51 protein-coding genes (1 of these 51 running past the window's edge) are annotated in these 57,671 nt (G+C 71.0%); 25 read left to right on the forward strand and 26 right to left on the reverse strand.

Annotation, left to right across the window (positions count from 1 at the left end; all coding sequences use genetic code 11):
• On the forward strand, nt 1–1,489 hold a 1,489-nt coding region (locus EBO15_RS13980; RefSeq protein ID WP_147481490.1), incomplete at its 5' end, for an ABC transporter permease.
• A gap of 387 nt (nt 1,490–1,876) precedes the next feature.
• The gene (locus EBO15_RS13985) at nt 1,877–2,263 is read left to right on the forward strand and encodes a hypothetical protein (protein ID WP_122194808.1); all 387 of its coding nucleotides are present in this window, start codon (nt 1,877–1,879) and stop codon (nt 2,261–2,263) included.
• An 8-nt stretch (nt 2,264–2,271) separates the two neighbouring features.
• Here EBO15_RS13985 and EBO15_RS13990 read toward each other — a convergent pair whose 3' ends face one another.
• On the reverse strand, nt 2,272–3,030 hold the full coding sequence (locus tag EBO15_RS13990; RefSeq protein WP_122194809.1) for a DeoR/GlpR family DNA-binding transcription regulator: 759 nt from the start codon (nt 3,028–3,030) through the stop codon (nt 2,272–2,274).
• Between the two features lie 57 nt (nt 3,031–3,087).
• On the opposite strand from EBO15_RS13990, the gene EBO15_RS13995 reads away from it, so the two are divergent.
• Nucleotides 3,088–3,804: an NUDIX domain-containing protein gene (locus EBO15_RS13995; protein WP_122194810.1), complete on the forward strand. Its 717-nt coding sequence runs from the start codon at nt 3,088–3,090 to the stop codon at nt 3,802–3,804.
• On the opposite strand, the gene EBO15_RS14000 is transcribed toward EBO15_RS13995, so the two are convergent.
• From EBO15_RS14000 to EBO15_RS14040, 9 genes are all read right to left on the reverse strand, one after another.
• The gene (locus EBO15_RS14000) at nt 3,762–4,379 is read right to left on the reverse strand and encodes a dihydrofolate reductase family protein (protein ID WP_122194811.1); all 618 of its coding nucleotides are present in this window, start codon (nt 4,377–4,379) and stop codon (nt 3,762–3,764) included. The genes EBO15_RS13995 and EBO15_RS14000 overlap by 43 nt on opposite strands.
• Before the next feature lie 29 nt (nt 4,380–4,408).
• Nucleotides 4,409–4,999, reverse strand: a complete 591-nt coding sequence (locus EBO15_RS14005; RefSeq protein ID WP_122194812.1) for a TetR/AcrR family transcriptional regulator — start codon at nt 4,997–4,999, stop codon at nt 4,409–4,411.
• Nucleotides 5,000–5,084: 85 nt separating this feature from the next.
• Nucleotides 5,085–6,149: a hypothetical protein gene (locus EBO15_RS14010; RefSeq protein WP_122194813.1), complete on the reverse strand. Its 1,065-nt coding sequence runs from the start codon at nt 6,147–6,149 to the stop codon at nt 5,085–5,087.
• A complete protein-coding gene (locus tag EBO15_RS14015) occupies nt 6,146–6,520 on the reverse strand; it encodes a PadR family transcriptional regulator (protein WP_233616180.1) in 375 nt (124 codons plus the stop codon). Before EBO15_RS14015 ends, EBO15_RS14010 begins: the two co-directional genes overlap by 4 nt.
• A gap of 18 nt (nt 6,521–6,538) precedes the next feature.
• Entirely contained in the window at nt 6,539–7,036 is a 498-nt protein-coding gene (locus tag EBO15_RS14020) for a hypothetical protein (RefSeq protein ID WP_122194815.1), read from the reverse strand.
• A gap of 67 nt (nt 7,037–7,103) precedes the next feature.
• On the reverse strand, nt 7,104–7,610 hold the full coding sequence (locus EBO15_RS14025) for a hypothetical protein (protein WP_122194816.1): 507 nt from the start codon (nt 7,608–7,610) through the stop codon (nt 7,104–7,106).
• Between the two features lie 121 nt (nt 7,611–7,731).
• On the reverse strand, nt 7,732–9,462 hold the full coding sequence (locus EBO15_RS14030; protein ID WP_122194817.1) for an AfsR/SARP family transcriptional regulator: 1,731 nt from the start codon (nt 9,460–9,462) through the stop codon (nt 7,732–7,734).
• A gap of 87 nt (nt 9,463–9,549) precedes the next feature.
• On the reverse strand, nt 9,550–17,673 hold the full coding sequence (locus EBO15_RS14035; RefSeq protein WP_122194818.1) for a non-ribosomal peptide synthetase/MFS transporter: 8,124 nt from the start codon (nt 17,671–17,673) through the stop codon (nt 9,550–9,552).
• Nucleotides 17,670–22,523, reverse strand: coding sequence for a non-ribosomal peptide synthetase (locus EBO15_RS14040; protein WP_122194819.1), 4,854 nt, complete (start codon nt 22,521–22,523; stop codon nt 17,670–17,672). The genes EBO15_RS14035 and EBO15_RS14040 overlap by 4 nt, the downstream gene beginning before the upstream one ends.
• Nucleotides 22,524–22,642: 119 nt before the next feature.
• Between EBO15_RS14040 and EBO15_RS14045 the strand changes: the two genes are divergently transcribed.
• A complete protein-coding gene (locus EBO15_RS14045) occupies nt 22,643–24,226 on the forward strand; it encodes an MBL fold metallo-hydrolase (protein WP_122194820.1) in 1,584 nt (527 codons plus the stop codon).
• A gap of 69 nt (nt 24,227–24,295) precedes the next feature.
• On the opposite strand, the gene EBO15_RS14050 is transcribed toward EBO15_RS14045, so the two are convergent.
• The 3 genes from EBO15_RS14050 to EBO15_RS14060 form a co-directional block, all read right to left on the reverse strand.
• Nucleotides 24,296–25,519, reverse strand: a complete 1,224-nt coding sequence (locus tag EBO15_RS14050) for an MFS transporter (protein WP_233616181.1) — start codon at nt 25,517–25,519, stop codon at nt 24,296–24,298.
• On the reverse strand, nt 25,516–26,040 hold the full coding sequence (locus tag EBO15_RS14055) for a hypothetical protein (protein ID WP_122194821.1): 525 nt from the start codon (nt 26,038–26,040) through the stop codon (nt 25,516–25,518). The genes EBO15_RS14050 and EBO15_RS14055 overlap by 4 nt, the downstream gene beginning before the upstream one ends.
• A 79-nt stretch (nt 26,041–26,119) precedes the next feature.
• The gene (locus EBO15_RS14060) at nt 26,120–27,406 is read right to left on the reverse strand and encodes an SGNH/GDSL hydrolase family protein (RefSeq protein WP_199744523.1); all 1,287 of its coding nucleotides are present in this window, start codon (nt 27,404–27,406) and stop codon (nt 26,120–26,122) included.
• A 118-nt stretch (nt 27,407–27,524) separates the two neighbouring features.
• Here EBO15_RS14060 and EBO15_RS14065 point away from each other — a divergent pair, with 118 nt between their 5' ends.
• Both EBO15_RS14065 and EBO15_RS14070 read left to right on the forward strand, forming a co-directional pair.
• Nucleotides 27,525–28,430: a LysR family transcriptional regulator gene (locus EBO15_RS14065; protein WP_122194822.1), complete on the forward strand. Its 906-nt coding sequence runs from the start codon at nt 27,525–27,527 to the stop codon at nt 28,428–28,430.
• Nucleotides 28,427–29,182, forward strand: coding sequence for a lantibiotic dehydratase C-terminal domain-containing protein (locus EBO15_RS14070; RefSeq protein ID WP_122194823.1), 756 nt, complete (start codon nt 28,427–28,429; stop codon nt 29,180–29,182). Before EBO15_RS14065 ends, EBO15_RS14070 begins: the two co-directional genes overlap by 4 nt.
• Nucleotides 29,183–29,203: 21 nt before the next feature.
• On the opposite strand, the gene EBO15_RS14075 is transcribed toward EBO15_RS14070, so the two are convergent.
• Nucleotides 29,204–29,803 carry an AAA family ATPase gene (locus EBO15_RS14075; protein ID WP_233616182.1) on the reverse strand — a complete coding sequence of 200 codons (600 nt, stop codon included), beginning with the start codon at nt 29,801–29,803 and terminating at the stop codon, nt 29,204–29,206.
• A gap of 140 nt (nt 29,804–29,943) precedes the next feature.
• On the reverse strand, nt 29,944–30,903 hold the full coding sequence (locus tag EBO15_RS14080) for a helix-turn-helix transcriptional regulator (RefSeq protein ID WP_122194824.1): 960 nt from the start codon (nt 30,901–30,903) through the stop codon (nt 29,944–29,946).
• 147 nt (nt 30,904–31,050) lie between these two features.
• Here EBO15_RS14080 and EBO15_RS14085 point away from each other — a divergent pair, with 147 nt between their 5' ends.
• Nucleotides 31,051–32,160, forward strand: coding sequence for a WD40/YVTN/BNR-like repeat-containing protein (locus tag EBO15_RS14085; RefSeq protein ID WP_122194825.1), 1,110 nt, complete (start codon nt 31,051–31,053; stop codon nt 32,158–32,160).
• A gap of 105 nt (nt 32,161–32,265) precedes the next feature.
• On the opposite strand, the gene EBO15_RS14090 is transcribed toward EBO15_RS14085, so the two are convergent.
• Complete coding sequence (locus EBO15_RS14090; protein WP_122194826.1) at nt 32,266–32,898, reverse strand: TetR/AcrR family transcriptional regulator C-terminal domain-containing protein; 633 nt, start codon at nt 32,896–32,898, stop codon at nt 32,266–32,268.
• 142 nt (nt 32,899–33,040) lie between these two features.
• Between EBO15_RS14090 and EBO15_RS14095 the strand changes: the two genes are divergently transcribed.
• The 9 genes from EBO15_RS14095 to EBO15_RS14135 all read left to right on the forward strand — a co-directional run bounded on the left by EBO15_RS14095 (nt 33,041) and on the right by EBO15_RS14135 (nt 41,337).
• Nucleotides 33,041–33,427 (forward strand): cupin domain-containing protein, encoded by a 387-nt coding sequence (locus EBO15_RS14095; protein ID WP_122194827.1) that lies wholly within the window; start codon nt 33,041–33,043, stop codon nt 33,425–33,427.
• 55 nt (nt 33,428–33,482) lie between these two features.
• The gene (locus tag EBO15_RS14100; protein WP_122194828.1) at nt 33,483–34,754 is read left to right on the forward strand and encodes a serine hydrolase domain-containing protein; all 1,272 of its coding nucleotides are present in this window, start codon (nt 33,483–33,485) and stop codon (nt 34,752–34,754) included.
• Between the two features lie 89 nt (nt 34,755–34,843).
• Complete coding sequence (locus EBO15_RS14105; protein ID WP_233616183.1) at nt 34,844–35,389, forward strand: RNA polymerase sigma factor; 546 nt, start codon at nt 34,844–34,846, stop codon at nt 35,387–35,389.
• 7 nt (nt 35,390–35,396) lie between these two features.
• Complete coding sequence (locus EBO15_RS14110) at nt 35,397–36,455, forward strand: hypothetical protein (RefSeq protein ID WP_122194829.1); 1,059 nt, start codon at nt 35,397–35,399, stop codon at nt 36,453–36,455.
• 222 nt (nt 36,456–36,677) lie between these two features.
• Nucleotides 36,678–36,932, forward strand: coding sequence for a YbjQ family protein (locus EBO15_RS14115; RefSeq protein ID WP_122194830.1), 255 nt, complete (start codon nt 36,678–36,680; stop codon nt 36,930–36,932).
• Nucleotides 36,933–37,178: 246 nt separating this feature from the next.
• Nucleotides 37,179–37,667, forward strand: a complete 489-nt coding sequence (locus EBO15_RS14120; protein ID WP_122194831.1) for a GNAT family N-acetyltransferase — start codon at nt 37,179–37,181, stop codon at nt 37,665–37,667.
• 306 nt (nt 37,668–37,973) lie between these two features.
• Complete coding sequence (locus tag EBO15_RS14125) at nt 37,974–39,326, forward strand: acyltransferase family protein (RefSeq protein WP_122194832.1); 1,353 nt, start codon at nt 37,974–37,976, stop codon at nt 39,324–39,326.
• Nucleotides 39,327–39,956: 630 nt separating this feature from the next.
• A complete protein-coding gene (locus EBO15_RS14130; RefSeq protein ID WP_122194833.1) occupies nt 39,957–40,385 on the forward strand; it encodes a CBS domain-containing protein in 429 nt (142 codons plus the stop codon).
• 406 nt (nt 40,386–40,791) lie between these two features.
• Nucleotides 40,792–41,337: a MarR family winged helix-turn-helix transcriptional regulator gene (locus EBO15_RS14135; RefSeq protein ID WP_233616184.1), complete on the forward strand. Its 546-nt coding sequence runs from the start codon at nt 40,792–40,794 to the stop codon at nt 41,335–41,337.
• A 13-nt stretch (nt 41,338–41,350) separates the two neighbouring features.
• Here the strand turns inward: EBO15_RS14135 and EBO15_RS14140 are convergent, their stop codons facing one another.
• The 4 genes from EBO15_RS14140 to EBO15_RS14155 all read right to left on the reverse strand — a co-directional run bounded on the left by EBO15_RS14140 (nt 41,351) and on the right by EBO15_RS14155 (nt 45,332).
• Complete coding sequence (locus EBO15_RS14140) at nt 41,351–42,559, reverse strand: FAD-dependent oxidoreductase (protein ID WP_122194834.1); 1,209 nt, start codon at nt 42,557–42,559, stop codon at nt 41,351–41,353.
• Nucleotides 42,556–43,221, reverse strand: coding sequence for a TetR/AcrR family transcriptional regulator (locus tag EBO15_RS14145; RefSeq protein ID WP_158628221.1), 666 nt, complete (start codon nt 43,219–43,221; stop codon nt 42,556–42,558). Before EBO15_RS14145 ends, EBO15_RS14140 begins: the two co-directional genes overlap by 4 nt.
• 309 nt (nt 43,222–43,530) lie before the next feature.
• Nucleotides 43,531–44,676: a site-2 protease family protein gene (locus tag EBO15_RS14150; RefSeq protein ID WP_122194836.1), complete on the reverse strand. Its 1,146-nt coding sequence runs from the start codon at nt 44,674–44,676 to the stop codon at nt 43,531–43,533.
• 179 nt (nt 44,677–44,855) lie between these two features.
• The gene (locus EBO15_RS14155) at nt 44,856–45,332 is read right to left on the reverse strand and encodes an NUDIX domain-containing protein (protein WP_122194837.1); all 477 of its coding nucleotides are present in this window, start codon (nt 45,330–45,332) and stop codon (nt 44,856–44,858) included.
• Nucleotides 45,333–46,163: 831 nt separating this feature from the next.
• Between EBO15_RS14155 and EBO15_RS14160 the strand changes: the two genes are divergently transcribed.
• Together EBO15_RS14160 and EBO15_RS14165 are read left to right on the forward strand one after the other, a co-directional pair.
• Complete coding sequence (locus EBO15_RS14160) at nt 46,164–47,651, forward strand: helix-turn-helix domain-containing protein (RefSeq protein ID WP_158628222.1); 1,488 nt, start codon at nt 46,164–46,166, stop codon at nt 47,649–47,651.
• Between the two features lie 426 nt (nt 47,652–48,077).
• Nucleotides 48,078–48,461, forward strand: coding sequence for a hypothetical protein (locus EBO15_RS14165; RefSeq protein WP_147481491.1), 384 nt, complete (start codon nt 48,078–48,080; stop codon nt 48,459–48,461).
• Nucleotides 48,462–48,969: 508 nt separating this feature from the next.
• Here the strand turns inward: EBO15_RS14165 and EBO15_RS14170 are convergent.
• The 3 genes from EBO15_RS14170 to EBO15_RS14175 all read right to left on the reverse strand — a co-directional run bounded on the left by EBO15_RS14170 (nt 48,970) and on the right by EBO15_RS14175 (nt 52,563).
• Entirely contained in the window at nt 48,970–49,836 is an 867-nt protein-coding gene (locus tag EBO15_RS14170) for a hypothetical protein (protein ID WP_147481492.1), read from the reverse strand.
• A 242-nt stretch (nt 49,837–50,078) separates the two neighbouring features.
• On the reverse strand, nt 50,079–50,588 hold the full coding sequence (locus EBO15_RS43620; protein ID WP_147481493.1) for a hypothetical protein: 510 nt from the start codon (nt 50,586–50,588) through the stop codon (nt 50,079–50,081).
• Between the two features lie 1,300 nt (nt 50,589–51,888).
• On the reverse strand, nt 51,889–52,563 hold the full coding sequence (locus tag EBO15_RS14175; protein ID WP_233616185.1) for a phospholipase D-like domain-containing protein: 675 nt from the start codon (nt 52,561–52,563) through the stop codon (nt 51,889–51,891).
• A 234-nt stretch (nt 52,564–52,797) separates the two neighbouring features.
• Here EBO15_RS14175 and EBO15_RS14180 point away from each other — a divergent pair, with 234 nt between their 5' ends.
• The 5 genes from EBO15_RS14180 (at nt 52,798) to EBO15_RS14200 (ending at nt 55,269) form a co-directional block, all read left to right on the forward strand.
• Nucleotides 52,798–53,085 (forward strand): hypothetical protein, encoded by a 288-nt coding sequence (locus EBO15_RS14180; protein ID WP_122194842.1) that lies wholly within the window; start codon nt 52,798–52,800, stop codon nt 53,083–53,085.
• Nucleotides 53,082–53,504, forward strand: a complete 423-nt coding sequence (locus tag EBO15_RS14185) for a hypothetical protein (RefSeq protein WP_122194843.1) — start codon at nt 53,082–53,084, stop codon at nt 53,502–53,504. Before EBO15_RS14180 ends, EBO15_RS14185 begins: the two co-directional genes overlap by 4 nt.
• A gap of 286 nt (nt 53,505–53,790) precedes the next feature.
• Complete coding sequence (locus tag EBO15_RS14190) at nt 53,791–54,273, forward strand: GntR family transcriptional regulator (RefSeq protein ID WP_233616191.1); 483 nt, start codon at nt 53,791–53,793, stop codon at nt 54,271–54,273.
• A gap of 49 nt (nt 54,274–54,322) precedes the next feature.
• Nucleotides 54,323–54,886 carry an HD domain-containing protein gene (locus tag EBO15_RS14195; protein WP_122194895.1) on the forward strand — a complete coding sequence of 188 codons (564 nt, stop codon included), beginning with the start codon at nt 54,323–54,325 and terminating at the stop codon, nt 54,884–54,886.
• Between the two features lie 50 nt (nt 54,887–54,936).
• Nucleotides 54,937–55,269, forward strand: coding sequence for a hypothetical protein (locus EBO15_RS14200; RefSeq protein ID WP_122194845.1), 333 nt, complete (start codon nt 54,937–54,939; stop codon nt 55,267–55,269).
• Nucleotides 55,270–55,525: 256 nt separating this feature from the next.
• On the opposite strand, the gene EBO15_RS14205 is transcribed toward EBO15_RS14200, so the two are convergent.
• The 3 genes from EBO15_RS14205 to EBO15_RS14215 form a co-directional block, all read right to left on the reverse strand.
• Complete coding sequence (locus tag EBO15_RS14205; RefSeq protein ID WP_147481494.1) at nt 55,526–55,867, reverse strand: hypothetical protein; 342 nt, start codon at nt 55,865–55,867, stop codon at nt 55,526–55,528.
• Nucleotides 55,868–55,945: 78 nt separating this feature from the next.
• Entirely contained in the window at nt 55,946–56,422 is a 477-nt protein-coding gene (locus EBO15_RS14210; protein ID WP_122194847.1) for an NUDIX hydrolase, read from the reverse strand.
• A gap of 2 nt (nt 56,423–56,424) precedes the next feature.
• Nucleotides 56,425–57,171: a helix-turn-helix domain-containing protein gene (locus tag EBO15_RS14215; RefSeq protein ID WP_122194848.1), complete on the reverse strand. Its 747-nt coding sequence runs from the start codon at nt 57,169–57,171 to the stop codon at nt 56,425–56,427.
• 177 nt (nt 57,172–57,348) lie between these two features.
• Between EBO15_RS14215 and EBO15_RS44175 the strand changes: the two genes are divergently transcribed.
• Nucleotides 57,349–57,510 (forward strand): hypothetical protein, encoded by a 162-nt coding sequence (locus EBO15_RS44175; protein WP_158628223.1) that lies wholly within the window; start codon nt 57,349–57,351, stop codon nt 57,508–57,510.
• Nucleotides 57,511–57,516: 6 nt separating this feature from the next.
• Nucleotides 57,517–57,671, forward strand: partial view of a hypothetical protein gene (locus tag EBO15_RS14220; protein WP_147481495.1) — the 5' portion only. Its footprint extends 52 nt past the window's final position; only the first 155 of its 207 coding nucleotides appear in the window; it begins with the start codon at nt 57,517–57,519; its stop codon lies off the right edge, out of view.

The raw sequence follows: 57,671 nt of genomic DNA on the forward strand, positions 1-57,671 counted from the left end.
CCCGCCGCTGCTCGCGGCGGTCGCCGGGCTGGCCGTCGCGCTGCTCGGCGCCTTCGCCGCGTCCCGGCGCGCCGGCCGCGTCCGCCCCGCGGAGGCCCTGGCCGACGCCGTCGTGGACGGCCGCGTCATGACGGTGGGCCGGTGGGTCTGGAGCCTCCTCTACCTGCTCGCCGCAGGCGGCTACATGATCTCCTCCATGAACGCGCCCGCCTACCAGCTCCGCGCCCCGGGCATGCGCGGCCCCGACAGCAAGGCGACCTGGTCGCTGGAGATGGGCACGATGGTGATCATCGGCCTGGCGATGTTCGCCCCGCTGCTGGTCCCGCCGCTGGTCCGGGCCCTCGCCCTGCCGCTGCCGATGCTGAACGGCGCCGCCGGCCTCCTGGCCGGACGGAACGCGCTGGCCTCGGCCCGCCGGACCATCTCCACGGCCACCCCGGTGTTCCTGGTCGTCGCGCTCACCGGATCGGTGGTCGGCGCCGGGCTCGCCTTCGCGGACGCCCGCGACACCGAGGCACGCAGCATGGCCGCCGCCCCCTACGTCGCGTCCCCGTCCACGGGGCCCGCGCTGGCACCGGAGACGCTGCGGGCGCTGCACGCCAAGCCCGGCCTCCTGGCCGCCACGACCGCGAGCGCCATGGTGACGGGTCTCGGCGTAGGCCCGCTCAGCAGCGACGAGAACGCCGCCAACGCGCCCATCCCGTACCGCGCCCTCGTCGTGAACGGCGACCCCGCGTCGGCGTGGCGGCTGCACGTCACGTCCGGATCCCTCCCGCAGTTCACCGGAGCGGCCGTCGCCGTCTCCTCCGAACTCGCCCGCGCCTACGGCTGGCGCGTCGGAGACCGCCTCAACACCCGCCTCCCCGACGGGACCCCGGCCGCGCTCCGCCTGGTCGCCACGGTCCGTCCGTCCTTCGGGCTGCCCGAGGTGCTGCTGCCCGGCTCCGCGCTGCGCCGTCCCGTCCCGGCTTCGCGCGCCTACCTGGCCGAACGTCCCGCCGCGCCCCTCCCGGGCGTCCTCGTCTCCGCGGCCGGCGACCGCCACGACCCGGACGCCGCGACGGCGGCGCACTTCCAGCGGCTCACCATCCTGGCGATCCTCGCCCCGGCCCTGCTGTACGCGCTCATCGCGGTGGTCAACACGATGGTCATGTCCACCCGCGACCGTGTCCGCGACATCTCGGCGCTCACCGCCGTCGGCGCCACCCGCCGCCAGGTGTCCCGCGCCGTCGCCGCCGAGACCACCCTGACCGTCCTGACCGCCGCGCTCCTGGCCCTGGCCGTCACGGCACTCACGCAGATGGCGGTGGTCCGGACCATCAACACGTCCATCCTCACCGGATCCGCCCGCGTCCCGTACACGCTGCCCTGGACGGCGCTGGCCCTGAGCGCCCTGGTCTGCCTGGCCCTGGCGGTCCTCTCCGCCCTGACCTCACTCCGCCCGGTCCTCCGAAGCACCTTCCCGCCACCCAGCCGAACGCGGGCCTGACTCGGCGATGCCGGTTCCCCACATGCCGGGGAACCGGCCTCGCCGCACATACCGGCAGAGAGGCTGAAACCGCCGCTCGCGTACTGATCCCCGTGGCCCCCCGCGACACCTCCCGCGCCTGCCCCAAGGGCCGTACCGCCTGTCGCTCCCGCCGGCACCCGACGCCTGACGGATCCGACTCCTCACCCGCCGTCCCTTCAGGGGCGGCGGGCTTTCGACATGTAAAGGACACTTGACATTGGGCCTGGGGTGACAAGTACGCTTTACATGTGAGGAGCGGGATCGAGGCGAAGCGGTACACGCCCTCCCTGCCGCAGGTCCTGTTGACGGCCCGCTTCTTCGGTATCGGGGTGGAGGACGTGTTCGACATCGAGGAGCAGTAGCACCATGACCAGCACTCTTGCGGCTCGGCGGACGGTTCCCGGGTTCTTTCTGGGGGTCGGCGTTGTGAGCCTGGTGGCCGCCGGTGTCGGCGGCCACACCCTGCTCGGGCTGGGGATGCTCGCGGTCCTGGCCCTCTGCGCGTTCGGGGCGCTGATGCTGGCGCGGCGGAGCGAGGCGTACCGGGCGCTCACAGAGGAGGTCGACGAGCGTTCGCTGCACATCAGCGGGCGCGCGTGGGCGGGCACCGGCGTGGTGCTGACCATCGCCAACCTGGGCGGCTTCGTCGGCGGTCTGGCGTCCGGGCACAACGGTGCGCCCTTCTTCTGGCTGATCGGCCTCGGCGCCGTCGCCTACACGGCGTTCGCCGGCATCTTCCAGCAGGCCGGCTGAGACGCCCCTCAGGCGGCGGCCAGGATCTCCACGTTGTGGGTCGCGAGTCGTTCGAGGACGGCGTGGTCCGGTGCGGCGTCGGTGATCACGCCGGTGACCTCGTGCCAGGGGAGCACGCGGAACCGTGAGGCCGTGCCGATCTTCTCGGACGAGGCCAGGACGTAGGTGTCGGCGGCGCGTGCGGCCAGGGCGCGTTTCATCGCGGCCTCCTCGGCGTCCCCGGTGGTCAGGCCCGCCTCCGGGTGGACGCCGGTGACGCCGAGGAAGCACAGGTCCGCCGAGACGTTCTGCGCGGCCTCCATCGTGACGGCGCCGCAGGCGACCGCCGAGTGCTTGAAGATCCGGCCGCCCAGCAGGAGGACCTCGGCGCGCGGATGCTCCAGCAGCGCGACCGCGACGGTCGGACTGTGGGTGATGACGGTGCAGGTCAGGGTCGGTGGGAGCTGGCGGGCGACGGCGAGGGCGGTGGTGCCGCCGTCCAGGATCAGGGTGCCGCCCGGACGCACCAGGGCGACGGCCGCCGCGGCGACCTTCCGCTTGCCGTCCGGGGTGACGCTCTGCCGGGACGCGTAGTCCGCGACGGCCGGGGACACCGGGACCGCTCCGCCGTAGACCCGGTGGCACAGCCCCTCGGCGGCCAGTTCGCGCAGGTCGCGCCGGACGCTGTCCTCGGAGAGGCCCAGATGGGCGGCGACGTCCTTGGCGACGATCTTGCCCTCGCGGGCGAGCAGGCCCAGCAGGTGGTCGCGCCGTTCGGCAGCCAGCATCCGCGTTCCATCCTGTTCTTGCACGGTCTTGCACGTTCGTGTGTACTGTAGCGCGCCATGACCGACAATCCGACGCCCGGCCGTCCCGGTATCGATGTCCCCGACCACCGCGGCCGCACCGGCCTCGACCGTGCCGGACGCGGGCTGGACCGCAACCCCGGCGTTCTGATCCGGGACGTGGAGCTCACCTCGCAGGGCTGGCACGTCCTACGCCGTACCACCTACGACTACAGGCGCCGCGACGGACGCTGGGAGACCCAGCAGCGCGAGACGTACGACCGCGGCAACGGCGCGGTCGTCCTGCCCTACGACACCGCGCGGCGGCGTGTGCTGCTCACCCGCCAGTTCCGCTACCCGGCCTACGTCAACGACCACCCGGACGGCATGCTCGTCGAGGCGGCGGCCGGGCTGCTCGACGGCGACGCGCCGCTCGCCGCCGTCCGGCGCGAGGCCGCCGAGGAGCTCGGGGTGACGCTCGGCCCGCTCACCCACATTCTCGACGCCTACATGAGCCCCGGCTCGATCACCGAGCGCCTGCACTTCTACGCGGCCCCCTACGTCCCGGCCGACCGCACCGGGCAAGGCGGCGGGCTGGAGGAGGAGGGCGAGGACATCGAGGTCCTCGAACTGCCCTTCGCCGAGGCCCTCGCCATGGCCCGCGACGGGCGCATCACCGACGGCAAGACCATCCTGCTCCTGCAATGGGCCGCCCTCGACGGCCCCTTCGCGCCTCAGTCGCCGGAAGAACGGGGAGTGCCCGGAGCCCGGTCGTAGGTGAGGAAGACGGCTCCGCCCTTGAGGGCGGTGTGGTCGACGAGCTGCCACGCGCCGGGGTCGAACGCGGCGTCCCGTCCGAAGAGCGGGATGCCGGAGCCGATGGTGAGCGGGCTGAGCTTGACGATCATCCGGTCGATCTCGCCGTAGAGCGTGCCGGCCAGCCGTCCGCCGCCGACGAGCCAGATGTCCTTGCCGTCCTCGCGCTTCAGGTCCCGCACCGTCGCGACCGGGTCGCCGGCGACGAGCTCGACGCCGGGGTCCGGGCTCTCGGCCAGCGTCCGGGAGAAGACCAGGTGCCGCAGGTGGGCGTAGGCGTTGGTGACACCGGCCGCGAGGCCGACCTCGTAGCTGCCGCGGCCCTCGAGGACGGTGTCGAAGCGGACGCCTTCGGCGGTGACGCCGAGCGCGGCGCGGGCCGGGCCGGGCAGCGTCTCGGGGTACTCCTCGATGAGGTGGGCCAGGTAGTCCTCGGACGGCGTCCAGAAACCGCCGGGGCCGGTGGGGTCGGATCCGTCCGGGCCGGCGATGAAGCCGTCGAGCGTGGAGGCGATGTAGTAGACGAGCTTGCGCAAAGGGCGTCCTTCGTTCGATCGGTGGGGCGTCAGGCCGTGGCCGGGGGGAAGGGAGGGATGAGGCGCTCCACCGCCTGCGCGACCAGGTCGTCGCGCTCGGCGCCGGTGAAGACGTCCGGGAGCGTGAGCTGCTCGACGATCAGCCAGTTCATCGCCAGGTACATGAGCAGGACGGCGGTCGCGTCCCCGGGCAGGCCCGCGGCCTCGTGCTGGCTGATGTTCTCGTCGATGTCGGCGCGGACCCGCTCGGTCAGCAGCGCGCGCAGCTCCGGTCTGCGAGTGGCCTCGAGCCGGAGCTCCAGCAGCGCCAGGTACCCGGACCGGAAGGCGCTGACCCGGCCGACGGACCCCCGCAGCATCGCGCGGTACGACTCGGTGTCCCTGGCGAGGTCGAACATCTCGGTGAGCGCCTCCTCGGAAGGCCGGAGCCGTTCGTAGACGCGGACACCGGCCTGCACGAGGAGGTCGTCGCGGTTGCGGAAGTAGTTGGACGTAGTACCGATGGGCACCTCCACCTCCTTGTCGACCGCCCGCTGGGTCAGGCCGCGCGCCCCCTCGCGGGCGAGGACCTCGATGGCCCCGTCAAGCAGCGCGGCCCGCCGAGCCGGGTTCCGACTCATCTCGACTCCCTCCCTCGTCTTGATGTGCCCTCAGCTAACCACATCAAGCGAAGTACTTCAATTGCAGTAGTTGAGGTTTCGTCGATCAGGCGGGAGTCCGTTCGCGACGGCGCGCCCGCGCCTGGGCGGGGAGCTCGATCAGGCGGACGCCGAGCGTGGTGAGCGCGAATCCGATCAGGCCATGGGCCAGAGAGAGCCACGGGTCGATGCCGCCGCTGTTGTTGATCAGGTCGTCCAGCCCCTTGTCGGCGAACGGACTCGCCGCCAGGACCAGGGCGGGAACGGCGGCGACCGTCAGGAGGGCGCAGGCGCGGCGGCCTTCGCGGCCATGCGCGAGCGCCGCGACGACCAGGACCGTGACCAGCAGCAGGACCCCGAACCGCAGCCGGTTCCAGTCGGCGCCATCGCGACTGAGCCGCTCCAACGACACCTTGTCCGACGTGGGTGCGTACCCGAACAACAGCGCGAAACCCTCGTTGGAGGAGGCCACGGCGAGGACGCACGCCATCGCCGCAGCCGTCCGGACGCGAACGCGGCCGAGCAGGCGCATGCCGTGGCGCGGACCGGGCGACGCGACCAGGGACGCGGTGGCCAGCAGTGCGAGAGGGAGCGCCGTCCCCGCCATGGAGGCCGCCAGCGAACCGAAGACGCTGGAGTCGAAGAATGTCCCGTGGAGCGCCAGGACGACCTGGACGCCGGTGACCCCGCAGGCCCCGCGGGCGGCCGCCGCGCGCCGCCCGCGCCAGGCCAGCACGGCGACGACCGTCCAGGCGAGCCAGTACGGACCCATCCCGAAGTGGGCCGCCAGCGTGTGCGGCGTCGACCAGGAAGGACGTTCGCCGAGCGAGGCCATGCTCGGGATGTCGATGACGAACCGCACGCCGTCCGACAGCAGTTGCAGCATCGCGAGGAACCCGGCGACGGCGAGCGCCCCGGGCCAAGCGGACGGCCCGTCGCCCCCAATGGAGGCCCGCAACCGGATCCGAACCGCGCCCTTCAGCAGATCGACGGTGTCGGCCAGCGACGGGCGGGTCTGCCCAGGCCGCGCGGCCGACATCAGGACGTCCAGCATCTCCTGCTCATGGACGGCGCGGTGGGCCGCCGGGTACCCGGCCAGCAGGCGGCGGTAGCGATCTTCGAGTGTGCTCATCGGAGTCCCTCCGGCGTGGGCCCGGCGACCGCCGGGGAGAAGAAGGTGGAGGCGGGGCGGGCCGCCAGCCGCCGGGCCGCGACCTCGGTGCGACGCCGCAGCGCGTCGACCTCGGCGGCGAGCGCGGCGGCCCCGTCGTCGGTGAGGCGGTAGTAGCGGCGCAGCCGCCCGTCGACGACCTCCTCCCGATCGGGGGCGATCAGCCCCTCGCCCTGAAGCCGGTCGAGCGCCGCGTACAGCGTCCCGGCCCGCATGCGAGTCCGCCCGCCGGAGATGCGATCGATGTCGGAGATGATCCCGTACCCGTGCTGGGCGCCATCGGCCAGCGCCGTGAGGATCAGGAACGTCGGCTCCTGCATGGCCTTACTCATGTGCTCTTTATATACAGATCATCTGACTATGACAAGATCAGGCACCCCACCGAACCTCGACACGACCCACCACGACCATCGATCCCCGAACGCGACACTCAGGGAGCACCCACGGCCCGCGATCTCACAGCTGCACAAGGCGCAGCCGGTGTAGCTTGCGGAGACGCCTGAACTTGAGTCTCGAAACAGGATGCGAGAGTCAAGGCCGGACCCATCACGTCCCGAGGCCGCTGCTTCCCCGGAGAATCCATGAAGGGGCTCACGAGAATCCAGACCTTCGGGCGGCTTCCCGTCGGCGATGGTTTGAACGATGTCCTTCAGGTACTCCAGCGAGCCCATGCCGATCAGGTCGTGGGAGATGAAGGAGAAGTCGTCGGCGGGGAAGCTGGTCCTGCCGAGCCGTGTGTTGTGCAGGATGCCGCCGCACAGGATCAGGTCGTCGGCGAACGGAGTGGTGGCGAGGGCGGCGAGGAAATCGTCCTGGACGTGCTGGTGGCCGAGCGGCGGGGGTTCCAATCCTCCGGCATCCTGATCCGGCGGTGCAGGCTTCCGTCAGTGAGATCGCCGAAGGGGAGCATCGCGCTCACCGCGCTCGCTCGATGAACTCCACCGTGTCCGGATCCATTCTCATTCGCCGGACGAGACGTCCCTCCGTTTCGAAGGGGAGCCTGAAGAATCCGTGATTGACGCCGGCCGGTGGACGGTGGGCGAGGTGGACATCGACTGCGGTGTCCTCGATTCGGCGGCGGCCGGGCCACCAGTACTTGAAGATGATGTTGCCGGTCACGAGGGCGCCGCAGCGACAATCCGGATAGGCGGTCATCAAGTCGTGGAGATGTCCCTCGGCCGGGCCTGGCAGGCCGCGCTCTCCCGCGTAGGGGTTGGGAGTGAAGTGGGACGCGTCGGCGCGTCCGCCGCGCAACCGGCCTGCGGCGTCGATGGAGAACCATGCGCTGTCTCTCAGGCCCGGTGACCTGATGATCCGGCCCTCGAAGTGGCGGTGGACGGCGCGAAGGATCCGGAGATAGTCGTCGAGGACCTCAGGCGGCAGTTGCTGGAAGACGTCGTCCCACCAGTCGAAGGTGCCCACGGTTCTGACGATGGCGGACGTTTCGCGTCAGGGTCAACCGCGATTCCGGCCCCTGGTCTCGCGCAAGCAGCTTGACCATGCGAAGTCGTGGCCAAGCTGCCTCTCCTTGCGACGCGGTGGGTCAGGCGGCGGTCTGGGTCAGGTGGAGGCGGAGGAGGGTCGGGAGGGCGTAGGACCAGGTGGGGCCGGAGCGCCTGGGGGTGGCCAGGTGGTGGTCGGCGAGGTGTTCCAGGAGTTCCTCGGCGTCGGACTCGGGGATGGCGAGGGCCTTGGACAGGTCGATGGGGGTGGCGGGGCCGAGGGCCAGGACGGACAGGGCCCGCCGGGCCGGGGCCTGGAGGGACGAGGTGACCCGGGCGTAGGAGGTCTGGAGGTTCTGGTCGTCGGTGGTGAGGAGGTTGAGGCGGCGGTGGTCGTCGCTGAGCCAGGCGGCCAGGTCGGACGGGAACCAGTGCGGACGGGACTGGAGGAGGGCGGCCGCGGCGCGGATCGCGGAGGGGAGGCCGTCGCAGAGGCGGACGACGGCCGGGCCCGGCGTGGCGCCGGTGAGGGCGGTGAAGAGGCTGGTGGCCTCGTGGTCGGGGAGGGGCGCCAGGCGGATCGTGGCGGTGTTGTCCAGGGCGGTCAGCGGGCGCCGGGCCGTGATGACGACCGAGCAGGTCGGGCCGCCCGGGAGGAGGGGGCGGACGCGGGACTCGTCGGAGGCGTCGTCGAGGAGAAGGAGGATCCGGCGGTCGGCGGTCAGCGTCCGGAAGAGGGCGACGCGGTCGGGGAGCGGGTCGGGGACAGCGTCCGGGGGAACGCCGAGCGTGCGGAGGAAGCGGACGAGGATCAGGCCGGGGTCCTCGGTCAGGTCGGCGTAGAGCTGCCCGTCGGGGTGCGTCGCCTGGAGCTGGTGGGCCAGGTGCAGGGCCAGGGCGGACTTGCCCGCCCCGACCGGCCCGGTGACGACCAGGACGGGAAGGGACGTCGGGGGCGCGGTCGTCAGGGCGGTGTGCAGGGCGTCGATCTGCGCGGAACGGCCGATCAGCAGGGACGGCGCCGGAGGCAGCTGCCGGGGGCGGAGCGTGGCGAGAACCGGTGAGGCCGTCGAGGTCGTCGCGGGGTGGGCCGGTTCCTGGCTGAGGATCGCGGCCTCCAGCTGGCGCAGCTCGGGGCCGGGTTCGAGGCCGAGGTCCTGGACCAGGGCGCGGCGTCCCTCGCGGTAGACGGTCAGCGCCTCCGCCTGCCGGCTGCCCCGGTACAGGGCCAGCATCAGGACGGCGCGCAGGCGCTCGTCGTAGGGATGGGCGTCGACGAGCGGGCGCAGTTCGAGCGCGACCGCGTGGTGCAGTCCCAGCTCGAGCTGCGCCTCCGCCTTGTCGCAGACGGTCTGGAGGCGCCGTTCCTCCAGGTGCTCGGCGTGCCTGCGCAGGAGGGCGCTGCCGACGTCGAGCAGCGCCGGGCCGCGCCAGCAGGTCAGCGCCTTGGCGTACAGGGCGGCCGCGGCCGACGGGTCGGAGCGCGCCGACCACGCCTGTTCCCTGAGTTCCTCGAACAGGCCGAGGTCGGTCTGGCAGTACGCCGGGTCGATGAGGTAACCGGGGGGACGGGTGACGAGCACCCGTTCCGGGGCCTCGAGTCCCGCGGCCCTGATCGCGTTGCGCAGGGCGCTGACGTGGCCGTGGACATTGGCGAGGGCGCTGCGCGGCGGCGCCCCGTCCCAGAGCGTTTCGATCAGCTCCGAGACGGGGACGACGTTCCCCGCCCGCAGCGCGAGGAGGGCGACGAGCGAGATCCGGTGCGGTCCGCCGAGCGGCAGCGCACGGCCCGCGACCTGGACTTCGATCTCGCCGAGCAGGCTGACGTACACCTCCTGGAGCGTACATCGAAGATCAAAAACTCGCCCCTTTTACCGGCGTCACACCGCGGTGTCAATGGTGCTAACCCGTCAGTGCCGTCAGTGGCCGGTCAGTGAGCGGTCGGCCTCCTCCTGTAGTTCGTCCAGGTCACGGGTGGTCTCGGCGGTGGGCAGCGCGTCCGGCAGCAGGTCCTCCAGGTGGCGCAGGCGCCGCAGGCGGAGGCCGGCGAGGCCCCAGCCGGTCAGCAGGACGCCCATCACGGCCAGGAGCCAGCCGAGCGAGCCGCCGCGTCCCGCCCCGGTGAGGGCTCCGGCGCCCGCCGCGAGGGGGGCCGTGCTGAGGTAGCCGAGCGGGGTCATGGCCGTGGCCATCATCTGGTTGGTGGCGAGGACGCGTCCCTGCAGCTCCATGCGCACCTTGAGCTGGATGATCGCGAGCCAGTGGGTGTTGATGATGCTCGTGGAGCCCCAGCGCAGCGCGAGGCCGAGGGCGACCAGCGGGACGAGGGCGGTCACGCCCGCGAGTCCGGTGACGACGGTCGCGATCCCGGCGACGACGACAAAGCCGATCATGCCGTCGGCGAGCCGCCGCGTCCCGCCCCAGCGGACCATCAGGACGCTGCCCAGCACGGCGCCGAGCCCGCCCGCCGCGGTGACGACGCCCAGCTCGACGGCGCTGCCGCGGGCCAGGACCATCGGGGACACGACCGAGAGGGTGAGCGCCGTGAAGTAGTTGACGCCCATGAAGTAGACCGCCATCACCAGCAGCGGCGGGCGTTTGACGATGAACCGCCAGCCTCCGGCGAGCGCCGAGCGGAACGACTCCTCTCTCCTGCGGAACATCCGGTTGGGGAAGGGCACCGCCACGAGGGTCAGCAGGGCGATGACGAACGTGGCCACGTCGACCGCGACGACGGTCGGGAGGCCGGCCAGGCCGATGAGGGCGCCTCCGGCCAGCGGGGCCACCAGCGTCCCCAGGCCGAGACCCGCCTGGGCCAGGGCGTTCGCCTGCGGGAGGTAGGGCTTCGGGACGAGTTGCGCGACGGCCGCCAGGTAGGCGGGACGGTGGAAGGCCGACACGACCGACAGGACGGTCACGACGCAGCAGACCGCCGCGAACGTCAGGCCGCCCCGCCAGAGGAGGAGCGCGGTGGCGGCCATGGCGAGGCCGCTGAGGCCGTCGCAGGCGAGCATCACCTTGCGCCGGTCGTGGCGGTCGGCGATCGCGCCGCCGAGGGGTCCGGCGAGGACGGCCGGGAGGAGCGCCAGCATCGTCACGAGGGCGAAGTTCAGCACCTGGCCGCTCTGCTGGTACGTCCAGACGCCGAGGGCGAAGGAGCTGAGCGAGCTGCCGACCATGGACGCCAGCTGTCCCGCGGCGACGATGTGGAACCCGCGCATTCCCGACTTCGCCAAGGGCGCCGTCTCGGTGTGCGGTTCGGGCGGCGGCGGGTCGGCGACGAAGGAGGCGAGGGTCTCGGGCTGGTGGCGGAGGAAGTAGTGCCCGGCCAGGGGGACGACGGAGAGGGAGACCTCGGGGGAGAACGCCTCCCATTCGCGGTAGCGCTCCTGGTAGAGGTCGGTCGCTCCGTCGCTTTCACCGACGATGACCTGAATCGGGGCGCGTAGCCTCCGCGGGTCGCTCAGGCGCTTGGTGAACCAGTCCTGGGCCTGCCGGGCGTCGTGGCGGATCGCGCGGACCGCGGTCTCCACGGCGGGCCCTTCGAGGTCCTCGGGGAGTCCGCCCATGGAGCGGAGCGCGTCGCGGTAGGCGCGGTCGGACAGCCACCGGTCGGCGGGAAGGCGGCGGTTGAACCACGCGGACAGGCGTCCGGGCAGGCGGGCCGTGGGGAAGCTGCCGCCGACGTGGACGCCCGTGACGACGACGCCGGTCTCCTCCAGGCGCAGCGCGAGGGCGGTCGCCAGGGCGGAGCCCACGCAGTGGCCGTAGACGGCGATGGGGCCGGTCGTCCGTTCGGCCAGTTCCGCCACGCACTGGTCGACGACGTCCTCCAGGGGACGCGTCGGCTCGTCCGGACGGGCCGGGTCGTGGCCCGGCAGTTCCAGCGCGAGGACCTCGGTCCCGTCCGGCAGCGCCTCCGCCAGCGGGCGGTAGACGGCGGCCGATCCGCCTCCGTAGGGGACGCAGACGATCGTCGCCGTCGGGGTCCCCTGGCGCGGGCCGCTCAGGCGGTGCAGCAGCCCGGCCTCGCCGGTCGTGCCGAGCCTGGCGGCCAGTTCCCGGACGGTCGGGTTGGTGACCAGGTCGATGACCCGCAGACCGGGGTCGATCGCCTGGACGGCCTTGACCGCCTGGAACGAGTCGCCGCCCAGGGCGAAGAAGTCGTCGTCGGCTCCCACGCGTTCCAGGCCCAGCAGCTCGGCCCAGATCGCGGCGATGCGCTTCTCCGCCTCCGATTCCGGCTCCGCGAAGTCGGTCTCGGGGGCGTCCAGGGGAAGGCGCGCGCGGTCGACCTTGCCGTTGGGGTTGAGCGGCAGCTCCGGCAGGAACGTGATCGTGGACGGGACCATGTAGTCGGGCAGGAGGGCGCGGAGGATCCCGCGCGCCCCGGCCGCGTCCGACACGCCGTCCTCGGCGCGTTCGTCGGTGACGAGCCAGGCGGCGAGGCGCCGCGCCGAGCCCGTCCCGACGGCCAGGACGGCCGCCGCGGTGACACCCGGCAGGGTCCGGCAGACCGCCGCGACCTCGCCGGGCTCGACGCGGTAGCCGCGGATCTTCACCTGGTCGTCGATCCGTCCGAGGAACTCGACCACGCCGTCGGGCCGGACGCGCACCCGGTCGCCCGACCGGTAGTACTCGCCGAAGTCGGCGCCCTGGAGGTAGCCGCGCGCGACCTGGGGTCCGCCGATCCACAGCTCGCCGGGCAGGCCGGGCGGCTGCGGGCGTCCCCGGGCGTCGGCCACGAGGCACCGGACGCCGGGCAGCGGACGGCCGAGCGGGACGTTCGCGGTGCTGCGCGCCTCGTCCAGCGCGGTGCAGGTCAGCACCGCCACCGTCGTCTCCGTGGGCCCGTAGTGGACCTGGACGTCCAGGTCGGGCCGCACCTCGGCGATCATGTCGACGAGCGACCACGGCACCGCCTCGCCCGCCAGCACCAGCAGCCGCTCGGGCAGCACCGACGCCAGGTCCCCGTGCGAGGCCAGCAGTTCCAGATGGCTGGGCACGCACTTGAGGAAGTCCACGCCCTCGATCCGGGCGGCGAACGCCTCCGGGTCGGCGGCCGTGTCACGGTCGAACAGGTGCAGCGTCCCGCCGGTCGTCAGCGCCCCGAAGACGTTCAGCATGCCGAGGTCGGCGGCGATCGTGGAGACCAGGGCCCAGGAGCGGTGCTCCCCGACCCGGGGGAGGACGCCGTCGAGGTAGGCGGCGACGTTGCCGTGCTCGACGGCGACCCCCTTGGGCGCGCCCGTCGACCCGGACGTGAAGATCACGTACGCGAGGTCGCTCCCCGCCGTGCCTCCCGTGCCGTCCGTGTCCTCCGTGCCCTCCGGGCCGTCCGTCGGGGTGAGGCCGGTGAGCGCGATGTTGGTGACGTGCTGGGGAAGGTGCTCGGCGAGGTCGGCGGTCGTGACGGCGACGCGGACGCCGGCCGTCGCGCACATCGCGGCGACGCGGTCGGCGGGAGCGGCGTCGTCCAGGGGGACGAAGGCGCCGCGCGCCTTGAGGACGCCGAGCAGCGCGACCGGCAGGTCGCGGGAACGCGGCAGGAGCACCGCGACGCGGTCGCCGGGGTTCACCCCGGCGGCCCGCAGGTTCGCCGCCAGTGTGCTGGCGAGGCCGTCGAGCTCGCGGTAGGAGTACGCGCCGTCGAACGCCTCGACCGCGGTGGCGGCCGGGGTGAGGGCGGCGCGGCGTTCGATCCGCTCGTGGAGGCCGGTCGGCTCGTCCGTGCCGGACACGGGCGGCCCGGTGAGGACCGGGTCGGCCCCGGGGTCCAGGACGAGTTCGTCGAGCGGGCCGTCGGGCGCGGCGACGAGCTGGGTGAGGACGGAGGTGAAGTACCCCGCGATCCGGCGGGCCGTGCCGATGTCGAACAGGTCGCGCCGGTAGGTGAGTCCGCCGCGCAGCCCGGATCCGTCGTCCTGGACCGTCCAGCTCAGGTCGAACCGCGCGGTCGTGGGCAGCGTCTCCAAGGCCTCGACCGTGAGTCCGGCGAACCCGGTCACGGCGCCCGGGGCCGGGTAGAGGTTCAGCAGGACCTGCAGGGGCGGCGGCTCGAACGGCTCGGAGGCGTGCGCGAACGCGTCGAGCACCTCGCCCCGGATCCGGGACAGCAGCGCACGGCCGGTGGGCGCGCCGTCCAGCCGTGTCCGGACGACGAGGGTGTCCAGCAGGCAGCCGACGAGGTGCTCGGCGTCACGGTGGCGCCGTCCCGCCTCGGGGACGGAGACGGCCACGTCGTCGCTCCCGGAGACGCGGGCGAGGGTCGCCTGCAACGCCGTGAGCAGCACCATGAAGACGGTCGCCCCGGCGTCGGCGGCCAGGCCCCGCACCCCCGCGACCAGCTCGTCGCCGAGCTCCAGCAGGAGGAATCCCGCGGCGGACCCGCCCTCCCGCGCGCCGTCGCACGGAAGGTCGAGCTCGGGTGGAAGATCCGCCAGCCGCTCGGTCCACCACGAGGAGGCCGGACGGCCGTGCTGCCACACGGCGACGTCGGGGAAGCCCACGTCGAGCGGGGTCAGCGCGCGGCCGGAGTAGAGCGCCGCCAGATCCTCGAGGAGGACGCCCCGGGAACGGGCGTCGCTCGCGATGTGATGCAGGAGCAGGACCAGGACGTGTTCGCGCGGCCCGAGCGCGAGCAGCGTCGCGCGGAACGGGACCTCCTCGGCCAGCGTGAAGGGACGCGCGGTCAGCTCCGCCAGGCGGCCGTCGAGATCCTGGACCGTCTCCACCGGAAGCGGGACCTCGGCGGGGTCGCCGGTGATCCCGTGCGGCTCGCCGTCGACGAGGACGACCCGGGTGCGGAGCATCTCGTGGCGGCGCGCCAGCCCGTTCACCGCCGCGCGCAGGGCGGGAAGGTCGAGGTCGCCGCGCAGCCGCAGCAGCACCGGGACGTTGTACGCGGTGGTGTCGGGGTCGACCTCGTTCGCCAGCCACAGGCGGCGCTGGAGCGGGGTCAGCGGCCAGGGCCCGGACGCGTCGCGCCGGGGGATCGGCTCCTCGGCGTCCCCGGTCAGGGACTCCAGCGCCCCGGCCAGGTCGGCGAGGACCGGATGGTCGAACGGCAGCCGCGGCGGCACCGCGGAGCCGAGACGCCCGGCGAGCAGCGCCGCGGCGCGGACCGCAGAGAAGGAGTCGCCGCCGAGGGCGAAGAAGTCGTCCCCGGGGCCGGCGCCGGTGACGCCGAGCACCTCGGACCAGACCTCGGCGACGAGCAGCTCGGCGGCCGACGACGGAGCCCCGGCCTCCCGGACGGCCCTGACGGGAGCGGGCAGCCGGGCCCGGTCGATCTTCCCGTTGACGGTCAGCGGCAGGGCGTCCAGGAACGTGAACGAGGACGGGACCATGGCGTCCGGCAGCGTGCCCCGCAGGGTCCGCCGCACGGTCGCCTCGTCCAGTCCGGGGGCGACCAGCCAGGCGGCGAGCCCGTCCGGCGTGCCCAGGACGACCGCCTCGGCGACGCCGGGGACGGCGCGGCAGGCGGCGGCGACCTCGCCCGGATCGATCCGGTGGCCGCGCACCTTCACCTGGTCGTCGATCCGCCCGAGGAACTCCACCATCCCGTCGGGACGGACCCGCGCCCGGTCGCCCGACCGGTGCAGCCCTCCCCGCGCCACCTGCGGCCCGCCGATCCACAGCTCGCCGGGCACGCCGTACGGCAGCGGACGGCCCGCGGCGTCGGCGACGAAACAGCTCACTCCCGGGAACGGCCACCCCAGGGGCACGTTCGCCGACTCCCGCGCGGCGCCGGCCCCGAGGCAGCCGAGCACCGAGACCGTGGTCTCCGTCGGGCCGTAGTGGACCTGCACCTCCAGATCGGGACGCTCCTGCGCGACGCGGTCCACCAGCGACCACGGCACGGCCTCGCCCGCGAGGACGAGCAGCCGCTCCGGCAGGAGCGAGGCGAGCGGCGCGTGAGCGGCCAGGGCCTCCAGATGGCTCGGGACGCACTTGAAGGTCTCCACGCCGCGGACGCGCTCGGCGAACAGCGCCGGGTCGGTCGACGCGGTCAGGTCCAGCAGGTGCAGCGTCGCGCCCGTGGTGAGCGCGCCGAAGACGTTCAGCAGGCCCAGGTCCGCGGCGATCGTGGAGACCAGCGCGTAGGACGAGGAGCGCCCGACCCGGGTCGCGACGGCGTCCAGGTACGCGGCGAGATTGCCGTGCCCCACGACGACCTGCTTGGGCGTGCCCGTGGAACCCGACGTGAAGATCACGTACGCGGGGTCCGAGGGGGCGGGCGAGGTACTCGCGCCCTCTGCGGCTTCCGGCGGGGCGTCGTCCAGGTGGTCCGTCGACAGGACGGTGAGGCCCGGTGGCAGGCGGTCGGCCAGGGCGGGGGAGGCGATGGCGATCCCGCCGTCCGAGAGCAGCCGCGCCACCCGGCCGGGCGGCGCGGTCTCGTCCACCGGCACGTAGGCGGCGCCCGCGATGAGGATGCCGAGCAGCGCCACCGGGAGGTCCCGCGTGCGTTCCATGAGAACGCCCACGTGGTCGCCCCGGGTGACGCCGAGCGCGCGCAGGAGGCCGGCGAGCCGCCGGGCGCGGTCGGCGAGTTCGGCGTAGGTGAGGGTGCCGTCGGACGCGACGACGGCGCACGCGCCGGGCGTCAGCCGGGCATGGTCGAGGAAGCGCTCGTGGACGGCGCGGGGGTCCCGGTCGGTCGCCGGGGCGCTGAGGACGTGGTCGGCTCCCGGCTCCAGGGGGAGGTCCGCGGCGGCCCGGTCCGGATCGGTGGCCAGGCCGGTCAGCAGCGCGCCGAACCAGCCCGCCAGGCGCCGCGCCGTCCCGGCGTCGTAGACGTCGCTCCGGTAGGCCAGACGGCCGCGCAGGTCCGGGCCGTCCTCGATGAACGTCCAGGTCAGAGCGGCCTTCACCGCGGTCATCGGGACGTCGACGACCTCCGCGGACAGGCCGGGGAACCCCGTCGGGGCGTGCGGCGGCGGGACGACGTTGAGGAGCGTCCCGAACAGCGGGCGTCCCGGCGCGACGCGCTCGGCCACCCGGTCGAACGGCACCTCGGCGTGGCCCACGGCGTCCAGGGCCGCGGCGCGGGCCCGCCGGATCAGCTCGCGTCCGGTGGCCTCCAGGTCGACGGTGTCCCGGACGACGAGGGTCTCGATGAAGCAGCCCATCACCCCTTCCAGGTCGGGGTGGCGCCGGCCCGCCTCCGGGACGCCGACCGCCACGTCGGGGTCGCCGACCCGGGCGAGCAGGACCTGGAGCGCGGCCAGCAGCACCATGAAGACCGACGAGCCCTGCGCCAGATCCCGGACCGCCGCGACCGTCGCCGGGTCCAGGTCGATGTCGAGTTCCGCGCCCGACCAGCCCGTGCGGGGCACGGGCGCCAGCACCGGCGCGGGGTCGAGGCCGGTGAGCCGTCCGGTCCACCAGTCCAGCGCCCGTTCGGCGGCCGGGGACGTGGCCCGGTCGTTGAGCCAGGCGGCGGCGTCGCCGTACTGGAGCGGGGGCGGGTCGAGCGCGGGGCCGTCGCCCGTCCTGAACCGGTAGAGCGCGGCGAGCTCGTCCACCAGGAGCGGCAGCGAACCGGCGTCGACCGCCAGGTGGTGGACGATGAGCGCCAGCACGTGCTCCTCGGCGTCGATCTCCATCAGCGTGGGACGGAACGGGATCTCCTCGGCCGTCCGGAACGGCCGCTCGACGAGCGCGGTCAGCCGCGCGTCCAGCTCGGCGGCCTCGATCCGCTCGCGCGCCACCGAGGGCGCGCCGCCCGGGACGGCCCTCGGCTCGCCCTCGCCCTCGCCCGCGACGATCCGCGAGTGCAGCACCTCGTGCCGCGCCGCGAGGTCCGCGAGCGCCGCCTCGAGCGCGGGGACGTCGAGGACCCCGCGCAGCCGCAGGACGACCGGGACGTTGTAGGCCGGACTGTCGGGTTCCGCGGCGCCCGCCAGCCACATCCGGCGCTGCACCGGCGAGAGCGTCCCGTCGCCGGTGCCGCGCGGGATCCCCGCCGGCGCCCGGCGCGCGGCGGCGACCCGGCGGTCGAGCAGTTCACGTACGCGGTCCTGTGACACCTCGGTCACGCGCCCGCCTCCTCTCCAGCGAGTTCCTCCAGGAGGATCCGTTCCACCTCGGCCGCGTAGTCGGCCAGGACGGGGTGGTCGAACAGCGCCCACACGGGCAGGTCGTAGCCCAGTGCCTCCCGCAGCCGGACGGTCGCCCGCGTGGCCATCAGCGACGTCCCGCCGAGCGCGAAGAACTCGTCCTCCGGGCCGAGCCCGCTCGCCTTCAGGACGGCGCCCCAGACCTCCGCGACCAGCTCCACCAGCGACCCGGCGCCGGTTCCTCCTGGCTCGGCGTCCTCGGCTTCGGCGGGTTCGTCGGCGGGATCGTCGACGACGGGATCCAGGGCGCGGCGGTCGAGCTTGCCGCTGACGGTGCGGGGGAGTTCGGAGTGCCTGATCCACATCCGGGGGACCATGTACGCCGGAAGGCGGTCCCGCGCGTGGGCCTCGATGGCGGGGAACAGGTCCTCGTCGGCGACGTCGCCGGACGCCACGACGTGCGCCCGGAGACCGGCGTCGCCGCCGGGCCCGGGGGTGGTCGCGACGTCGACGACCGAGGGGTGCTCGCGGAGGACGGCGTCGATCTCGTCGAGCTCGATCCGGTAGCCGCGGAGCTTGATCTGGTTGTCGCGGCGGCCGAGGAAGACCAGGACGTGGCCGCCTGAGCCGTCGGGACGCCAGGCGACCCGGTCGCCCGAGCGGTACGTCATGCCGCCGTCCCCGGCGGCGGGGACGAACGCCGCCGCGGTCAGGTCGGGACGGCCGCGGTAGCCGTCGGCGACGCCGGGGCCGCTCAGCCAGAGCTCGCCCGGCACGCCCAGCGGCAGCAGCCGCCCGAGCGGATCGACGACGGTCATCCGCTCGCCCGGGATCGGGTGGCCGATCGCGACCTGGGAGCCGTGCGGCGGCGCGGCCACCGGGTGGACGGTGGAGACCACGGTCACCTCCGACGGGCCGTAGACGTTCCACGCGCCCGCCGTCCGCGCCGTCAGCTCCCTGGCGAGCGCGTCGTCCAGGATCTCGCCGCCGATCAGGACGCGCAGGGCGGGACGTCCCGCCCAGCCCTCGGCGACCAGCAGCCGGAGCCTGCTCGGCGTCGCCATGATCACGGTCGCCTCGGCGGAGTCGAGGAGGGCGGCGAGCGCCCGGCCGTCCCGCGCGGTGGCGGAGTCGGCGACGTACACGCGGGCGCCGGCCGACAGCGTCGCCCAGAACTCGAACGACGACATGTCGAACACCAGCGGGGCCATCGCGACGACCACGTCGTCCCCGGTCATCCCCGGATCGGCGTGGATCGCGCCGGCGAAGGCCGCGATCGCGCGGTGCGGGATCTGGATGCCCTTGGGACGTCCCGTCGAGCCCGAGGTGAAGATGAGGTACGCCGGCCGTCCGGGATCGGGTTCGGGCAGCGCCGCCCCGGTGGCCGCCGCCATCAGCGCCTCGGCGTCGTGGAGGACCAGCTCGGGGAGCGCGTGCTCGCCGAGCACGATCGCGTGGCGGATGCCGCAGTCCTCGGCGACCATGGCCAGCCTGAGGGGCGGCAGGTCGGGGTCCATGGCGACGTAGGCCGCCCCGGCGCGCAGGACGCCCAGCAGGATCGCGGGCATCCGGTGGTCGCGCGGAAGGCTCACGCCGATCGGCTCGCCGGGGCGGATCCCGGCGTCGACCAGCGCGGACGCGACCCTTTCCGACAGGTCGAACAGCTCGCCGTAGGTGAGCACGCCCTTCGCCGAGGCGACGGCCGGACGCGCCGGGTCGACGCGCAGGATCGCCTCGACGACCGTCGCGGCGCCGGACACCGCGGCGTCCGGCAGGGCGGGGCCGGTGCCGAGCGTCCGCAGGCGGTCGTCCTCGGCGGGGGAGACCAGGTCGAGGGAGGACACCGTGCGCCCGGGGTCGGCGACGGCCTGGGCGAGCGCGTCCAGGAACGCGTCCGCGACGAGCGCGGCCTGCTCCTCGGTGTACCGGTCGGTCGCGTACTCCGCCACCAGTTCCGGGCCCGCGGCACCGGCGTTCATCAGGAGGGTGAGCTCGGTGACGGCGCCGCCCATGTCCAGCTCGCCGCCCAGCTCGACCCGGACGTCGCCGATCCGCGTCACCGGGTCCTCGTCGGGCTGGAACGCCAGCACCACCGGCAGGGGGTTGGCGCCGTGGGCGCGCGGGACGGCGGCCGCGACGGCGGCGGCGAGCCCGTCCCGGTGGCCGAACGCGCGGGTGATCCGCTCGCTCACCCGCGAGGCGAGGACGCCGAGGCCGGGATCGTCGGCGAAGTCGGCGCGGACGGGAAGGACGTCGAGGAGCGGGCCGATGACCCGGTCCAGCCCCGGACGGTCGCGGACGGTCGCGGACAGCCCGAGAGTGGTCTCGGTGCGTCCCGACAGGCCGCCGACGACCGTGGCCAGCACCGCGAGCTGCACCGCCGCCGGGGTCAGCCCGAGACGCGCGGCGAGCCCCCGGACGCCGTCCAGCAGCGCCGGGTCGACGGGCCTGCCGACCCGCCGTCCGCGCGGCCCCGGGACGCGGTCCGGGTCGCCGAGCAGGTCGTAGGGCATGACCGCCCCGGCGAGCTCCTCGCGCCAGTACGGGGCCTCGCGCCAGTACGGATCCTCGGTCGCGTCGGGGACGAGGTCGCCGAACTGGAGCGGGGGCGCGTCGGGCGCCTGCCCGGCGAGCTCCGCCGCCAGCTCCTCGCGGAGGACGCGCTCGGACCAGCCGTCGAAGACGATGTGGTCGGTGACCAGCAGCAGCTCGGCGGTGTTCGGGCCCGTCCAGGCGCAGACGGCGCGCAGGAGCGGCGTGTCCGCGGTCAGGTCGAGCGGCTTCAGGGTCGCGACCAGACGCGACACCTCTTCTTCCTGCCCGGCCGCGTCGAGCGATCGCAGATCGTGTTCGGTGACGGGGACCGGGGAGGGCGGGGCGACGCGGATGACCGGCTCGCCGTCCACGGTCTCCACGAGGCTTCGGAGCGACTCGTGGCGTTCGACGATGCCGTCGAGGGCCGAGCGGACGGCGGCGGCGTCCGCCGTGCCGGTCACCCGCAGCCGCAGGCCGATCGTGGTGGCGAGCGTCGAGGGGTCGATCTGGCGCATCGCCCAGAGACCGCGCTGCACCTCGCTCAGCAGGTGCGTCTCGGCGCGCGGCCGCGGCCGAGGGAGGGCCCGGGGCGCCTCGGCGACGAGCTCCGCCAGAGCGGCCACCGTCGGCGCGGCCAGGAACTCGTGCAGCGGCACCCGGACGCCGAGGTCGGACGCGACCCTCGCGACGACGCGGGCCGCCGCCAGGGAGTGGCCGCCCAGGGAGGCGAAGCCGTCGTCCGCGCCCACCTCGGGCAGGCCCAGGACGTCGGCGACGATCGTGGCGACCCGCTGCTCGTCGGCGGTGCCAGGCGCCCGGCCGGCGGGCGCGGCGGGGGAGGGCAGGGCGTCCCGGTCGAGCTTGCCGCCGGGGCCGAGCGGCAGCGACGGCAGGATCACGATCCGGTCGGGGACGAGCGGCGAGGGCAGCCTCGCCGCCAGATGCTCGCGCAGCTCCTCCTCGGACGCGCCGGACGTCGCGGCCACGGCGTAGCCGATCAGGCGATGGGTGCCGTCCGCGTCCGGGACGGCCACGACGGCCGCCTCCGACACGGCGGGATGCGCGGTCAGCGCGTGCTCGACCTCTCCCGGCTCCACCCGGTGCCCGCGGATCTTCACCTGGGCGTCGGCGCGTCCCGCGAACCAGAAGACGCCGTCCTCGAACCGCGCCAGGTCGCCCGTCCGGTAGGCCCAGCCGACCCCGTCCAGCTTGGTGAACCCGCCGGGGTCCGAGCCGAGGTAGCCGCGGGTCACGACCGGCCCGGCCACCACCAGCTCGCCCGTCTCGCCGGGGGCGACCTCGCGTCCCGAGGCGTCCCGGACGGTGACGTCCGCGCCCGCGATCGGCAGCCCGATCGGCACCGGGCCCTCGCCCGGGGACACCTCGTGCGCCAGGACCTGCGTGGTGCACTCGGTCGGCCCGTAGCAGTTGAAGAAGCGGATGCCGGGCGCCGCCGCGGTGAACCGCTCCACCAGGTCGCCCGGCAGCGGCTCGCCGCCGGAGTAGACCAGCCGCAGCGAGGGCGGCAGCGGCCCCGAGCGCAGCAGCGCGGAGAGCACCGGCGGCGGGCCACCCAGCGCCGTCACCTCGCCGGCCGCGGGCAGCGAGGGGAGGGCGAGCAGGTCGTCGGCGAGGATGACGGTCCCGCCGTGGACCAGCGGGCCGAAGATCTCCATCACCGACGGGTCGAACCCGATCGACGTGGACGCCAGCCAGCCGCCGGTGGCGGCCTCTCCCCAGGTCTCGCCCACCCAGGCCAGCAGGTTCAGCGCGTTCCGGTGCTCGACGGTGACGCCCTTCGGCTTCCCCGTCGACCCCGAGGTGTAGATGACGTACGCCGCCGAGTCCTCCGGGACGGGCACCCCGAAGTCACCCTCCAGCGCGTCGCCCACCTGGGCGTCGCCCTCCTGCGCGTCGTCCTCCACGGCGTCCACCAGCACCGGGGAGGCGCCGACCGGAACCCGTCCGATGAGAGACGGAAGCGTGACGACATGCCGCAGTTCGCTGTCCGCGACCATGTACGCCAGCCGGTCCAGGGGATGCGCGGGGTCGAGGGGCACATATGCGGCACCACTCTTGAGCGTTCCCAGAAGAGCGGGAACCAGATCGACACCCCGGTCCATGAGGACCCCGACGGCCTCTCCCGGACGGACTCCCCGCCGGAGCAACTCGTGCGCGATCCGGTCGGACCGCCGCTCCAACTGCTCATAGGTGACGCGCAGATTCCGCGCGACCACGGCGATCCGGCCGGGGTTCTTCCTCACCTGCACCGCAACGGCCTGCTGAATGTTCACGGCAGCCGACTCTAAGCAGAACGGAAGAAAACGGAAGAGGGCCCACTATATTCTCTCTATAAAGGCGATACACGCCGCCGGAAGCGCTTTTGTAGTGAAGAGCGGAATTCTTGGCGGCCATGAACACTGAAGGGCTCTTCCTCCGGCCGAACGTCATCATCGAGCCGCTGGTCGACGGGTTCTCCGCGTGGTTCCACTCGGTGGCGCCCGTCCAGGCCGCGATGAACCTCGCGTTCCTCCAGGTGCCGCTCCTGGAGTCGTATCTGGAATCCCCGTCGACGCACACCGAGGCCAGCCGGAACCCGGCGCTGCGCGGTGGGTACTTCATCAACATCGACGAGGAGCGCGCCGAGGACGTCCGGGCACTGCTGGACGCCATCCGCCGGGACCGCGCCCCGATGCTGCGTTTCGCCGAGGCCGTCGTCGAGGCCGAGGACCTGCTGCGCGAGCACGCGACGGGCTACGACCTGACCCCGCTCTACGCCAGGCTCCCGGCGGAGCTGGCCGGGCTCGTCGAGCTCGTCTACGACACCAACAGCCAGGCGTCGCTGCGCTTCCTGGAGCCGGTCGTGTACCGCAGCGCGGTGCACACCGAGGCGCGCCAGTCGGTCCAGCTGTCGATCGAGCCGGGCGTCGAGCGCCCCTTCGTCCTCAGCACCCCGCGCCTGTCCTCCCCGGACGTCCTCGACCTGGGGATCCCGTTCCGGCACCCGGGTCTGGACGCACTGTTCGGCACCCGCCTGCGCCCGGCGACGCTCGGGTCCCTCCGCGACGCGCTGGAACTCGACGACGCGGGCGCCGCCCAGCTGTCCGGCTTGCTCACCAGCGACCCGTCCCAGGCCCCCGACCGGCACATCGACGGCGGCGGGAGGATCCGCTACCTCGGCCACGCCTGCCTGCTGTTCCAGACGCCCGAGGCCGCGATCCTCACCGACCCGTTCATCAGCGCCGACACGACGGCCACCGACCGCTACACGCTCGCCGACCTCCCCGACCACATCGACCTGGTGCTCCTCACCCACGGCCACCAAGACCACGTCGTCCTGGAGACCCTGCTCCAGCTCCGGGGACGCGTGGGCGCGGTCGTCGTGCCCCGCTCGTCCGGCGGGGGGATGGCCGACCCGTCCCTCAGGCTGTACCTGGAGGGCGCGGGCTTCCCGGTCGTGGAGGTCGACTCGTTCGAGGAGGTCCCCTTCCCCGGGGGCCGCGTGACCGCGACCCCGTTCCTCGGCGAGCACGCCGACCTCGACATCCGCGCCAAGTCGACCTACTGGATCGAGCTCGCGGGCCGGAGGATCTTCGTCGGCGCCGACTCGTCCGGCATCGACCCGATGCTCTACCGGCACGTCCGCGGCCAGCTCGGCAAGGCGGACGTCGCCTTCGTCGGGATGGAGTGCGACGGCGCGCCCCTGACCTGGCTCTACCAGGCCCTGCTGACCAAGCCCGTCCCGCGCGCGATGAACATCACCCGCAAGCTCTCCGGTTCGGACGCCGAGCAGGCCGCCGCCATCGTCACCGAACTGGGCGCCGACGAGGCCTACGTCTACGCGATGGGCGAGGAGCCCTGGCTGGGCCACGTCATGGCCACCAGCTACAACGAGGACTCCTACCAGCTCAAGCAGATCGAGAAGTTCGAGTCGTGGTGCGCGGAGAACAGCGTCCGCTCCGGCCACCTCTACGGCCGGCGCGAATGGCGCTGGTGACCCCACCCCTTTGACCCGCCGCCGCCTCAGCGAGGTTCCCCCCGACCCATCGCCGAGGCGGCGGCGTCCTCATTGAACGTCGGCCTCGACCGCCGGGCGCGCCCGGCGGTCGAGCGCACCGGCCAGGACGGCCACGAGCAGGCCGGCCCCGGCGAGGAGCGCACCGATCCAGGCCGGGGCCGTGTACCCGAGACCCGCGCCGATCGCGCCGCCGCCGAGCCAGGCGGCGACGGCGTTGCCGAGGTTGAAGGCGGCGATGTTGGCGGCCGAGGCGAGCGCGGGCGCGTCCGCCGCCTTCTCCATCACCCGGGTCTGGACGGCGGGCACGAGCATGAACCCGGTGACGCCGAGGGCCAGGAGCGTCAGCGCGGCGGGCACCCGGGCGTGCGCCGTCACCGCGAACACGCCGAGCACCAGCGTGATGCCCGCGAGCGAGGTGTACAGCGCGGGCATCGGACGGCGGTCGGCGGCCCGTCCGCCCGCCAGGTTCCCGGCGAACAGTCCCGCACCGAGCAGCACCAGCAGCCACGGCACCGCGCCCGAGCCGAAGCCCGCGACACGGGTCATGATCGGGGCCACGTAGGTGACCGTGCCGAAGACCGCGCCGAACCCGAGCGCGGTGACGGCCAGCGCGAGCCACACCTGGACCTGGCCGAACACCCGCAGCTCGGCCCGCAGGCCGCCGGACGCCTCGGACGGCCGCGCCGGGACGAGCAGGGCGATGCCGGCCAGGCTGACCACTCCGACGGCGGTGACCGCCCAGAACGTCGAACGCCACCCGAGCTGCTGGCCGAGCGCGGTGCCCAGCGGCACGCCGAGCACGTTGGCGGCGGTGAGCCCGGTGAACATCAGAGCCACCGCCGAGGCCCTCCTGGCCGGGGCGACCAGGCTCGCCGCGACCACCGAGCCGATGCCGAAGAACGCGCCGTGGGTGAGCGCGGCGACGATCCGCCCGGCCATCAGCACACCGTAGGACGGCGCCAGCGCGGAGATCAGATTGCCCGCGATGAACAGCGCCATGAGCCCCGCCAGCATGGTCTTGCGCGGGACCCGGGTTCCGGCGGCCGTCAGCAGCGGCGCGCCGACGGCGACGCTGATCGCGTACGCGGAGACCAGCAGGCCCGCCGCCGGGATGGAGACGCCGACGTCGGCGGAGATCTCCGGCAGCAGCCCCGCGATGACGAACTCGGTGAGGCCGATGCCGAACGCCCCGACCGCCAGGGCCAGGAGCGCCCCGGGCATCGCGCGCGCCGTCCCGGACACGGGCGTTCCCGTGATCGACTCGGTGGTCATGCCGGGTCCGCCCCGGCGTCGGCGGGGACGATCCGATGGCCGCCCTGGAAGACGAGGTTGTGCAGGTCGGCGGCCGCGACGGCGCGGAGCGTGGGCAGTTCGGCGGCGGCGTCCCGCTCGGTGACGACGTTCAACGGCCACTGGCCCACGGTCCCTCCCTGAAGGTGCGGGTGATGGAATCCGGCGCCGTAGAAGGCGTGCAGGAGGACCGGGGCGAGACCGGCGGCCTTCTGCGCGGGCCAGGACAACTCCCACCGGGCGTCCAGGCCGCGTTCCGGGGTGCGGCGGACGCCGGTGGCGTGCACCTGTCCGGTGCCGTGCAGCAGGTGGGTGTTCATCTCGTCCAGGACCCGGCGGGCGTGGGGGTCGACGAGCGGCACCGCTCGCAGGAACAGCAGTTCCTTGCCGGGCCGGTCGCGGACGGGACGGGCGGGCGGGTGTCCGTGGGTGCCGTCGCGCAGATCGGTGAAGTGCCGCAGCAGCGAGGCCAGATGCGCCGGGGGCGCACCAGAGGTGTCCATGGGGTTCCTGTTCGTGGCGTGCCGCCCGCCCGGTGCGTCCCGGGCGGGCGTCGGAGCGGTCGGGTCAGTGCAGGTCAGGTCAGTGCAGGTCGGCGAGGTTCACCGCGTCGGCCATGGCCTTGTATCCGGCCGCGTTGGGGTGCTTGTGGTCGCCGCTGTCGAAGCCCGGACGGAGCCGTTCGGAGTCGTCCGGGTCCGCGACGGCCCTGTTGAAGTCGACGACCGCGTCGTACTCGCCGGAGGTGCGGATCCACTGGTTGAGCTGCCGGATCTTGGCGGCGGACTTCGGCGTGTAGTACTCGGCGCCGCCCATCGGCAGCAGCGTTCCGCCGACCACCCTGATGCCCTGGGCGTGCGCCCGGCGGATGACGGCGCGGTATCCGGCGATCAGCTCGGCGACGCCGCGGTCGGGGTTCGGCTTGAACGTGGGGATGTCGGCCTCGCTGAACCCGACGTCGTTCAGGCCCGCCAGGAGGATCATCGTGCTGACGCGCGGGTTCGCCAGGACGTCCCGCTGGAGCCGGGTGCCGATCTTCTCCCCGAACCAGGCCGAGTCCGACAGGAGCATGGCGCCGCCGATGCCCGCGTTGAGCACCGGCCGCTGCCGTCCCGCCGAGGCCAGGCGGTCGGCGAGCCGGTCGGGATAACGGGAGTCGGCGTCGTTGCCGGATCCGAACCCGTCCGTGATGGAGTCGCCGACGGCCACGACCGTGTCGCGGCGGGCCGGTCCCCCGGCCGCCTCGACGCCGGACAGGTAGTACCACGAGTGCGTGGTGTCGCCCTTGGGGAAGGCCGACCCGTCGGTGTCGGCCCGGTGGTCCCCGGACGTCCGGTAGGTGGTGGCGTACCCCTGGAGGTGCGTGGTGGCGGGTCCGGTCGTCTCCGGCAGGTACAGGGTGACCGTCACCGACTCCAGCGGCTTCACCGTCACGTCCGCCGCCTCGCTCACCACCTGGCCGCCCGCCGGGACGTCCACCGAGCGCGCGCCGTGCCCGAAGGCGAGGTGCCGCAGCGACCCCGGGCTCACCGCCGCGCCCTTCCCGGTCCGGGCGATCGTCGCCCCGGCCACCTTCAGCGGCGAGCCGCCGTACTGGTTGGACAGGCGGATCCGCAGCCGCGTCCCGCCGTCGGTGACCCGCACGACCTGCCGCACCGTCTGCCGCGAGAATCCGGCCTCCGACCAGTTCGGTTCGAAGCCGATGCTCGGCCGCTGCATCGCCGCCTCCCAGCCCGTCGTCCATCCGTTCGCGACGGCGGGGACGCGGGCCGGGGCGGACGCGGCGGCCGCGACGGCGCCGGTGCCCCCCACGGCCAGCGCGAGGGCGGGGACGAGCATGAGGGCGCGGCGGCGGTTGGTGTTCATCATGGTGTTTCCTCTGGTCAGATGCCCGATTTGGACGTGACCAGCATTGAAGGTCGAGAATGTCCGGATCAAGATCGACATTGGACACGTCCGGTGAGCCCGGCTCACCGATGGAGGCGCCGTGGAACGGCATGAGATCGAGACGTTCCTGACGCTCGCCGAGGAACTGCACTTCCGGCGCACGGCCGACCGGCTCGGGCTGGCCCAGGGCCGCGTCAGCCAGATCGTCAAGAAGCTCGAGCGCCAGATCGGCGCACCCCTGTTCGACCGCACCAGCCGCCACGTCGCCCTCACCCCGATCGGGCAGCGGCTGCGCGACGGGATCCTGCCGGGCCACCGGCAGATCCAGTGGGCGATCGGGCAGGCCCGCACCGCCGCGCGCGGCTTCGCCGGACCGATCCGCGTGGGCTTCTCCGCGCCCTGGTCGGGCGAGGCCGTCATCGCCGCGTCCGACCTGTTCCAGGCCCGCCACCCCGACGCGGAGGTCCACTACAGGGAGGTGCAGCTCACCGACCCGCTGGGGCCGATGCGCGCAGGGGAGGTCGACCTCCAGCTCACCGAGCTCCCCATCCATGAACCCGACATCGCCGTCGGCTCCGTGGTGTTCAGCGAACGCCGCGCCCTCATGGTCCCCGCGGGCCACCCGTTCGCCGAACGCCCGTCGGTGTCGCTGGACGACCTGGCCAGCACCACCCTGATCCCCGTGGCGGGCGAAGCCGTCCCCCAGTACTGGCTGGACGCCCACTATCCCCGCCGCACCCCGTCCGGGCAGCCCATCCCCCACGGCCCCGGCGCGACCTACTGGCAGGAGGCCCTCTCCCTGGTCGGCTCGGGCAAGGGCGTCTCGATCACCTGCGTCCGCGCCGGCGGGTACTACGCGCGCCCGGACGTCGTCATCGTCCCCTTCCACGACGCGCCCCCGATCGAATACGCCCTGCTCTGGCCCGTATCCCGCCAAACCGCGAGGGTCCAGGGCTTCGCCGAACTCGTGGCCCAGAGCGTTTCGCGCCGGCCACCGGAACGATGAGCCGAACTCACCGCCGATCACCCCCGTCAGCTCGTGGCGCCGACTCGTCGGCGCCGCCCCAAAGGCGTAGATGCCCGACCGATTCCGAGCGTGACCGGCCCCGGCCCGACACGCCCCTGACCTGCGACGCCCTGATCGCGCAGGCGGTCGGCGCGGTGGTCCGCCGTCTGGACGAGGACGACCTGCTGGCCGGTCTCCTCGTCCTCCGCTACTGGGAGGGCGGCCCCCACGTGCGGCTGCGTCTGCGCCCCACCGGACGGACCGCCGCCGTCGAGGCCCTGACCACGACCACACTCAGGAACCACCTGGCCGCCCACCCGGCGCAAGGCACCTGGGACCCGATTCGATACGCCAGTGCCGCCGAACGTTTCGCCGCCGCTGGGGGCATGTCGGACCATGACCGCCGCCTCCATCCCTACGGACGCGTAGCTCGCCGCAGCCTCGCTCAGCGACGCGGCCCTACTACGTCCGCCACTGGACGCCGCGGCCCCGAACCCGAGATGCGGCAACCGCACACCATCGACTTCCACGAGATCCTGCTCGGCACCGGCCGCTACAAGACCGAGGTCCTCTCGTCCTCCTGGTTCCTCGGCCACCGCCTCGCGATCAACATGCTCTACGCCCACCTGGCGAGAGTCGGCCTCGCCCCGCTCCAGCGCTACCTGTTCTGCCACCTGCTGGCCGCGGCCGTCGAGGACGAGTACAACGTGTCCCCGGTGGCCCGAGCCCAAGCCTGGGCCCAACACTCCTGAACCCCCACGGCGCCCTGCCGGTCAGCGAGAGCCTGAACGCCGGGACGTCGCCTCCGGGGCCGACGACAGGCCCGCATCGCGCATGATCTGTTCCACCGTGCCCCGCAAGGGCTGGTCGGGGCCGATCACGGTCTCATGCCTTCCGGGCAGCAGATCCCGTTCGCGGTACCACTGGGCCATTTCCGGCTCTCCGAATTCGTGCGCGTTCGGCTTGGTCGCGTGACGGCGCAGGGTCTCGGCGAACGGAATGTCCATGTAGTACAGAAGGCTCGGCCCGGAATGGTCGGCGACCAGGCTTCGAATCATCGAACCGTAACGGTCGCTGTAAAGGATCCCTTCGAGTAGAACGTGATACCCGTGCCCCAGGCTCCAGCGCGCGATGGTGTCGATCAGGTCGATGTTCGCAGCTCCAGGGACATCCCGGTCCCGTAGCATCTGCCGCCGGACCACGTCCTGGGGGATGACCGCCAGATCCCTGTTCCTGTAGAGGCGCCTGATCTCGGCCGCGACACTGGACTTGCCCGAACCAGAGTTGCCACGCAGCACGATCAACGTCTGCGAGGCACGGGTGCCGGCTCCGGCACACGCTTCTGATTCGTCGTGAACGCCGGGCATGGACATGGGCTCGACGCTACCGGAGTGAGCACGGCCCATCGCGGCAAGGCGCGTGCTCACCCCCGGTTGGAATTGCGGTCGAGCATGACCCCGCCGAGGGGACGGCGGCGGCACCATCCCGGTTCATCGCCGACGGTCGAATCGGGTCAGGAACGGCCGTCGAGGTCGCGGGCGGCCTGAAGGCCCGCCTGGAAACGGGTCCGGACGCCGAGACGCTGCATCAGTTCGCTGACGCGGCGGTTGAGGGTCCGGACGCTGATGCCGAGCTGCCGCGCGGTCGCGTCGTCCTTCAGGCCGGCGGCCAGCAGGGTGAGCAGCTGCCGGTCGAGGTCGGTCTCGATCGGGGCGTCCTGGCCCGGGATGGGGATCGCGCTGGCCCAGAGCAGCTCGAACAGGCGGACCAGCGCGTCCAGCAGGTTCCCGGCGTGGATGACGAACGCGCTGTCGACCATCTCCCGCTCGTCGCTGCTGAACGGCAGGATCGCGGTCCGCCCGTCGGCGATGGCGAGCTTGAGCGGGATGTCCACGTGCAGCCGCGCCTCCTCCCCGGCCGCGATGGTCTGCGCGAACGTCTCGAACGCGCCCGGGACCTCCAGCGCCTCGGGGGCGTACAGGCCGCGCACCCGGACGCCGCGCGCGAGCATCTCCAGTTCCGCCTGGTTGGGTTCGGAGGGCTCCTGCGCGTAGGGCGGCCGGTCCAGGACGAGCACCTCGTGCCAGGCCGCCCGCTGGAGCCGGTCGAACCGCGCGGCGACCGCGTCCTGCCCGAAGAGGATCTCGACCTGGTCCTCGGGACGGTGCCGGGCGTCGACGGGCAGCTCGGCGAGCAGCGCGCGGGCCGTCGCGCGGGCGCTGGTCACGCGTTCCTGCCAGCGGGTGGCCAGCATCTCGACGGCGGCGTCCGGTCGTGTGGCGGCGAGCCGGACCGGTGCGCCGGGCAGCGGGTTGACCAGGGCGAGTTCCTCCAGCCGGGCCAGCACCGGACCGAGTTCGGCGGAGGTGAGGCCGGCCCTTTCGGCCAGCTCGTCGCGGGTCAGTGGCGGGTGGCGCAGCAGCAGCCGATAGATCCCCTCATCGGCCTTCGTCACCCCGAACGCCTCCAGCATGCGCGTCCCTCCCCAGGTTGACGTGTTCTCGACGTGGCATCGGTCCGCCAACCAAGATCGTGGACGGGGGGCCACGTGATCACGTTACCTCGTTAAGGACACCCGAAAACCGAGGGAGCGCACGTGAAAAGCCTCGCGACACTCATTGTGACGGCAGGTATCGGCCTGTCCGTGTTTCCCGGCACCGCCGGAGCCGCCACGGCCGACGCCGCCGGATCCCCGTGGCGCGGGCCGCGTTGCGAGACGGTCGAGGGCGACGGCTCCGTCTCCTTCACCCGCGACGGCGGCCAGACCGTGGCCCCGACGACGGGCGTCATGCGCCCGGTGAAGTACGTGATGGGCCTGGAGGCGCTCGCCCAGCCGAACCAGCTCCTCTCGGTCGACGACCGTGGCCAATTGGCACGTTCCAATGACGCCGGATGCACCTGGAGCCCCCTCGCCTCCCTGCCGTCCACCGGCATCTGGTCGATCAGCCCCGCCGCCGGCGGCGCGGCCTACGTGTGGAACTTCCGCGGCGACCGCGTCTACCGGGTCGAGGGGCAGCGGGTGTTCGAGGGCCCGGCGTTCGACGCGGCGCGCCTGGGCGGCTTCGTCACCCTCACGGCCGACAAGCGGAAGCCGACGCACCTGCGCGGCGTCACGCAGAAGGGCCGGGTGCTCGACTCGCGGGACGGCGGACGGACGTTCCGTCCCATCGGCGCCGCACCGGTCCAGATCGCGGGCCCCGACCATCTCGTCTACGACGCGAAGATCGCCCCGTCCCGTCCCAACGAGATCGTCATCGGCATCTCCGAGGTGGGCGCCCTCACCAGCCACAACGGCGGACGGACCTGGCGGCGCACCACCATCGGCCGGGCCGGCGACAGGGTCAACGGGTTCACCGTCGCGATGTCGCCGATCGACCCGAAGATCGTTTATCTCCAGGCCCTGAACATCAGCGAGATGGACCGCGGAGGCCCCGGCGGCGGACGCCACGTGTACCGCTCCGACGACGGCGGGAAGTCGTTCCGCCCGGTGGCCGACCACGGCGGCGAGGTGACCATCACCAACGGCGGCCTGCTGAAGCCGAGCCCGTGGGACCCGGACGTCGTGTTCTTCGAGTACGGCGACCCGGTGTACCGGACCTCCCTCTACACCCTCAACATCCGCACGCACCGGTTGTCGATCGCCCACAACCCGCACGACGGCATCAAGTCGATCGCCTTCAACCCGACCGCCCGCGACGTCATGTACCTGGGCTTCGTCGAACAGAGCTGACCCCACGCCACCCCTCCATGTCGGCGCCGCGACCGCCCTCACCGGTCGCGGCGCCGACGCATTTTGTGCAGGCCGCGTCCCACCCGACCGCAGTGGTGAGATTCCCTAAGCGGTCGCGTTGCCAGGCGTGTGCTGGCGGACGCCTGAGATGAAGACGCGCAGGCCGTAGGAGAAACGCTCGCCGGGGTCCCCGGCGGCCAAGGCCTTCAGCCCCATGGCGAGCGGGTCGTCGGCCTCCAGGCCGGAGGCCGCAAGGCGCGCCGTCCAGTCATCGTCGGCCGGCAGACGGGACTGGGTCTGCTCCTCGATCGTGTGGCCGAGGACGAAGTAGAAGCCCGCGAACGCGATCTCCCAGGCGCGGTTCGGCGGGAACCCCGCCTCCAGGAGCACCTGCGCCGCGCTGCGGCTCGCGGCCATCGTGCGCGGTCCGGGAGCGAAGGTTCCGGAGACCACCCGTGCTCCGTCGCGGCGGCTCAGCAGCGCCGTGTGCAGGCGCTCGCCCAGGAGCTCGAGCCGGTCGGGCCAGGGAAGGCCGGACGGCAGCGGCTCGGCGACCCCCTCCAGCAGCTGGTCGGCCATGGCGTCCAGCAGGGCCTCCTTGTTGGGGAAGTGCCGGTACAGGGCGCCGGCCTGGACGTTGAGCGCGACGCCGAGTCTGCGCATGGTCAGGCCGTCGAGTCCCTCGGCGTCGAGGAGGTCGAGGGCCCCGGACACGACGTCGGCCCGGCGCAGCAGCATGCGAGACCTCTTCCTCCGGTGGTGCCCGCAGGCGATCTGCGGCTTGACAGGGGTTCAGCCTACTCCTAGCGTGAACAGCGTTCACCGTGAACATTGTTCACGGTGAACGCTGTTCACTTTCTCTCCAGGAAAGGACACCGCCATGGGCGTCACCGCGATCGATCTCTTCGAGTCCTTCCTGCGCCTCCGCCCCGACGGCCAGGTGCACGCCGAGCAGCCGGCCTTCCACCCCGAGCGCGCCGACTGGCAGGTGATGGCGTTCCACGTCGCCACCGACGCGGACCTCCACGCCGACCACTGGGAGATCCACCCCAACGCGGACGAGGTCGTCGCCTGCCTCACCGGCCGGATCCGCCTGTTCCTCAAGCCCCAGGAGGGGGAGCAGGACGAGGAGGCCGAACTCCCGGCCGGAAAGGCGGTCATCGTGCCGCGCGGCCGCTGGCACCGCATCGAACTGGTCGACCCGGGCGACATCCTGAGCGTCACCCTCCCGCGGGGAAGCCGCCTCGAGGAGCGGACCCACGCCTGACACCGCCCCAGGCGACTATCACGAAAGGACCGACGCCTTGACATCACGACGAGTAATGCGCAGAAGCGTGGCCGCGCTGGCGACCGGCGTGGTCGCGATCGGGACCGCTTCCACGCCCGACCTGGCAGGGGCCGCGGCGGCCGGCACCGCGAGGCCGTCCACCGCCCTCGAACCCACCGAGCTGCAGTCCGCGCTGGACGCCGTCCACCACGCGGGAATGCCCGGCGTGTACGCCGACGTGCGCGACGGCGACCGGGCATGGCGCGGCGCGTCCGGGGTCGCCGACGTCCGGATGGGCCGTCCCGTCACACCCGACATGCGCCAGCGCGTCGGCAGCATCACCAAGACCTTCACCGCGGCCGCCGTGATGCAGCAGGTCGAGAACGCAAGGATCCGCCTCGACGCACCGATCGGCGACTACCTTCCGACCCTGGTGCCGGGCGAACGCGGCAAGCAGATCACGGTACGGATGCTGCTCAACCACACCAGCGGCATCCCCGAGTACCTGCCCTACGCGTTCCCGTCCCTGCGGACCTTCCCCTCGCCGGACGCGTCGACCAAGAGCCTGGACGACAACCGGTACCGCCGGTTCAGCCCCGCCGAGCTGATCAAGATGGGACTCGACGCACCGCCCACGGGCCGCCCCGGCGGGCCCACAGGGGTGTACTCCAACGCCAACTACCTGCTCCTCGGCCAACTCCTGGAGAAGGTGACCGGCATCCCGGCCGAGAAGTACATCACCCGCGAGGTCATCGGACGCGCCGGACTCAAGCACACCTGGTTCCCGGACGGCCCGCACCTGCGAGGACCGCATTCGCGGATGTACGAGGCCTTCTACGGCAAGATCGACCCGCCGCGCGACTACAGCGAGTACGACATGTCGTGGGTGGGCACGGGCGCAGCCCTGGTCTCGACCACCGCCGACCTCGACCGCTTCTACGGCCTGCTGTTCAGCGGCCGGATCGTCGCCCCGTCCTCGCTGGCCGAGATGCAGCGCACGGTCCCGGTCCTCACCCAGGACGGGCAGAGCGTGATCGACTACGGTCTCGGACTGCGCAGGATCGAGATCCCCGGATGCGGCACCTTCTGGGGACACGACGGCACGGTCTGGGGCGCCCAGACCATCTCCGTGACCAGCGCCGACGGCAGGCGGCGGATGTCGGTCGCCATGAACCTCGTCCGCTGGAACAAGCCGGACGCGTCGGGCAAGCCGCAGCGACACCCCATCGACGACGCACTGCTGGCCTTCTACCGCACGGCCATGTGCGGCACCCAGCCCACGGACTCGGAACACGGTCTGAAACGGCAACCGAAGCAGACGAATTAGACGGGAAAGAAGGGGAGGGCATCGTCGGAGTACCGGAGACAGGATCCGCTCACTGGAAGGTGCCCTCCCCCCATGATGGAGTTTCGAACGTGAAGGGCGTGTGGACGGCCGAGCCGGACACACGCGCGACCGACGACTTCGCGGCGCTCTACGACGCGCACTTCCCCGACATCTACCGGTACGTCGCGGGCCGGCTCGGCCGCGACGTGGCCGACGACATCGCCGCCGACACGTTCCTCATCGCCCTGCGGAAGCGAGACGTGTTCGACGCCGCGCGCGGCACCGTACGGCCCTGGCTCTTCGGCATCGCCACCCGGCTCGTGGCGCAGCACCGGCGGCAGGAGACACGCCGCTACCGCGCCGTGGCCAAGCTGGGCCCGGAAGAGGTCGCCGACAGCCACGAAGACCGCGTCGTCGACTGGGTACGCGCGGCAGGCATGGAACCGCGCCTGGCCAAGGCCCTGGCCGACCTGCCGCACGGACAGCGCGACGTGCTCCTGCTCAGTGCCCTCGCCGAGTTCTCCCACGAGGAGATCGCCCAGGCACTCGGCATCTCCTACGGAACGGTCGGTTCACGGCTGAGCCGGGCTCGCAAGAAGGTGCGCTCCGCACTCGGAGAGGACGACAATGGATGAACAGCGCATGATCCGAAGCCTCCTGGCCCAGGCCCCGCCGTCCGCCGAGGTCACCGCCGAGGGCCGTCGGCGCGTCCTGTCCCAGGCCGAACCCCGCCACACACCGCGCAAAGCGATGTTCCGCCTGAGCCTCGCCGCGGCAGGCATCGCCGCGGTCACCGCCGCCGCCCTCCTCATGAGCGGCGGTTCCCCGACGACACCCCCGACCGCACGCCAGGTGCTGCTCACCGCCGCGGAGAAGACGGCGTCCGCCCCGGTCGGACGCTTCTGGCACACCCACGTGATCAACGGCCAGGCGTACTACGTCGCCCAAGGCGACTACGTGATCACCGGTGCCCGGATGGAGATCGACCAGTGGATCGGCCGCACCGACCAGGACGGCGACGCCTTCCGCAGCCGGTTCGCCGGAGCCTATCCGCAGACCTCCGCAGACCAGGCCGCCTGGCGGCGCGCCGGATCACCGGAAACCTGGAGCGTCCTCTCCAACGGCTCCCAGATCAAGCAGACCACCGACGCCGAACCCTGGGACACACGTCGGACGACCCCGACCCAGAAGAAGCAGGCGTCCGCGTTCTTCGCCTCGGCCGCGAAGCGCTGCGCCACCAAGCCGCAAACCTGCCCGAGGAACCGCCCTCCGTCCCCAACAGAGCGCGAGGCGCTGGCCAATGACAAGACGGCCCTGCAACAGGCGCTCCGCAAGGGCGCCGGCCAAGGCGGCCCCGAGTCCGAACTCACCGGCGCGGCCTACCTACTGACCCAACCCGGCTCACCGAAGCTGGCCGCCGCCATCTTCCAGGCCCTGGCCGACACACCAGGCATCCGCAACGCCGGAACAGTCAAGGACACAGGCGGCCGCAAAGCGCTCGCACTAGCCGCCCGAGCCTCCGACCCGCACGGCACCTTCGACACCGAACTCCTCCTAGACCCGGCAACCTACCGAGTACTCGGCACCCAAACCGTCCTCGTATCAGGCACCACCCCCGAAACAAGAGGCATGAAGCCCGGCACCGTCTACACCCAGCAACTCTTCCTAGAGATGGGCTGGACCAACACAGCCCCCCAGTAACCCACCCCGATTCCCGGTGGCCCAAGAACAGCCACCGGGAATCACCCACCCCCCTCGAAGACCTGCGGGCCCGAGCCACTCAGGAGAGCCCGCCCGTAGGCGCTGCCGACGAACCGGCCACACCTGCCCACCCCGTCATGCCGTGGTAGGGCTGACGCTCTGGGCTTGGCTCCAACCGGCCAGCAAGTCTCCTGCTCCATGCTCCCGTCGGATAATGCGCGAATGATCCCCATCTACACGACCGACACGGTTCCTACCGCCACAGGCCCAGTCGCTGTTCTTCACGCCTGGCCCGTGTGGGTCAACGCTTCGGACAACATCAGCCGGGGCCTCGACGCACTGGCCCAGTCGGCCGCCAGAGGCGGCGCACATGCCATCGTGGGCATGCGGATCTCCAGCTTCGCCGGCGACGGGCTCGGAATCATGCACAGCTTTGTCGGCACAGCAGTGGTGCTGAACACCAGCGCCTCAACCTAGGCCGACAACTATGCCTGTATCGACCATCCGAGGACGTCGCCCCACGCGACAAGGTCAAGGCCCGGTCGGCACGACCGATGCGGGCGCGCAGGGCCCGGCGCCTTCGTGAGCACGGCAAGTGGTCCCGGCCCAACACCGTCCCGCTGTCGGCTACTGCCCCTGTGAAGGGGCAGGCCCGTCTCCTCTCGGGGCACCCCAGCCGAAAGTGGGTTGCGTCCTTCGGCCCGTGACGGAAACCTTCACCGAGTGCTGATCAGGAATGCCACCAACGACGACTGGCCCGCCATCTGGCCGTTCCTCCGCCAGATCGTCGCAGCGGGGGAGACCTTCCCCTACCCGCTCGACCTGGACGAGGACCAAGGCCGAGACATGTGGTTGGTGCCGGAGCCGGGGCGTACGGTCGTCGCCGTCGACAGCGCCGGAACGGTGCTCGGCACGGCGAACATGTACGCCAACCGCGGGGGCAACGGCTCCCACATCGCCAGCGCCAGCTACATGGTGGACCCGTCCCACCAACAACGAGGAGTCGGCCGAGCCCTCTGCGAAGACTCGCTGACGTGGGCACGCACCGCGGGCTTCCAAGCCATGGTCTTCAACGCCGTCGTCGAGACGAACCTGAGCGCCGTACGACTGTACGAATCCCTCGGCTTCACAGTCCTGGGCACCGTACCCAAGGGCTTCCGTCACCCCGACAAGGGCTACGTCGGCCTGCACATGATGCACCGCCCGCTCTGAACGACACCGCTGTGGGACCGGCATCGAGGCCATGACCACCACCGAGAACGCGGCCCCATGGCGCCCCATGCCAGAAGGAGCCTGTGCCGCATGTGGGGGACTGGAGACGGTCCCGCCTCGCCGACCTCCGCAATGGGAGGCGCCAGCCGACTTCGTCTGGTGGTGTGGATTCGCGGCACCGGGAGACTACGGCGCGCTGATCGCGGAACCACTGGCAGTAGCCGACATCATGACGTGACGGTTGCGGCTCAAGCTCGAGATGAAAGGTCTGCGTCATGCTGCGAGAAGGGCTCCGCCTGCGCTCTGATGGGCCTCGTCGTGAGTGAAGGTGGCCCCTCTGCGGGGGGCGGGGCGCAGCGGAACCGGTATGTGGACCTGTTGCGTGTTTGTGCGATCGGTGTGGTGGTGCTGGGGCACTGGCTGCTGGTCGACATCACCTACCGGGCCGGGCACCTGTCGGGGCGAGATGCTCTGCAGTACCTCGGCTGGGCGCGCTGGCTGACCTTGGTCATGCAGGTCATGCCGGTGTTCTTCGTGGTCGGCGGGTATGCCAACGCGGTCTCTTGGACGGCGCACCGTCGGCGGCAGGGAGTCTGGACGGACTGGGTGCGCGGCCGGATGCTGCGGCTGCTGTGGCCCACCACGGTGTACGTCGTGGTGGGCGTTCTCGTCCTCGCCGTGGCCAGGGTTGCTGGGGTGGAGAGCCACGACCTGGACCGGGGCGGGTGGCTTGTCGCCCTGCAGTTGTGGTTCCTGCCCGTCTACCTGCTTCTGATCGCGCTCACTCCGCTGATGCTGGCCGCGCACCGGCGGTGGGGGCTGGCGGTGCCGGTGGTGATGGCCGTCGTGGCCGCGGGGGTGGACGCCGCGGTGCTCGGTCCCCGCCTGCCCCTGATCGGCTTTGCGAACTACCTGCTCGTGTGGGGGGCGATGCACCAGTGGGGGTTCGCGTGGCAGGACGGCACCCTCACGCGTCCCCGGTGGCGCTGCGGGGCGCTGGCCGTCACGGGAGCCGTGGTCCTCATCGCGGTCCTGGCCTGGGGCCTCTTCCCGATCGACATGATCGGGACTGGAGCGCGGATGGGCAACACCAGCCCGCCGTCGATCGCCCTGCTGGCGTTCGCCGCCGTCCAGACCGGGCTGCTTCTCGCGGCCGAACCGATCCTTGCGCGCGTGTTCGCCAGCCCGTCCCGGTGGCGGCTGGTCTCCCGCCTCAACCGCACAGTCATGATCGTCTACCTGTGGCACATGGTGCCGGTGATCATCGTGGCCGTCGCGCTCTACCCCACCGGTGTCATGCCCCAGCCGACCATCGGATCGGTCGCGTGGATGGTCACACGCATGATCTGGGTCGCTCTCCTGGTGCTCGTCCTGGTGCCGCTCACCGCTGTCCTGATGTGGGCCCATCGGCCATTGCGCCTCCTGCCCGAAGGGCTGGGGGCGGCGGGATGGTGGTCACCGATCCTGGTGCTGTGCGGCCTCGCCGCCATGGTGCCCGCGCTCGCCAGGCTCGCCATCAGCGGCTTCGCCCCGGACGGACACCTGCCCGGCCTGGTCCTGGTGATCTATGCCTGCGGCCTCCTCGCGGCCTTCTGTTCCGGCCGCCCGCCGTCCCAGGACCGCTCACCGGCAACGCCGCCATCCCGAACCGCTGGATGACCCCCGTGCGGCGGACGACCACACGCTCAGGACGCCTGTTCCGCCTGCACTTCTGGAAGGTCCCCGACGAGCACAGCCGTCGACCGACCGCATGCGAACCGACCGTGGGCTGGGGAGGCGCATTCGTCGGCGGGGGTCTCCATGCCTCTTTTCCGGGCGGCAGGTTATTTTTCGAGCAACCATCTGTGAAGAATTTATGCTTTCCAAAATTCTCGCCACTCGACGCTGGAGGCAAATTGGCCCCCATGGAACCTCGGTAAATGCTTAAGGTGATGGCCGCGTGCGGCGTTGACGTGTCAGAATCGTTCTGTACGCCATGCGGAACCTCGCGCCCGAGGGGGCAGGTAATTGATCTCACGGTCACCATTGGGGCCGTCAGAAGGCCGGGTTGACGTCCGGCCCGTCACACACCGCTGAGGCACTCCGCAAGCCTGGGTTCACGAATGCGACCACCTCGGTGTGAGGGCTTGGTCGCGCGGTTCCGGGCACCCACCTGAAACCGTGTCCGGGCCTCCCTGTGCCGCGTCCGCGCGGCCAGGGCACCGAGGTGACTCGCGGAGGCCCACATGTGGGCTGGACCAGGCAAGATACGACCGCGATCTCCGCGGTCGCAGCGATCAGGAGGACAGCATGACCACGGCCAGGGACATCATGAATCCCGGCGCCCACTGGATCACCAGGAACGACACACTCCAGCACGCGGCCCAGCTGATGCGCCAGATGAATCTGGGAGCGCTTCCCGTCGCCGACGAGACTCGCGACAACCGGATGTGCGGGATCATCACCGACCGGGACATCGTCGTGAAATGCGTCGCGGAAGGACGCGACGCGGCCACCTGCAAGGCGTCCGACGTCATCGAGGGCACTCCGCGCTGGATCGACGCGGACGCCGACATCCAGGATGTGCGCCACGAAATGGAGAACCATCACGTCCGCCGGCTCCCGGTGATCGAGGACAAGCGGATGGTCGGCATGATCAGCGAGGCGGAACTCGGCCGTAACCTCCCGGGTGACCAGGTCGCCGATTTCGTCGCGCACCTCTACCCGGCGGCCCGCTGAGGCACGAAAGCGGTCGCCGTCCGGCACGACTCTCGAACTCCTTCGGGCCCGCTGAGGGGCCCCGAGCCTCGGACGTCGCACGCCGACCCGGATCGGCCGCGACGAGCACAGGCCGCGAGGCCGACCTTCCGGTGATGCCCCGGCCGGCCTCGGCGGCGGCCCGGTCTCGCCGGGATAGAGAAGAACGCTGATTCGCCATCCCCAAGCCCGCTACCAAGCCTGCGGGACACCGAGCCAGTCGGCGCCGAACCCACCTGTCGTCGGCACGGAAGGTCCCACCACGGCCGGTCACGCGCTGCTGTGACCGGCCGTGGTGCGACTGTGCCCGGTCGCCCTGAACCGACCGGTGCAACGGTGAGCGGGCTCCTGAGGCTCGCCGCGTGCGGCAGCCGGTGGCGCCGGTCCCGTGTCCGGCGGACAGGGCGCGTTGGCGCTGGTCGCCGTCGCGGAGTACAACATCCCCATGGCCGGAGAGGGGCCGGTCGAGACGGCCGGCATTGACGAGGTGACCGCGGCGGTGCTGACGGCGTCGCGGCTGCTGGTGGCGATCTCGGCGCGATCGCTGGCCTCGGTGGAGGACACGGTCACGCTGCCGCAGTTCCGGACGCTCGTGGTGCTGTCCTCACACGGCCCGTCCAAGCTGGCCACGCTCGCCGAACGGCTCGCGGTGAACCCGTCCACCGCGATGCGGATGGTGGACCGGCTCGCCGCGGCCGGGCTGGTCGACCGCGAGGCCAGCCCGCACAGTGGGCGGGAGATCCTGATCCGGCTCACCGAGGCGGGCCGGAACCTGGTGGACGACGTGACCGCGCGCCGCCGCGCCGAACTCGCGGGAGTGGTCGCCAAGATGCCCGGCGCGCAGCGCGAGGCCCTGGTGACGGCGCTGCGGGCGTTCACCGAGGCCGGTGGGGAACCGGTGGCCACCGAGCCGAGCCCACCGGGCTGGGCCTGACCGGCGGCCCGGTTCAGCCGCGTGCCGTGCGGCGCGCGTCACGCGGCGTCGACCGCAGCTGGTCGATCAACCCGACCGGCTTGCCCGCCAGCAACCCCGCGAGTCCCTGACTGACCCCGGGAAGGCGCGAGGCGCGCAGGGCCAGGCGGCGGACGAGGAGCTCCCCGCGTGACGAGGGCAGGAACCAGCGTGCGCCGCGCCGCCCCGCGCGCTGCTTCTCCTCGGCCACCGGCCGCCACAGCCGTTCGTACCGTGCCAGGCCGAGCGGCACGGTGTCGGCCTGGACGAGCTGATCCGCCAGCACGTACGCCCCGGCCACCGCCAGCGTCGCGCCCTGCCCCGCCAGCAGCGACACCGCGTAGGCGGCGTCGCCGACCAGCGTCACCCGGCCCTCGCTCCAGTGGGGCACGACGACCTGCGCGACCTGGTCGTAGTAGATCTGCTCGTCGGGCGGGCAGGCGGCCAGAGCCCTTGGCACCACCCAGCCCAAGCCGGAGTAGATCTCCCGCAGGGCCTGTCGCGGGTGGGCGGGCAGAGCCGGATCGGACTCCCGGTGCACCGCGAACGCCGCGACCCGGCCGTCGCGCAGGCCATAGAAGCCCAGCTGCCGGTCGATGGTGTCGGTGAGGCAGAACCGGCCGGTGACCCGTCGATGCGCCTCGGGATCGCTGAAGACGAACGCGGCGGTGTGAAATCCCAGGTAACGCAGCTGGTCGGCCGCCGTCCCGAAGGTCAGGCGGCGCACTGTCGAATGGATGCCGTCGGCCCCCACCAGCAGGTCGGCCTCCACGGCGGTGTCGTCGGCGAGCGTCACCCGTACGCCGTCCGGGTCCTGTTCGAGCCCGGTCAGCCGGGCACCGAAGCGGACCTCCACGCGCTCCGGCAGGCTTTCGCGCAGGGCCAGTTCCAGGTCCGGACGCATGATGCTCAACAGGCGCCCGCCGAGTGCCTCCTCGAACCGGGCGTAGCCTAGCCCGGCGCGCCGCCGCCCGTTCTGGCCGAACCACGCGGCCTCCGACACCCGGTAACCCAGCTCGCGGAGGCGCGGCAGCACCCCCATGGCGTCGGCGGCGTCGTAGCCCGGCCCGAAGAAGTCGATCATGTACCCCTGGGTTCGGGGCGCGGGCGCCTTCTCCAGCACCACCACGTCCGCGTCCAGCTCCGCCAGCCTTCGCGCCAACGCCAGCCCCGCGATCCCCGCCCCGCACACCACCACTTTCATGTGTTCTCCTTTCCGAACGACTGGGCCGCGTCACCCGCGGGCGCGGCGGAGTGAGGCGCGCCCGGTGGACGCAGCAGACCGAGTACCGAGGCGGTCGGCGACATCGCGTCGAATCCGGGGTCGGCCAGGCGGTGCAGCAGCAGGCCGTCCAGCAGCGCCGTGAGCACCACGGCCAGCGCCGCAGGATCGGCCTCGCCGCGCAACCGGCCCGCCGCACGGTCCTCGGCCAGCCGCGCCGCCAGCAACTCGCGGAACGCCCGGAGCTGTGTCGCGGTCTGCTCGCGCAGCACCGGGTCACGCAGCCCCTGCACCAGCGCCTCGGCCAGCACCCGCGGTCCCGGCGTCGCGGCGTCCTCGCGGGTCAGGCTCCCCACCGCGTGGAGCACGCCGTCCAGCGTGTCGTCGGCCTGGAGGATCGCCAGCACCGGACCCTCCAGCTCACTTTCCAACGCGTGCGTGACCGCCGCCCTGCGCAGCGCGTCCACCGACCCGAAGTAGTAGTGCACCAGCGCGTTGTTGACCCCCGCGCGCTCGGCCACGCTCCGCGAGGTGGTCGCGGCCCAGCCGCTCTCGGCGATCAACTCGACCGCCGCGTCCAACAGCCGCGTCCTGGTCCCGGGTCCGGACGGCTCGTCCGCCACGAGCGCCTCCTGTTTGGTCAACTGCTTAAAGCGCTTGACCAAAGCGTAGGCACGTTTCATTGCACAATGCAAGACTTCGGGCTGGGCGCCCAGGTCAGGGGCGGTGCCGGTTCGCCCCGACAGGCCCGTCGGGGGACCCGCCGTCCGCGATCGAACGGGCCCTCACCGAGGCCGGGCCTCACTCACGTCTCCCGGAACCGGAATGCGACGTGAGCGGCAGGTGCCAGCCAGGCGGCAGCGCGACGGCCTGGAGTGGTGACGCCGCAGCGCCATGGCCCCGGATCTCCGGCGAACTCGGCGCACCGAGAGCCCGGTGTCGTCCGAGGGGCGTCACTCCTCGGGCCGGCCAGGCTCCTCGGTGGTGAGTCGGCGCCGGCGGATCGCCCGGTCGATGTCGCCGACGGTGACCATCCCGAGCAGGTGACCGTCCTCGACGAGGAGGGCCAGGACACCGCCGGCCAGGGGACGGCGTCCGAGGAGCTCCATGACCGGGACGGACGGGGCGACGCGATACTCCGGCGGGACGGCGGAGGCGACGGCGTCCACGCGGGACGAGGCCAAGCCGGACGCGAGGTGGCGATCGAGCGCCGCCAGGTCGAGGATGCCGACGGGACGGCCGTCCACGTCGACGACCGGGAACACCGACTGGCGCGAGTCGTCCACGACACGACGGGTGAAGTCGGCGACGGTGCTCCAGGCGGCGGCCACCTCGGGCTGGGGCGTCATCACATCGGCGGCGGTCAGCCCGTCCAACAGCCCTCGGACCTCACGGACGGTCTCCTCGGCCTGGGACGCACGCATCAGGAACCAGCCGAGCAGCAGCAGCCAGAGCCCCGCGATGCCCACGAACAGCACCTCCACCACGCCCAGCCCCATCAGCGCCGCGCCGATGAGGCGTCCGGCGCCGGTGGCGGCCTTGTCCGCGCGGGCACGGTTCCCGTAGTGCCCCCACAGCAGCGCGCGCAGCACACGGCCGCCGTCCAGCGGCGCACCCGGCAGCAGATTGAAGACGCCGAGCAGGAGGTTCGTCGCCGCGAGCCAGCCCAGGCTGAAGGCGAGCAGTCTCGGCGAATGCCAGCCATTGGCCAGGACCGTGGCCACCCCGCACAGCAGGCCGAGCAAGAGGCTGGTCGCAGGCCCCGCGATCGCGATGGCCAGGTCACTGCGGGGAGTCGGGGCCTCGGCCTCGAGCTCGGAGACACCGCCCAGCATCCACAACGTGATGCTCTTGACCCGGACGCCCGAACGGACCGCGACGACGCAGTGCGCCAACTCGTGTGCCACCAGGCAGCAGAGGAACACCAGGGCCACCAGGAGCGCGGCCAGCAGGTACAGCGCCACCGGCAATCCCGGTTGGGCCGGGGGAAGCACGCCGTAGGCCAGCCCCCAGGTGATCAGCGCCATGATCACCAACACCGACCAGTGCAGCCCGACCGGGATACCGGCGATCGTCCCCAGGCGAATGTTCTGCTTCACGGGACACCACCTCACCCTCCACCGTGCCACCCGCCACCGGACCAGCCCCGAATCGCCTCCCCCGGAGGGGCAAACTGATCGCCCAGACCGACATCAGCCGTATCGCGAGGGACGCGACCAGCTGGGTGGCGCAACGCCCCGGCTCACTCTGTCCGTCTCTCGCGACGAATGAGGCGCCCTCAGGCCAGGATCGGGCTCGCCGGACGTGTCAGGTAGTGGCCGATGCGCAGTCGCATCGAGCGATCCATCCTGAGGGTTGCCGCCATCTCAGCGGGGACCCATACGACTTCACGTGACTCGTCGCTGGGGAGGGGTGTGCCGCCGGTCGGGCGGGCGGTGAGCAGGATTGAGAACTCCTGTCGGACCTCGTCGTTGCTGGTGTAGTGGATGAGGTGTTTGGGGTCGGAGTAGAGGCCGACGAGTCCGGTGATCTCGCAGTCGATCCCGGTCTCCTCCTTGGTCTCGCGTACCCCGGCTTCGGCGATCGACTCGCCGAGGTCGATGGCCCCGCCGGGAAGAGCCCAGTTGTCGTTGTCCGTCCGGCGGATCATGAGGATCTCGCCCTTGCCGTTGGCGACGACGACATTGACGGACGGGACGAGGCTGTTGGCCTTGGGGGCGTTCGGGTCGTCGTAGTAGTCGATCCTGCGTCCCATACTCATGCCTCCCGCGCCAGGGGACCATTGCCGTCCCAGATACGTTCGAAGCTCTCGGGCGCGCGCTCACGATCCGCCGCCGGGGATCCTGCGCATGAGCCGAGACGGGACGGGACGTAGAGCGAGAAGTCACCACAGACGCGCCGCTGTCGTGCCGATGCCCTCGGCGCCGTCGCGTCCCGCGACCTGGGGTGAGCCCGGAATGCCTTAGCCTACGGCGCAACCTCGATCGCGTCAGGTAATACCGTGATCGCGTTATGTCACGTTGGCATGTCTTCGATCACGTGCTCAGCACAGTCACAACCGCCTCGTCGGCCACGTGTCCGAAGTAGGGCTTGCCTGTTTGGCACGGATGCGATGCGGGCGAAGAGGAGAGGCACCCTGCTCTCCTCGACGCCTGCTTCCGCGTCGCGGTGTTCGCGTGGGCGGACCTGGGGCGGGTGTTGCGGCGATCGGCGTTCAGCCAGGCATCCAGTTCGCCGTGACTGGTGCCTCTGCCACCCGTCATGATCGACGAGCTCCCCGCATAGCAGCTGGACGTGTCGGCGAGCGAGGGAACTCGGTCTCAGAGGCGGGCCAGGTACCCGGCTTCCTCCTCTCCCCAGCGCTGGTCGGAGTGCTCGTCGAGATGGCGCTGCTCGTCGGTTGGGATCATTCGGCGAGTTTCTCGACACCAGGCGTTGGTTGCGGCTATTGAGTCCCTGCCCGTGTGCCATGCGCTGCACTGCTGCCCGGAGTACAGCAGTTGATCCTGAGCGCCTGCGGTCGGGTGTCCGACGGGGAAGACTCGTATGGAGACGGTCGATGGGCGTTGGCGGGAGGCGGTACGAGATGACAGCCGGCCTTGGTGACGGGCGACCGGCCACCCAATCCGAGACGGTACGACGGTTGGTGACCAGACCGGACGGGCTGCAGGCTCTGTTGCGGTGGCTCGCGTCGCAGATCAACGGCTATGTGGTTCTGGCGGACGCGAAGGGAGAACCCCTTCAAGCGTCCCCCCGGTGGCCGACGGAACTTCTTGCGGACGCGAGGGAAGGGATCCGGCGCGTGGCCACGGGGAAGGCCGCGTCGGCGACCGTCGACACCGCCTCGCACACCGTGTGGGTCTCGACGGCCGGTGGTGAGGACCCGCCGCTCATCCTGGTCGTCGCGTCCGGCAAACCCTTCTCCTCCCAGCGGCGAAAGCTGATATCGGAGGCATCCGGATACCTGTGGCTACGGTGGCGGCTGGAGGAACTCCAACGGCACAGCGAACGGATTGAACTGGCGAACGAGCAGAGCCATGAAGCGGCGTTGCAGCTCCTACTGGTCGGGGATTCCGCCGCGGCCCGCCGCGTCACCCAGGCGCTGGGCTCGTTCCTGCCCGAAGTCACGCGCGTCTGCATCATCGAGTGCCCGCCCCGGCTCAGGGACGAATGCCTCAAGGAGTGTGAGCAGGCCATTCACGGCCGCGTATGGCTGGTCCGCTGCCCCGTGTACACCCGCCACCTCATCATCCTGGCTCCGCCAAAGCGTGAGGACGCGTCCGACCCCTTGGACGAGGCGTTGGGGGCCATCGTGGCCAACCGGCGGAACTGTTACGTGGGCATAGGCCAGGCGGTGCATCTTCGCGACATCGAGACGGGGTACGAACAGGCGTTTCACGCGCTCGCGGTCGCGAGGAACAGCGCCGAGCGGCATGCCACCTTCAGCCCGCGCGACGAGCTGGCGTCCCTTATCGGCCCGGTCGGCCGCCGGTGGGCGGCCGGCCGAATCCAGCCGCTGCTCGATCACCGTCCGCGTCGCGCCCAGGATCCGGACACCGCCGAGCTTCAGACGACCTTCGCCTCGTGGCTGAACTTCTCCACCCGAGCGCCCCGGCAGCTGAAGATCCACCGCAACACCCTGGCCGGCAGGCTGCGGCTCATCGCCGACCTCCTCGACTGCGACCTCGACGACCTCGCCACCCTGGCCGAACTCCACCTGGCGCAGCGCCTCCTCAGCCAGCCCCGGCGGGCAGGGGAGTTCGACGACGTCTCCGACGAGGTGTCCCTGGACCGGCTCCTCGGCGCACCGCACGTCGTCCGGTGGGCGCAGAACCGCCTGTCCGATGTCGGGAAGAGTGATCCGCGCCTACTGCACACGCTGCGGGTCTGGCTCGGCAATAACGGACACCTGCCCAGCACCGCACGCTCACTGCGACTCTCGGTCCCGGCCACACGCAAACGGATCCTCCGCGTCGAGCAGATCCTCGAGCGGTCCCTGCTCAATGCCCCGTCCGCGCTCTGCGACATGCAACTCGCCATCCGCATCGTCGACGGCCGCGACGAAAAGGGGTGACCGAAGCCCGCTCCTCGCCCCCGCGCCTATCCCGTCCTCATTCATCGAAACGAAACCGGCCGTGTCCGTCACTGTGCAAACGCAACCTGGCGAGCTCCACCTCGAAGCGGCAGAGTTCTGAGTGTCTCAACGCAGGGCGGCCCGGAACTCGCCGGGCGGCTCGCAACCAAACACCCGGATCACCCCCGCCTCATCATCGATCCTTACGTGAAGGTGTGCCGATTCGCGCCTTCACCGCCTCGGGGGCATGGTCGATGACGTCGGCGTCGAGGAGCCGTCGGGTTCAGGGGAGGGGGCGGACGGTGCACCCCCTCCCTGAACCGGACGCCCTCCTCCCCTTCAACTCGGGCGGAGGTGGCCGGGGCACATGGGGGTCCGTTGATTACCCGGGACAAGGCGAATGACGGCCGCAGGACCTTCGTCCTCATGTCGGCCGACCATGCCGAGCACCTGACGCTCCGGCTGCCTGACGCCGAGGCCGGAGAACTCCGCGCACATCTGTCCGGCCATGGCTTCCGTCTCCCGACAGGTGACGCGCGCGCTGTGGTGACCGAGGTCCTCGTGGCCACCGCAGGCAGCGCCGCCGCGTGGACGGCGGTGGGGGGCACGGTCGTCGCCTACCTCCGCCGGAACAAGGGGGTGGCGTTCCGGTGCGAGGTGGAGGGCAGGATGTTCATCGCGCACGGCTACTCGATGCGAGAGGTAAGGGAGCTCTCCAAGGCCGTGCTGAGCCTGATTCGCAAGAGCAACGGCCGGGACGGAGAGGAAGGCCGCTCGATGCGTCCACCCGGCCTGGACAGCCTGACGTAGCACCCCAAGGGGCCTCGCCTACTCGGAGCCTCGATCGTGAGTGACAGTGGTGCTCCGGTCGAGACGATCGCGACCCCATCGGGCACGCCGGGACGTCGGTGGCCGAGAAGGTCCACCGGTATCAGTTCGAGTCCGTGATCACCCGGGGCGCGCAGACGACGCACGGCATCTTTGGCGACGGCCCCGAGAAGAAGATCCGACGTTCCCAGGGGCGTCGGACTGCGTCCGTGAAGCGCGCGTGACGGTGGCTCCCCGCCCGTGCCTGGAGAAGCAGAAAGGCCGATTCCGTGTTCGGAATCAGCCTCTGAGCTGGTGGTGCAGGGTGGGCGATACTGGGTTCGAACCAGTGACCTCTTCGGTGTGAATTATCGGCGCATGATCATCAGCCCTCGCCAGACACCCCTCCGCCAGCACCTTCGATGTCTCCACGCGTCTCGCCAAGCCCCGTCAGATCGACTGCGGTTGCTGTACGGCGTAGCTGTACGAGCCTGGCCAACGAGTCGCGTGATCACCGCCAATCGGTGTCCTTGAGCTTCGACTTGTCGATCGGGACGATCCGCAGGCAATCGAGCGGCTGACGACGCGTGGGGTGGACGACCTCGATCCACTCGACGCCTTCGTGCTCGTGAAAACAGAAAGGGGCTGTATGGAGGTACCGGCAGCCGAAGCTGGTGAAGTAGGGAGTGACGGGGTGATTGGGGCTCATGTCCCGGCCGTGGAGGTGGATCGTCAGCGGGTCGATGCCCTGCTGTTCCCAGTGTCTGATCACGGCATGTGCCGCTCGGTGAAGCGGGCTCTCCGGTTTCCAGCGCCGACCTATCAACCTCGCCACATAGGGGCTTGAAACCCGTGCGTCTTCGAGAAGTACTCGTTCGATCTTGACAGACTCTGCCTCCACGGCGGCGACCAGGTGTTCTCGGAGCCCCAAAGGCAGCCATCGGTCGAGGCCTTCGAACTCGGGCAGCATCGCATCTCGGGGAGCTCGGCCCGCTGTCGGATCGACTGGGATCGCATGGAGCCGGTCGAGAGCCGTCCGCAGTGTGTCGCCTCTGCGCCATAGCGTCAGGAGGTCGAAGTCGGATTCTCTGCGGAAGTTGAAGAGCATCTGGCAGCCGCGGCGACGTTGAAGAAGCGGTTGGCGGAACATCCGATACGGATCCAGCCCCTTCGCATGCATCGATACAGCCCTGGACGCCCACTCCGTGGTGGTCTCGTACTCGACGTCCATGTCGACGTCATGGGGCTCGAGCGCGCCACGCGCGAACGAGCCGAAGACGTTGACCTCGGTCACGAGGGTGAGTGGCCACTCGGCCTTCCGGGCATCGAGGTTGCGGAGCACGTGCTCCAGCAGTTCAGTCGCTCGTTCTCGCCGCATGGCCCCTAGTCTGCAACGCTTTAGCTGCCGGGGAGCGAGAAGCACGGAATGCGGCGGTTAGTAATGCCCTGACCGGCACGGCGCGCCCCCCGGACGATCAACTCCTTCGGGGCCGCTGGTGTGTACAGGGCCGGCGGGGACGAGCTGGCCGCCACGGCACTCTCGTCGGCCTATACATCGGCCCTGTGGAACCAGCCTCGGCTTATCTCGCGATCCATCATGGACATCTACCTCTCGAACGGTCAGGATTCTGCTCCAAGCAGCTCTTTGCGAATCGTCCGTCTTGTCTTAGCTACTTTCACCTGAAAATCCTGACGCGACTCCCAGACTTCGGATTGCGCTCTGCGGTAATCGCCCTGTTTTTCTTTTGGTGCTTCCCTGTTTGTATTAGCGACACTTGCTCCAAAGCACAGCTTGGATGATATCCCTCCAAGGGAGTAGATGAGTTCACGGACTTCTTCGCTCCAGCAGTAGCTCAGCCGGGAAACGGCTAGCGGAGGGCGAAGGGTCTCCCATGGCCAATCATCAACGATCTTGCGTGCGGCCTCTCGATGCTCCGGGCCATCGGCGCAGATGTGCCCCCAGGGCTCATCTATCAGACGTTCCATGCCGTCTAGCCACTCCGTTACAGCCTCATAGGCGGTTTCAAGCTTTTGTCGACAGAACTTGTCCTCTTCGATTGCCCGCTGCGCCTGGAACTGGCGGTCCGCCAGCTCAATCTGGGTTCGTGCCTGAACATCAGCGACCTGCAACGAGGCTCGACTCTGGCGTCGTCCAACGAGGTAGCTCGTCAACCCACCTACAACGCCAGCGGTGCCGAGAGAGGACAGGACTTGGGGGAGCCACGACGGAGTCATTCCCCCATGCTGCCGCGCAGAACCGATCGGGACATGAGAAACGCCAACCACGGAGCGTCCCGCCCCGATCCAGCTGATGGCTGAGCCCCACACCCGCCTGCCAGATGACGATGCGACGAGGCCACACAGCCACTTGGTTCAGCGGCGTGATCTATTCCGGCAGCTCAGGCGCAGCATTGGGCCATTCGCCGAAGTCGCGCGGGGGAGCGAGGATGCCGATGGGGCTGTCTGTCAGGAAGGGCCCTGGATGAGTGAAGCGCCCTGGGGTGGATGGAGGTTCGATTCCCTAACGTTAGTAGCTCACCTTGCTCGTAGGCATGTACGCAGAGCCGTCCCACATGTCTTGTCAGTCGGCGACGTTGTGTGCCACTCGAAGCCCAGCATCGGTGCCGACTATCCCCCCAGGGCGAGCGCTGAATGGACTTGACGGCGAGAGTGCGAACGTCCTTGACGGCCTTGGTCGCGTCGGTGCCACGTGTCAGGCACGTGAGGACGATCGCAAGCATGCGGGCGACTTGGAGGAAATCCGCATGAGCGTCGGCGCGTTGGGCGTCCTGCCTCATCCGCCGCTCGCGCGCGAACCGATGCTCCTCGGCTTTCTGGCTCAGAAGCGCCGTCAGTGACACTCCGCCCAGCGCCCCCTGACAGAGTCGCGGCTGCGGTGATGAGGTTCGTCCACGGGAACGCACGACACGACCGCTGCACCGAGCGGCCGACCAGCCTCCTCCAACGGCTGCAGAACGGGCTGCGCTGTTCGGGGTGGACCGCCCTTTGATCCGGCCGTCAGGTGCCGCTCTTGGTGTGGACGGTGCCGACGCCTGACGTTCGATCTCGCGGACGAACGACGGACAAACGACGGACAAACGATCAAAGGCCGGTTCCTGATCTTCAGGAACCGGCCTCTGAGCTGGTACTTCTGGTGGGCGATACTGGGTTCGAACCAGTGACCTCTTCGGTGTGAAGCAACCAAGACGCATCCGACCAGGTCGCCCCAAGTCGAACGGGGAGCCCCCCACCTGCACCAACGCCCTGACCAAGTCCCGCTGGGTCGGAGGGAACCGAAGTGCATTGGCTCCCGAATCTGGCTCCCGTGGCTCCCCTGCGGGGGAGCCCATGGCGCAGGAACTGACCGCCTGAGAACGTCGGACGCCCCGTCGAGCCGCTGGCAGGCTCGACGGGGCGTCCGCTTGATGGCTCAGATGGCGGTGGCGCTGTCCCACACGTGGGTGAGGCTTGCGAGGTAGGTGCTGGCCATGTCGCCGTCAGTGGTGTGGCGGGCGTGCAGGACGGGGGCGTCGGACGCTGCGACGCCGTAGGCGTGGTGGTTCACGAGGACGTCGTCATCGGCCCGGTAGATCGAGTTGTAGAGCACGGTGTCGTGTAGCCGGATCTCGAAGTTCGGTGCCTCGCGGAGGGGTTCGTACAGGACGAGGGCGTTGCGGATCTTGGCTGAGAGGGAGTCGCCGACGCGTTCGTCGTTGCCGCGTTCGCGGATGTGTGCGCCGTCCGGGTCGCCGAGGAGGAGCCGAACGGAGACGCCCGCATGGGCACGCTTGACCAGGGCGCGGATGATGCCGGAGTCCTCGGCGAGGAAGAGGCTGGCGTAGGCGAGGATGTCGATTTCGCGTCGGGCGCTCTCGAAGTGGCGTAGCCAGACGGCGCGAGGGACGGCCCAGCGGTGCGGGTATGTGCCGAGGACGGCCACCGGTGGTGGCTCGGGGGCCGAGTTCCGCGGGGCGAGGTTCGGCCAGATGAGCGCCTCTTCGACGCTGAGCATCTCGGCGATGCTCCGGCGGTGGCGGGGGTAGGGAAGGCGTCCGTCGATCCAGCGCTGGACGGTCTTGGGATCGACGCCGAGACGGCGTGCCACCTGGTGGTTTGTGAGGCGCGCATCGGCGAGGGCGCTGCGCAAAAGGTCGTTCACCTAGCCTCCCGGAGCTGGCACTACGCCAGACGCTAACAGAAGACGTCCCTAGACGTCCCTAGTTGCCGGTGGAGACGTCCCGGCGTCCGGACGAACCTCTTGCACAAGCCCGCCGAGTCACTGCCCGTAGCGACCGACTCGGCAAGCTCCCACATCCGTGACCTGCGACGAGGAGTCGCCATGCCCATCCAGCCGCGGCGCGGCGCAGACCGCGACGCCCCACCGACACGAGCCGAGACAAAGTCGCACACCGACGACCAGCGGCTTGCGGACCTGCGCGAGGAGTTCAGAGGTCACCGCATCTGGCGGTCCCCGCGCTGGGACGGGGGCCTCGGGTGCTGGATCGCCACCCTGCACGACCCGATGCAAGGCGTCGATCCCACGGTCATCCGCGACACCGCCGACCAGCTTCGGAACGCACTGCTGGAAGAGCGTGAGCTTGCGGAACGGCGGGGTGATCGCCGGTGACCACCCTCGGGACCGATCCATCCGGCGACGGGCCGAAGTACTTCACCGCTGCCTATCGGCCGATTCCGGAGCATGAGCCGCTGGTCATCCCCGTGCCGCGCTGGTTCGGCGACGCGTGGACAGGCTTCCGGACGCTCCGCCACCTCAACCGGTTGGAGCGGCGTCTCAACCGGCTCGGCTGGGAGACCAAGCACCTGTACCAGTGCTCCCCGCCACTGCTGCGGGTCTTCTCCGAGGCCGCACCGACCATCGGCGAGCACCTCTCCGCCGTGCGCGGCCCGGACGGTTGGGCGTACTGGAGCAGCACGGGGGATCACCTCGCGGACTGCGACGACCCCACCAACGCGGCGCATGCGCTGACCACGTGCCTTGGTCCGTGGCTGGTCGCCGTCCTCACCACCAAGCCGGTTCAGGACTGATGTCCCGCCCGGCCGGCAGGCATCGCCGGACGCATCGTCCGGCGCATGCGCGCACCGAGACCGACGCGGCGGGACGGACGGCATTCGCTGAGCGCCCCCGCACCAGCGGATCATCCCGTCCCGCCGCGTCACCCACCCCACTCCCGCCGGTCCAGGAGTGGAACGGCGGACGTCACCGACGCGGACTCGCGCGGCGCATCATCGGCGCTCTGGTGGATCTGGAATGACCCAGGACACCCCGTCCAAATGGGAGGCTCGGAGTTCCGACTCCGAGCCTCCCGCACGCGTGCAGCGCGGCGACGGACGACCACGAACCCCATGGGGCACCTACAAAAGCATCGCCGCCGTACTTCGCGCACGCGTTCTGGACGGCACCTACGTGCCTGGTGCGCGTATGCCGGGCGAACACGCGTTATGCGCTGAGTTTGCGACCACGCGCAACACCCTCCGGCGTGCGCTGGAGATCCTCCAGGCGGAGGGGCTGATCGAGGTGCACGCGGGCATGGGACGGTTCGTCCGAGACAGCGGTACGGAGGAACGTCCGCCTGTTCGCCCGGTCTACCAGCGCATCGCCGCTGACCTGCGCGCCCAGATCAGGAACGGCGTCCTCGCGCCGGGCGCGGTACTACCCAGCGAGCGCGAACTCTGCGAGCACTACGGGTGCGTCCGCTTCACCGTCCGGCAGGCGCTCGCCGAGCTGGAAGCCGATGATCTCGTAGAGGCCAAGCAAGGGAGGGGACGTTTCGTCACCCAAGACGTCCCCAGATGATCCTTAGGTGTCCGTGGATGTCCACTCCCGCGCTCTTACCGTCGGGTACATGAGCAACGTAGCCAGGTGGGCGCGGGAACTCGCGCGAGATCATCTTGAGTCACCGCTCCCGCGCCGATGGGCGCACACACAGGGAGTGGCCCAACAAGCCCGCAGCCTCGTACTGATCCTCGGCGACCAGGCCGACCTCCTCGAAGCCGCCGCCTGGCTGCACGACATCGGCTACGCCCCCGACCTGGCAATCACCGGCTTCCATCCCTTGGACGGAGCTCGGTACCTCCGCGACGTCCAGCGCGCCGAAGAACACCTGTGCCGCCTGGTCGCTCACCACTCATGCGCCTTGATTGAGGCCCGTGAGCGCGGTGTTGCCGACCTCCTCGTCGATGAGTTCGGCGCGACACCCCCCGACCTCATTGAAGCACTCATCTACTGCGACATGACCACGAGCCCGGACGGCGACTACCTTCCGGTTGAGCAACGTCTCGCCGAGATCCTCTCGCGCTACGGAGACGGACACCCCGTCACTCGATCGATCACCCGGTCATCCCCGAACCTGATCGATGCCGTACATCGGGTCTCGGCAGAACTGGGAGAACGCTTCTGCTCGGCCTGAGCTGTGTCGAGCGGACGCGTGCACCTGGCCGGACGTGCGATCCTTCCCGGATGACCGATCAGGCGGCCAACTACTACCGTGCTGAGACCGAGGACGGTGACGTGATCGGTGATCCTTCCGAGGACGCCATCTACATGCTGCTTCAGGACCTCAACGGCATCGACAACACCTTCGTGACCATCGAACCGATCAAGCCCGAGCACGGTTGGTACGTGTCGATCGCCCGGCTCTCACCCAAGGAGTACGAGGTCGAGTTCCGCGACCCTGAAACCCGTGAGCACGAACTGACCGTCCAGACCGACACGAGTCGCATCGCGAGGGACGCGACCATCTGGATGGCGCAACGCCCTAGCTTGCCCCGCTCACCCCTTCGCGACGATTAACGCGGACCTGCCGACGGCCCTGCGGAGGAGTTCGGCGCAGTACCCCGGACCTCACTGAGGCGCTTATCTACTCCGGCAAGACCACGAGCCCAACCGGTGCATCTGGCCGAGGTCCTGATGCGGTACGGAGACGGACACCTCGTTACACGCTCCATCACCATCCCCGAGCTTGATCAGCGCGGTGAACCGGGCGACGCAGGAACCTCGAGACCGCCCTTGACCGACGGAACCTGTGCCGCCCGCCTGCTGCGGGCGATCAACAATCGCAGTTGAGGCCGTAGGCCACGTACCAGAGGGCAAGGAGTAGAGCGGTAGCCAGCGATGACATCATCAGCCGCTTGATCCGGCGACTCCTGTAGGCCATCACCCCGATCAGAGTTCCCGTAACCAGCAGGGTCGCCGCTCCGGTCGCCATGACAGCGCTGTGCTGCCAGCTCATCACGAGCAGAGCAAACACACCGATCAAGAACAAGCAGCTCAGCACCTGAACGACGAACTCACCGGCCAGGTCCACGACGAAGTCCGTCACCTTCTCCAGACCGGCACGAACGACCCTCCGAGCTGAAGTCGACTCACTCATAGACACCCTCTTGATCACGGCGGAGATTCTGTGGGGGCTCGCCAAATTGAGGATCCGACAGGTGTCCGTAACTCCCCAACTGGCCGAGGCGACCGCTCAGGCGATGATTGGGTTTGCCGGGGATGACAAGAAGTGGCCGATGCGCAGCCGCATCGAGCGGTCTATCTTGCGGTCCGTGGCGGTCTCGGCAGGAACCCACAGCACTTCGCGTGACTCATCGCTGGGACGGGGCGCACCACCTGTCGGGCGGGCGGTGAGCAGGATCGAGAACTCCTGTCGGACCTCGTCGTTGCTGGTGTAGTGGATGAGGTGTTTGGGGTCGGAGTAGAGGCCGACGAGTCCGGTGATCTCGCAGTCGATCCCGGTCTCCTCCTTGGTCTCGCGGACGCCCGCCTCCGCGATGGACTCGCCGAGGTCGATGGCTCCGCCCGGAAGCGCCCAGTTGTCGTTGTCGGTACGGCGGATCATGAGGATCTCGCCCTCATCGTTGGTGACGACGACGTTGACCGATGGAACGAGACTGTTGGCCTTCGGGGCGTTCGGGTCGTCGTAGTAGTCGATCCTGCGTCCCACGCTTACGCCTCCGGTGCCAGGTGTTTCGCGCCTTCCCAGACGCGTTCGAAGCTCTCGCGGTAGGTGCTGACGATCTCGCCGCCCGGGAGCTTACGCATGTGCCAGAACGGCGCGTTGTTCGCTGGGACACCCCAGACGTGCGTGTTGACGAACAGTTCGTCGTCGGCGAAGTAGATCGAGTTGTAGAGCACCGTGCTGTGCAGCCGGAACTCAACCCCCTCGACGGCTCGAACCGACTTGTAGAGCACGATGGCGCTGCGGACCTTGGCGGCCATGGCCGCACCGATGCCTTCGTCCTCGCCGCGTTCGGCGACCTGGGACGAATCCGGGTCGCCGAGAAGGACGCGGACGCGGACACCAGCGCGGGCTTTGTCGGCGAGAAGGCGGTGAATCCCGCTGTCCTCGGCGAGGAACAGTCCGCTGTAGACGAGGATCCCGATCTCGTTCTTGGCGTCCGCGAACAGACGTCCCCAAGCGTCCCGGGGGACGGCCCAGCGGTGCGGGTAGATCGTGACGATCTCGCTGTTGGACGCGGACGCGACCTGGTCGGTGGTGAGCGCGTCGGGCCACAGGTAGGTCTCATCGACGCCGAGGAACGAAGCCACAGCTAGACGGGTGCGCCGGTACGGCTGGCGGTCTTGGGTGACCCAGCGTTCGACCGTCTTGGGATCGACGCCGACTTCCTCGGCGAGCGCGGCGATCGTGATCCGCTTCTGAAGAAGCGCGGCGCGTAGGCGTTCGTTCGGCATGCACCCGTCCGGGGACTGGGACGACTTCGGGACGTCTCAGCCTACGGAGACGTCTTGAACACGTCCAGTCATGCGGTGATCTCGTCCCGCCACGTCGGCGCACTCTCGATCACGTAGCGCACATCACAGCCCGAGCCGCTTCACCGGACACGGGCCCTACGTAAGGGAGGCACCCGCATGTACTACCTCGGACGCACTCTCGACGGATGGCAGCGTCGCTGCCCCTGCGGCGCGAACGCCACCAGCAACTACGGCCAGTGCCGCAAGTGCCGTGCCCGCAGCCGCTACGCGGTCAACCACGCCCGGCGCTTCGGCCGGTTCCTCCGGACGGGACGGTGACCGGTGATGATCCTCGTCCTGGTCTCCATCATCGCGGTGTTCTTCGCCGGATGCGTCTGCGGGATCTTCGCGCTCATCGTCCTCGGCATCCACGCCGAGGAACGACGCGCCCGCACCAACAAGGTCCCGGGCACGGCCGGAACCGTCTCGCGACGCCTGCT

Origin of the sequence: Actinomadura harenae (assembly GCF_003696215.1) — a bacterium.
GTDB classification, from domain to species: domain Bacteria; phylum Actinomycetota; class Actinomycetes; order Streptosporangiales; family Streptosporangiaceae; genus Spirillospora; species Spirillospora harenae.

Coding starts and splice junctions, on each gene's coding strand:
- EBO15_RS44175 (WP_158628223.1), top strand. CDS start 57,349: ATGTACTACCTCGGACGCACTCTCGACGGATGGCAGCGTCGCTGCCCC.
- EBO15_RS14015 (WP_233616180.1), bottom strand. CDS start 6,520: ATGAGTAAGGCCATGCAGGAGCCGACGTTCCTGATCCTCACGGCGCTG.
- EBO15_RS14160 (WP_158628222.1), top strand. CDS start 46,164: ATGACAGCCGGCCTTGGTGACGGGCGACCGGCCACCCAATCCGAGACG.
- EBO15_RS14070 (WP_122194823.1), top strand. CDS start 28,427: ATGAGCCGAACTCACCGCCGATCACCCCCGTCAGCTCGTGGCGCCGAC.
- EBO15_RS13995 (WP_122194810.1), top strand. CDS start 3,088: ATGACCGACAATCCGACGCCCGGCCGTCCCGGTATCGATGTCCCCGAC.
- EBO15_RS14200 (WP_122194845.1), top strand. CDS start 54,937: ATGACCGATCAGGCGGCCAACTACTACCGTGCTGAGACCGAGGACGGT.
- EBO15_RS14045 (WP_122194820.1), top strand. CDS start 22,643: ATGAACACTGAAGGGCTCTTCCTCCGGCCGAACGTCATCATCGAGCCG.
- EBO15_RS14010 (WP_122194813.1), bottom strand. CDS start 6,149: ATGAGCACACTCGAAGATCGCTACCGCCGCCTGCTGGCCGGGTACCCG.
- EBO15_RS14125 (WP_122194832.1), top strand. CDS start 37,974: ATGGGCCTCGTCGTGAGTGAAGGTGGCCCCTCTGCGGGGGGCGGGGCG.
- EBO15_RS14140 (WP_122194834.1), bottom strand. CDS start 42,559: ATGAAAGTGGTGGTGTGCGGGGCGGGGATCGCGGGGCTGGCGTTGGCG.
- EBO15_RS14100 (WP_122194828.1), top strand. CDS start 33,483: ATGCGCAGAAGCGTGGCCGCGCTGGCGACCGGCGTGGTCGCGATCGGG.
- EBO15_RS14080 (WP_122194824.1), bottom strand. CDS start 30,903: ATGCTGGAGGCGTTCGGGGTGACGAAGGCCGATGAGGGGATCTATCGG.
- EBO15_RS14055 (WP_122194821.1), bottom strand. CDS start 26,040: ATGGACACCTCTGGTGCGCCCCCGGCGCATCTGGCCTCGCTGCTGCGG.
- EBO15_RS14215 (WP_122194848.1), bottom strand. CDS start 57,171: ATGCCGAACGAACGCCTACGCGCCGCGCTTCTTCAGAAGCGGATCACG.
- EBO15_RS14115 (WP_122194830.1), top strand. CDS start 36,678: ATGATCCCCATCTACACGACCGACACGGTTCCTACCGCCACAGGCCCA.
- EBO15_RS14180 (WP_122194842.1), top strand. CDS start 52,798: ATGCCCATCCAGCCGCGGCGCGGCGCAGACCGCGACGCCCCACCGACA.
- EBO15_RS14095 (WP_122194827.1), top strand. CDS start 33,041: ATGGGCGTCACCGCGATCGATCTCTTCGAGTCCTTCCTGCGCCTCCGC.
- EBO15_RS14075 (WP_233616182.1), bottom strand. CDS start 29,803: ATGTCCATGCCCGGCGTTCACGACGAATCAGAAGCGTGTGCCGGAGCC.
- EBO15_RS14165 (WP_147481491.1), top strand. CDS start 48,078: ATGTCGGCCGACCATGCCGAGCACCTGACGCTCCGGCTGCCTGACGCC.
- EBO15_RS14130 (WP_122194833.1), top strand. CDS start 39,957: ATGACCACGGCCAGGGACATCATGAATCCCGGCGCCCACTGGATCACC.
- EBO15_RS14060 (WP_199744523.1), bottom strand. CDS start 27,406: ATGATGAACACCAACCGCCGCCGCGCCCTCATGCTCGTCCCCGCCCTC.
- EBO15_RS14170 (WP_147481492.1), bottom strand. CDS start 49,836: ATGCGGCGAGAACGAGCGACTGAACTGCTGGAGCACGTGCTCCGCAAC.
- EBO15_RS14005 (WP_122194812.1), bottom strand. CDS start 4,999: ATGAGTCGGAACCCGGCTCGGCGGGCCGCGCTGCTTGACGGGGCCATC.
- EBO15_RS14090 (WP_122194826.1), bottom strand. CDS start 32,898: ATGCTGCTGCGCCGGGCCGACGTCGTGTCCGGGGCCCTCGACCTCCTC.
- EBO15_RS14195 (WP_122194895.1), top strand. CDS start 54,323: ATGAGCAACGTAGCCAGGTGGGCGCGGGAACTCGCGCGAGATCATCTT.
- EBO15_RS13985 (WP_122194808.1), top strand. CDS start 1,877: ATGACCAGCACTCTTGCGGCTCGGCGGACGGTTCCCGGGTTCTTTCTG.
- EBO15_RS14110 (WP_122194829.1), top strand. CDS start 35,397: ATGATCCGAAGCCTCCTGGCCCAGGCCCCGCCGTCCGCCGAGGTCACC.
- EBO15_RS14050 (WP_233616181.1), bottom strand. CDS start 25,519: ATGACCACCGAGTCGATCACGGGAACGCCCGTGTCCGGGACGGCGCGC.
- EBO15_RS14155 (WP_122194837.1), bottom strand. CDS start 45,332: ATGGGACGCAGGATCGACTACTACGACGACCCGAACGCCCCCAAGGCC.
- EBO15_RS13990 (WP_122194809.1), bottom strand. CDS start 3,030: ATGCTGGCTGCCGAACGGCGCGACCACCTGCTGGGCCTGCTCGCCCGC.